This is a genomic window from Veillonella sp. VA139 (assembly GCF_003992005.1).
In the GTDB taxonomy this organism is placed as follows: domain Bacteria; phylum Bacillota; class Negativicutes; order Veillonellales; family Veillonellaceae; genus F0422.
Map to the genome: position 1 here is coordinate 1 of NZ_RQVL01000007.1, position 57671 is coordinate 57671.

The 57671-nt window shown below is 38.3% G+C and carries 38 protein-coding genes, 2 pseudogenes and 2 riboswitches (1 of these 42 running past the window's edge); of the genes and pseudogenes, 37 read left to right on the plus strand and 3 right to left on the minus strand.

The window, feature by feature from the left end; all coding sequences use genetic code 11:
- Positions 1-1075: 1075 nt before the first annotated feature.
- From EO125_RS09960 to EO125_RS03995, 11 genes are all read left to right on the plus strand, one after another.
- Positions 1076-1792, plus strand: a complete 717-nt coding sequence (locus EO125_RS09960; RefSeq protein ID WP_206168358.1) for a helix-turn-helix domain-containing protein — start codon at positions 1076-1078, stop codon at positions 1790-1792.
- A gap of 17 nt (positions 1793-1809) precedes the next feature.
- On the plus strand, positions 1810-2265 hold the full coding sequence (locus tag EO125_RS09965; RefSeq protein WP_206168359.1) for an HTH domain-containing protein: 456 nt from the start codon (positions 1810-1812) through the stop codon (positions 2263-2265).
- 933 nt (positions 2266-3198) lie between these two features.
- Positions 3199-18579, plus strand: a complete 15381-nt coding sequence (locus tag EO125_RS03955) for a YadA-like family protein (RefSeq protein WP_127147761.1) — start codon at positions 3199-3201, stop codon at positions 18577-18579.
- Positions 18580-18895: 316 nt separating this feature from the next.
- Positions 18896-20485: a class I SAM-dependent methyltransferase gene (locus tag EO125_RS03960; protein ID WP_127147762.1), complete on the plus strand. Its 1590-nt coding sequence runs from the start codon at positions 18896-18898 to the stop codon at positions 20483-20485.
- A gap of 107 nt (positions 20486-20592) precedes the next feature.
- Positions 20593-22551: a DUF4080 domain-containing protein gene (locus tag EO125_RS03965; RefSeq protein WP_370447287.1), complete on the plus strand. Its 1959-nt coding sequence runs from the start codon at positions 20593-20595 to the stop codon at positions 22549-22551.
- Position 22552: 1 nt separating this feature from the next.
- Positions 22553-23515 carry a TIGR01212 family radical SAM protein gene (locus tag EO125_RS03970; protein ID WP_127147763.1) on the plus strand — a complete coding sequence of 321 codons (963 nt, stop codon included), beginning with the start codon at positions 22553-22555 and terminating at the stop codon, positions 23513-23515.
- Positions 23516-23525: 10 nt separating this feature from the next.
- Positions 23526-24497 (plus strand): PhoH family protein, encoded by a 972-nt coding sequence (locus tag EO125_RS03975; protein WP_127147764.1) that lies wholly within the window; start codon positions 23526-23528, stop codon positions 24495-24497.
- Positions 24494-24970, plus strand: coding sequence for an rRNA maturation RNase YbeY (gene ybeY, locus EO125_RS03980; protein ID WP_127147765.1), 477 nt, complete (start codon positions 24494-24496; stop codon positions 24968-24970). Before EO125_RS03975 ends, ybeY begins: the two co-directional genes overlap by 4 nt.
- A complete protein-coding gene (gene era / locus EO125_RS03985) occupies positions 24963-25862 on the plus strand; it encodes a GTPase Era (protein WP_127147766.1) in 900 nt (299 codons plus the stop codon). The genes ybeY and era overlap by 8 nt, the downstream gene beginning before the upstream one ends.
- 327 nt (positions 25863-26189) lie before the next feature.
- Positions 26190-27491 (plus strand): hemolysin family protein, encoded by a 1302-nt coding sequence (locus tag EO125_RS03990; RefSeq protein WP_127147767.1) that lies wholly within the window; start codon positions 26190-26192, stop codon positions 27489-27491.
- 209 nt (positions 27492-27700) lie between these two features.
- Positions 27701-28393, plus strand: coding sequence for a DNA repair protein RecO (locus EO125_RS03995; RefSeq protein WP_127147768.1), 693 nt, complete (start codon positions 27701-27703; stop codon positions 28391-28393).
- Between the two features lie 165 nt (positions 28394-28558).
- On the opposite strand, the gene EO125_RS04005 is transcribed toward EO125_RS03995, so the two are convergent.
- Both EO125_RS04005 and cytX read right to left on the minus strand, forming a co-directional pair.
- The gene (locus EO125_RS04005; protein WP_127147769.1) at positions 28559-28831 is read right to left on the minus strand and encodes a type II toxin-antitoxin system RelB/DinJ family antitoxin; all 273 of its coding nucleotides are present in this window, start codon (positions 28829-28831) and stop codon (positions 28559-28561) included.
- 79 nt (positions 28832-28910) lie between these two features.
- A complete protein-coding gene (cytX, locus tag EO125_RS04010) occupies positions 28911-30092 on the minus strand; it encodes a putative hydroxymethylpyrimidine transporter CytX (RefSeq protein WP_127147770.1) in 1182 nt (393 codons plus the stop codon).
- Positions 30093-30234: 142 nt separating this feature from the next.
- Positions 30235-30342, minus strand: a riboswitch (TPP riboswitch).
- A gap of 80 nt (positions 30343-30422) precedes the next feature.
- A riboswitch (TPP riboswitch) is annotated at positions 30423-30519 on the plus strand.
- 66 nt (positions 30520-30585) lie between these two features.
- Here cytX and thiD point away from each other — a divergent pair.
- The 24 genes and pseudogenes from thiD to trmFO all read left to right on the plus strand — a co-directional run bounded on the left by thiD (position 30586) and on the right by trmFO (position 54097).
- Positions 30586-31392: a bifunctional hydroxymethylpyrimidine kinase/phosphomethylpyrimidine kinase gene (gene thiD / locus EO125_RS04015; RefSeq protein WP_127147771.1), complete on the plus strand. Its 807-nt coding sequence runs from the start codon at positions 30586-30588 to the stop codon at positions 31390-31392.
- A gap of 106 nt (positions 31393-31498) precedes the next feature.
- Positions 31499-32170, plus strand: a complete 672-nt coding sequence (gene thiE, locus EO125_RS04020; protein ID WP_127147772.1) for a thiamine phosphate synthase — start codon at positions 31499-31501, stop codon at positions 32168-32170.
- Between the two features lie 305 nt (positions 32171-32475).
- Positions 32476-33351: a glycine--tRNA ligase subunit alpha gene (gene glyQ, locus EO125_RS04025; protein ID WP_127147773.1), complete on the plus strand. Its 876-nt coding sequence runs from the start codon at positions 32476-32478 to the stop codon at positions 33349-33351.
- Between the two features lies 1 nt (position 33352).
- Positions 33353-35386 carry a glycine--tRNA ligase subunit beta gene (gene glyS, locus EO125_RS04030; RefSeq protein ID WP_127147774.1) on the plus strand — a complete coding sequence of 678 codons (2034 nt, stop codon included), beginning with the start codon at positions 33353-33355 and terminating at the stop codon, positions 35384-35386.
- Positions 35387-35392: 6 nt separating this feature from the next.
- The gene (locus EO125_RS04035) at positions 35393-36286 is read left to right on the plus strand and encodes a zinc metalloprotease HtpX (RefSeq protein WP_127147775.1); all 894 of its coding nucleotides are present in this window, start codon (positions 35393-35395) and stop codon (positions 36284-36286) included.
- Positions 36287-36449: 163 nt separating this feature from the next.
- Positions 36450-38237: a DUF4261 domain-containing protein gene (locus tag EO125_RS09970; RefSeq protein WP_206168360.1), complete on the plus strand. Its 1788-nt coding sequence runs from the start codon at positions 36450-36452 to the stop codon at positions 38235-38237.
- Between the two features lie 64 nt (positions 38238-38301).
- Positions 38302-39735, plus strand: a complete 1434-nt coding sequence (locus tag EO125_RS04050) for a DUF695 domain-containing protein (protein WP_127147776.1) — start codon at positions 38302-38304, stop codon at positions 39733-39735.
- Positions 39736-39746: 11 nt separating this feature from the next.
- Positions 39747-40445: a suppressor of fused domain protein gene (locus EO125_RS04055; RefSeq protein ID WP_206168361.1), complete on the plus strand. Its 699-nt coding sequence runs from the start codon at positions 39747-39749 to the stop codon at positions 40443-40445.
- Between the two features lie 27 nt (positions 40446-40472).
- The gene (locus tag EO125_RS04060) at positions 40473-40727 is read left to right on the plus strand and encodes an immunity 17 family protein (protein ID WP_127147777.1); all 255 of its coding nucleotides are present in this window, start codon (positions 40473-40475) and stop codon (positions 40725-40727) included.
- A 188-nt stretch (positions 40728-40915) separates the two neighbouring features.
- Entirely contained in the window at positions 40916-41335 is a 420-nt protein-coding gene (locus EO125_RS04065) for a hypothetical protein (RefSeq protein ID WP_127009405.1), read from the plus strand.
- A gap of 144 nt (positions 41336-41479) precedes the next feature.
- A pseudogene (locus EO125_RS04070) lies at positions 41480-41569 on the plus strand (transcriptional regulator); the annotation flags it as partial.
- A gap of 48 nt (positions 41570-41617) precedes the next feature.
- On the plus strand, positions 41618-42361 hold the full coding sequence (locus EO125_RS04075) for a DUF6882 domain-containing protein (RefSeq protein WP_127009404.1): 744 nt from the start codon (positions 41618-41620) through the stop codon (positions 42359-42361).
- Between the two features lie 88 nt (positions 42362-42449).
- Complete coding sequence (locus EO125_RS04080; protein WP_127147778.1) at positions 42450-42941, plus strand: YfbM family protein; 492 nt, start codon at positions 42450-42452, stop codon at positions 42939-42941.
- 197 nt (positions 42942-43138) lie between these two features.
- Positions 43139-43660, plus strand: a pseudogene (locus EO125_RS10040) (SMI1/KNR4 family protein).
- A gap of 26 nt (positions 43661-43686) precedes the next feature.
- Positions 43687-44298: a hypothetical protein gene (locus tag EO125_RS04090; RefSeq protein WP_127147779.1), complete on the plus strand. Its 612-nt coding sequence runs from the start codon at positions 43687-43689 to the stop codon at positions 44296-44298.
- Positions 44299-44350: 52 nt separating this feature from the next.
- Positions 44351-44602 carry a hypothetical protein gene (locus EO125_RS04095; RefSeq protein WP_127147780.1) on the plus strand — a complete coding sequence of 84 codons (252 nt, stop codon included), beginning with the start codon at positions 44351-44353 and terminating at the stop codon, positions 44600-44602.
- A 178-nt stretch (positions 44603-44780) separates the two neighbouring features.
- On the plus strand, positions 44781-45122 hold the full coding sequence (gene rplS / locus EO125_RS04100; RefSeq protein WP_062402893.1) for a 50S ribosomal protein L19: 342 nt from the start codon (positions 44781-44783) through the stop codon (positions 45120-45122).
- 229 nt (positions 45123-45351) lie between these two features.
- The gene (ylqF, locus tag EO125_RS04105) at positions 45352-46245 is read left to right on the plus strand and encodes a ribosome biogenesis GTPase YlqF (RefSeq protein WP_127147781.1); all 894 of its coding nucleotides are present in this window, start codon (positions 45352-45354) and stop codon (positions 46243-46245) included.
- Positions 46232-47035 (plus strand): ribonuclease HII, encoded by an 804-nt coding sequence (locus EO125_RS04110; RefSeq protein ID WP_127147796.1) that lies wholly within the window; start codon positions 46232-46234, stop codon positions 47033-47035. The genes ylqF and EO125_RS04110 overlap by 14 nt, the downstream gene beginning before the upstream one ends.
- Before the next feature lie 435 nt (positions 47036-47470).
- Positions 47471-47827 carry a YraN family protein gene (locus EO125_RS04115; RefSeq protein WP_127147782.1) on the plus strand — a complete coding sequence of 119 codons (357 nt, stop codon included), beginning with the start codon at positions 47471-47473 and terminating at the stop codon, positions 47825-47827.
- 15 nt (positions 47828-47842) lie between these two features.
- Positions 47843-49414 carry a YifB family Mg chelatase-like AAA ATPase gene (locus EO125_RS04120; protein WP_127147783.1) on the plus strand — a complete coding sequence of 524 codons (1572 nt, stop codon included), beginning with the start codon at positions 47843-47845 and terminating at the stop codon, positions 49412-49414.
- Positions 49415-50518 (plus strand): DNA-processing protein DprA, encoded by a 1104-nt coding sequence (gene dprA, locus EO125_RS04125; RefSeq protein WP_127147784.1) that lies wholly within the window; start codon positions 49415-49417, stop codon positions 50516-50518.
- A 13-nt stretch (positions 50519-50531) separates the two neighbouring features.
- On the plus strand, positions 50532-52781 hold the full coding sequence (gene topA, locus EO125_RS04130; protein ID WP_370447286.1) for a type I DNA topoisomerase: 2250 nt from the start codon (positions 50532-50534) through the stop codon (positions 52779-52781).
- On the plus strand, positions 52778-54097 hold the full coding sequence (gene trmFO, locus EO125_RS04135; protein ID WP_127147785.1) for a methylenetetrahydrofolate--tRNA-(uracil(54)-C(5))-methyltransferase (FADH(2)-oxidizing) TrmFO: 1320 nt from the start codon (positions 52778-52780) through the stop codon (positions 54095-54097). Before topA ends, trmFO begins: the two co-directional genes overlap by 4 nt.
- A 252-nt stretch (positions 54098-54349) precedes the next feature.
- Here the strand turns inward: trmFO and lgt are convergent, their stop codons facing one another.
- Positions 54350-55162 (minus strand): prolipoprotein diacylglyceryl transferase, encoded by an 813-nt coding sequence (gene lgt / locus EO125_RS04140; RefSeq protein WP_127147786.1) that lies wholly within the window; start codon positions 55160-55162, stop codon positions 54350-54352.
- 138 nt (positions 55163-55300) lie between these two features.
- Between lgt and EO125_RS04145 the strand changes: the two genes are divergently transcribed.
- Positions 55301-56740, plus strand: coding sequence for a glycosyl hydrolase family 18 protein (locus EO125_RS04145; protein ID WP_127147787.1), 1440 nt, complete (start codon positions 55301-55303; stop codon positions 56738-56740).
- A gap of 51 nt (positions 56741-56791) precedes the next feature.
- Positions 56792-57671, plus strand: the start of a protein-coding gene (leuS, locus tag EO125_RS04150) for a leucine--tRNA ligase (RefSeq protein ID WP_127147788.1). 1589 nt of this gene lie beyond the right edge of the window; only the first 880 of its 2469 coding nucleotides appear in the window; it begins with the start codon at positions 56792-56794; the stop codon falls past the right edge of the window.

The window sequence follows — 57671 nt, forward strand, 5'->3', positions numbered from 1 at the left end:
TACGTGAGAAATTATCGGTTGAAATGATTGCACGTGTCACGAATATGTCAGTAGAACAAGTTGTTAAAATCGGAAAAGAGCATGCGCTCCTCTAAGTCGTTACTTGTGAGCCTATGCAGCCTGTGGCGGCCTAAATTAGATAAAGGGAAGAGCACGACATATTCCTACGCAAACTGATACAGTGGTTAGGTTTGCTCCGGAACATGTCGTGCTCTTCTTGTGTTTATATAATTTTGTTAGTAAGTGACGCCACTAAGGGTGCTACGTCTAATGGCGTTCCTCAGGTGAAAGTGATTTTACTATGTATAGAGTGCTGTAATTTATGATAATTAAGTTCAAATTATATCAACGATTTGTATAATTTTGTGGTATAATAAGTATGTAGAAGAGTCATTAACGTGTTGTTAGGCTCATCTCTTCCTACTATGGGAGGAGGTGGTTTCTATGAAATTTTGGAAAAAATTACTTTTAGTAGTAAAATTTTTGAAATTAATTATAGATATTTATTGTTTCTTTAATTAGAAATGACAAAGCCTAACGTAAATAATAAGTGTTCGTACCACTTATACACGTTAGGCTTGTCATCTTTTCACATTATTTAAGATGAGCCTAACGCCAACCACACGTTGATGGCTCTTCTTATTTACACTTGTATTGTACCATAATCTGAGGAAAAATACTACTTTTTAGCCTATTTAGCCTTGTGGGTCGTCTCTTGTGAGTCTATGCAGTTTTGTGGAGAGCTTAACTAGATTAAGGGAAGAGCACGGCATCCCCCTCTCAAACAGTATTTCATAATGTTTGTTCGGAGCACGCCGTGCTCTGCTTGTGTTTGTGTAATTTTGTCAGCAAGGGTCGCCACAAAAGCTGCTACGTCTAACTGCGTTCATTGGGTGTTTTTCCTGGTATGGGAGATTTGTGAATAGATTTTTGTAGAGCTATTATTGTGTACTCATATGATATAATAAAAGCAATAAATTTGCTCAAAATGGGAAAATAATAATTATGGTGCTATTTATAGATAGCTAGTTTTCTATGACTGGAAATAACATATAGTATCTAGAAAGGTGAATATATGGAAGATAGTCGAATTGAATTTAAAATTGATATTCCGGACAAACAAAATAAATTAAAAGCAGAAATTGTATCTTTCCTTAACACTGAAGGTGGAGAAATTCATTTAGGTGTACATGATGATGGAACAATAGATAAACAGTTAATCGAAAATAAAAAACAAGAATGGGAAGATATATTATCTAATTGGGCTGTTAATGCGTTTAGCCCCGATGTTACGAATTTAATTCATATCTATCCTAATGAATTACCGTTTAAGATTAAAATATCATCAGGAAAAGATAAACCATATTTTTATAAGGATGGAGAAGGATTTAATTCTAAAGGTGTTTATGTTAGAGTGGGGAGCACCAAAAGAGTTGCTAGCTTTGATGAGATTCAAAGAATGATTAGAAGCCACTCATCAAATGATTTTGAAAGAATTAGTATTGACCGAGGGGATTTAACCTTTGAATATATTGAAAAAAGATTTAATGAAAAAGGTGTGAAGTTTGATGTTTTTGCATTGTCTTTAATAGGTAAAGATAATAAATACAATCAGGCAGCTTTACTTCTAAGCGATCAAAATACGACAATTAGTAAATTTGCAGTATTTCAAGGAACAGATGTAAGCATATTCCTTGACAAAAAAGAATTTTCAGGTTCAATTTTAAAACAGCTTGATGATGTATTATATTTTTCGAGTTTGTCAAACAGAAAGCGAATCCTGATGGTCTAACTCTTGAGAATATAAAAATGGGAATGGTAGCAAAAAGAAATAAGTTAATTGTTAATGCATTAGATAAAATTGATGTTATAGAAAATTATGCTTCAGGTGTTAGGAGGATATTTGATGACTATGCTGGTTTTAAAAAGCAACCTGATTATTATATTTCTAACAATGGTGTAATTCTTACTTTGTTTAATCGTAATTATGAGGGTCAAAATGAGGGTCAAAATGAGGGTCAAAATGAGGGTCAAAATGAGGGTCAAAATAATGTAGCAGATTTAAAATTAGGAGTCTTAAAACGAAGAACTAAAATATTGAAATTAATCATGGAAAATAATAATATAAAATCAAGTGAGCTTAAAGATATATTAGGGGTATCCAAAGCTACAATTGAAAGAGATATTTCTAAATTAAAAGAAGAGGGGAGAATAGAATATGTCGGAAGTTCAAAAAAAGGTTATTGGAAAATAAAAAATACTTAATCTTAAATTGTAAATATAAATTGGACACTTATATAAAATTGTTCATATTCGTAATTGTAATTTTGAAATATTAGAAAGTGCGATGTTAGAATGGTCTAGGAAAAACTACTAAATTATTTAAAGTCGTCACTTGTGAGTCTATGTAGCCTATGGCGGTCTTAACTGAATATAATAAAGGGAAGACCGTAACACACCCCTTCACAAACTATACAGTGGTTATGTTTGCTCAGGGGTATGTTACGGTCTTCTGCGTTTGTAGTATATTGTCAGTAAGACTCTCCACAAAGGCTACTACGTCTAACTGCGTTCCTCAGGGGGTAGTTAGAGCACGACATACAAAAATTATCAATTAATTTATTTGTTATTCATATTTTTGGAATATTATAGATTGTATTCATATAGCAGAGAGTTTTTTTCTATCTAATTACCACGTATATACATGGTGCACAATGAAGGAATATTTTTCTAAAAATAAGTCCTAAAAAATAACTATTATCCCTTGTGCTATAGGTGCTTATCAATGTTATGCAATTCGTTTAAAAATGGGGGGGGGGTACGAAGAAATTTCTTAAAAATATAGGGCAAAACTATTGTTTAAAGTACACCGAAATAGTATAATATAGCATATATATGTATACATAGAGACATGTACATATTGCATTCCTAGAGGCAAGATACACGTTATGCAGTATAAATTCATAATGTCTCATAGTTGTTGTGACATAAGATGTAATGAATATCCTAAATGATAAGTACCACTAACATCGTTTAGGATACTTGTTGTTTATAACAGTTTATCTAGGTGCGATGGCACTATATGCTTATGTCTGTATGTATACGTATTCTTGTGAAAGTGTTCTAAAAGGTCATATTACGATAATAGGACCTGTGAAAGAACGTCTTAATTTTCTCTATTAGAAAGGAAAGTATTACATGAGAAATAGTTTTGAGTTTAAAGAATGCGAACGATTTCTGAAACGAGTGTTAAAAGACCGTGGTATGTTCACCAAAGGGGCAGTCATTGCCTTCCTCATTACAGGGGGTATTGGTTTTCTAGGCGGACATACGGTAGAAGCCGCACAGGCTGGTGTAATCGGTAATCCCCATAGTGGTGGTACTACAATTGATTATCATTGGGCGGGGGCTGATTTACTCACTCATGAGTCCATTGTTTTTGCACCAGTTACAGATGACAATGTAGGGACTACAGCAGAACGTTTTCAAGGTATTTATAACCGTCAAGCATATAACTCAGTCATTATTGGTGGACATGCATGGGCGGCTGGATCCAGCTTATCAAGATCTTATATTAACAATCCTAGTAAATATAGACCATCTCAACAAACGGTGATAGGTAACAATGCAACAGGTATTGGTGGTCAAGCTACGGCAGTTGGCTCTGGTACCTTTGCCATGGACCAAGCGACAGCGGTCGGTAATGACGTTATGGCAATTGGGGCATCCTCTGTTGCCATTGGTAATGACGATATTTCTGAAAAATATAAGGATACCATGACCGATGATGTGGTTAAATCTATTTATGGAGATGGGACATCTACAGATAAAGATAAACAAGGAATTTTCAAAGATGTTGAATTTATTGATAGTACGGGGACTAAACGCAAACGAACTTCATTGGACCCGAGTGGATATGACACATTACGTAGCTGGGAATGGTTCAAAAGCTCTTATATGAAAGTAACAAAGGATAGTGGTGGTAATGTTACTGAAGATACTCATATATACAGTCCTACTATGGCGAGGGGTATTGGGTCTATTGCCGTCGGTTCACGTTCCATTGCTAAATCAGATGGTTCCACAGCTATCGGTACTCTTGCCTTTGCCTTAGGAGAAGGTTCCACAGCTATGGGTCTTCGTGCCTATACAGGGGAGGACGCAACTGGCGCCGTTGCTATTGGTGAAGAATCTCGTTCCTTTGCGGCGCAATCCTTAGCAGTAGGTAACCACAATGAATCATCGCAACAAGGTTCAATGTCCTATGGATATAGTGCTAAAGCGGCAGGTGTTGGTTCCTTGGCCATTGGTTACCATACGTATGCCAATACAGAATTTGGCACTAATGCAGGGGCAGCAGCTCTTATATCGGGAGTACAAGGGGTTAACGCACCTTTAACATCGGCACAACAAACCGCATGGGACAATTATGTTGCTAAAGCCAGTGCATACTATACAGAGGTGGAAAAATATCCTAAAGATCCTGATGTACAAGGAAGTGTTGTGGCTGCGAAAACCGCTATGGATACGGCATATACACAGTTAACAGCAACTGGATTTTCAGTTCCCAACGTGGCTAATTTGACGTATATTGCAGACGGCCAAGCAGGAAATAAGAATAAAAGTACAGAAGTGACCAATAAAATTAAAGCGTTGCAAACAGGGGCTGCTAATATTGATACAAAAAAAGGCACAGATATTTATTTGACGACTAAAAGCTCTGATGGTACCAAAAACGAAGTAAAAAAGACTGTAGCTAAGGGAGCTAACTCGATTGCTATCGGCTATTATTCGGTGGCCACTGCCAATAGTTCTATTGCCCAAGGTGCGGGTACAGTGGCAGAGGGTGGAAGCTCGATTGCCTTAGGCTCCTTAGCCAGCACTACAGATACGGCAACAAATTCTATTTCTATCGGTGTAGCCTCGTCCGTAAAAAAAGAAAACTCCATAGCTCTTGGTACACAGTCTAGTGTGTATGGTGCGGGATCTGTTGCATTAGGTGCAGGTAGCCGTGTATACAATACTAACTCTATGGCTATGGGATATGGTTCTACTGTAATGGCTGCTAATAGTACGGCTATTGGTGTAGGCTCAAAAATTGATTTTGGGTCGGGTAATGCACAAGCCATCGGTACCAATGCAGTGATTAATAAAAACTCAGGGAACTCTCTTGCTTTTGGTAATAAATCTACGATTGGAGAAAATTCTGTTAATACCGTAGCACAAGGGTTTAAATCCACAATTGGAACGGGGGCCTATAACAGTATGGCTATAGGTGCCTACGCTAGTATTGGGGATAATGCGAAATCATCCTTTGCTATGGGTACCACCGCTAGTGTTGCTGCTAATGCAAGAAGTTCCATGGCATTAGGGGAAGGTTCCTATGTTAATAAAGACCAATCTATCGCCATTGGTCGTAATGCGCGGGCAGAGTATGCCAACTCTGTGGCATTAGGTTTCCAATCTACCACCCACTACTATGGTAATCCTAATAGTCGTGAAGCTAGTTTGAGTAATACTGAAACTGCTACCAATGTGCATGGGTTAAAAATAGGGGCTTATTTGCCAGAGGGCTCTAAGTTAGCCGATAAATTGGCAAAATTAGATGCTACGGCAGCCGGTTATGTCTCTGTAGGTGGTTGGACAGAAGAAGTTACGACTAAGGCGAATGGTACAACTACTAAAGAGAATGTGCTAGGCCTTCGTCGTATTGTCAATGTAGCACCAGGCGCATTGGATACAGATGCTGTAACAGTGGCACAGTTGCGCGACTGGACAGATAAAACGGCTCACTTCTTATCCATCTCTGGGGCTAGCGGTAAATCGAAAACAGATTTTGCCACTGAAAACTGGTCTATTGCTGGTAATGATGCGGATGGTAATGCCATTGGCACATTAAATATCAAAGGAAACTTTGAGAATGAAGGTGCTGTGCATACAGTTGGAACTAAAGAAGTATCCAACGCCTTAGCAGTAGGCGCCTATGCTAATGCTATGGCAGATCGAAGTGTTGCTATCGCAGATCACGCGGTAGCAAGAGGAACGCAATCTGTATCCATTGGTCAAAATGCGCTTACATTGGGAGAAAATAGTACTGCAATGGGATCCTATGCAACGGCAGCGGCTAAGAACTCCATTGCGATGGGGGTAGATAGCATCATCGGTGAAGTAACACGGGATACTACTACAACTAGTGCAACATATAAACGTATTACCGCAGTAGGTCGATCCAATGAATCCAGTATCGCTATCGGGTCCGGCACGAATGTGAATGCGGATAGAGCCATTGCATTAGGTGTCAATGCTAGTGTAGTGCCTGTGAAAGCTACCGGTGCGAAAGGAGCTACTACGTATACAGAGGCCCATTCCTCTATTGCTATTGGCCAAAATGCTACTGTCACAGGAGCTCAACACTCTATTGCGTTAGGTGAAAACTCAGAAGTTATCGCCTCTGATGTGGCGACTGCTACGACAGCTGCTTTCACAGGGGAGACGAATACAGATCCAGGTAATGGTGTTCTATCCGTTGGTTCTACGAATAATAACATGAACATAACACGTCGTATCATTCATGTGTCTGGTGGCTCCGACGATTACGATGCAGTAAACGTAAAACAGTTGAAAGCAGCAACGGCGTATTATTCTGTTAATACTACAGATAGTAAGGATGATACGGTGAATGGTGAAAATGGTATTAAGTCGAATCGAAATAATGATGGTGCTACTGGTACGAAAGCGGTAGCTATTGGTTCGTATACAAGTGCAAGTGGTGAAAAATCGATTGCATTTGGTCGTGAAGTCCTTTCAAAAGCAGATTATAGTGTTGGTGTCGGTGCCAATGTTAGTTCTAATGCATTGCGTGCGGTAGCTATTGGTTCTAATTTGCTGGCAGATGGTAAAAACTCTATTGCCATTGGTGCTGGAGATGGTTTGGCATCACGTGTTGAAGCGGGTGGTCAAGATGCCATTGCTATTGGTACGAGATCCAGAAGTTATGGTGTCTCATCAGTTGCCATAGGTCGTTTGTCTCAAATAGGGACTGCTACCACTACAACCGATACAGCAGGTGTAACTACTACTAAATATAGTGGTGGTATTGGTGCTGTGGCCATTGGTAATGCTTCCGTAGTTAACTCTAAGGTAGGGGATGTTGCCATAGGTTATGATGCAAAAATTTTAACTGCTGATAATAAAGGCAACACAGAGGGTACAGGCAATGTAGCACTGGGATATATGGCTAAAGTATCTGCTACTAATGGTGTAGGTAATATTGCATTAGGGTATAAGTCAGAAGTTACCTCCGCAGATATCGCAAATTCTGCTAGTGCAGCCACAAAGGTATCTCCATATTTACTTACTACAGGTACTGCTGCTGAGATAGCCTACGATTACTCTAATGACAAAGGTAATGGTGTTGTATCCTTCGGTACAAGACGTAATAGTACTGATGCTACGACTACCTTCGCTCGTCGTTTAGTTGGTGTTGCAGGTGGTATCAATGACTATGATGCTGTGAACGTAAAACAGTTGAAAGCATTAGAAACTAATGAACGTCATATTAAAGCTCAAACAGGCAATGATGCATATACACCAGATGCTTCTGGTAATGTAACATTAAATTACGTTAACGGAAGGGGCGAAGATGTTACTGACACGACTACTGTTATCAAAGATGTAGCGAAAAAATCTGATGAATGGCAATTAGCCGTACAAAGTGGAACCGCTACAACAGGCGTGGCTGTGACACCTGTGGCAAAAACAGGTTCGAAAAATACTGTTACACTCAAAGCTGGTACAAATGTAACCTTAGGGACTGATGCAACAACGGGTACGGTAACTATCAATGCTGATGGTGGCATCAAATCAGTTACAAGTGGAAATACGAAGGCTTTAACGGTGAGCACTACTAGTGGTGCCGTTACGGTAACACCTGTATTAGCAGGGGCGGTTAGTACTGCAGGTGATGCTAATAAATTGGTCACAGCTGGTGTTGTGAAAACGGCTATTGACCAATTGGCTACTAAATCATTGAATAATATTACTGATGATGGTAAAAAAGTAATCACAGGATTAGGAACGATTGTAGCGGCTGGGGATCGAGTGAGCCTTGCAACGACTACTGATAATACTACAGGTCAAAAAACATATACACTAAGCGCAGATAAGCAAGTGGAATCTGTAGAAAAAGCAACTGCAGCTAGCGGTGATGAAAATATCGCTACTGTAGATGTGAAAACGGGCAGTACCGCAGGTGCAGCGAATGCTACGTATCAAGTAGGTGTGTCAAAATCAAAAGTAGCTGAAATTGCACAAGCGGCTGTTACTGTAGCCAGCGATTCAACTAATGTCACTGTTACACCAGATACTACGACTGCGGGTGTTAAGAAATATAAAATTGCTGTTACAAAAGATGCCTTTGAAAACGGTACGAACACAACCTTATCGGGTGATGGTTCTGCGACTAATAAATATAAATTCAGTGTGAATGCAGCGTTGACTGGCATGACCTCTGTAACAGCAGGTAATTCCACAACGGGATTAACATTATCTAGCGGTGGTGCTGGGACGGCGGCATCTCCTAAAACAGATGTGGTAATTAGTAAAACAGGTGTTACTTTCACAAATAATAATGGTACATCTACAGGCACTGTATCTATTGGTAATGCTGGTATTAATGCTGGTAATTTAGTGATTTCCAATGTAAAAGCACCAACAGCGGATGCAGATGCTGCAAATAAAAAATACGTTGATGATAATTTGATGAATGTAGATGTCATCACGAAGAATGGTACGTCTGATAAAACAGAAAATGTTACAAATGGTACCCGTCGTAAAATGACATTAAAGGCAGGAGATAATGTTGAATTAAGTCACAATAATGGAACCGTTACCATTACTGCTAAAGGTGGATTGAAAACAGTTACTAGTGCGAATGATGCTATTGATGCAACAACTGATGCCAATGGTAATGTGACATTAACTGCTAATGTAGGCAATACTATTGATAATACCAAAGCAAATGCAAGCAAATTAGCTACTGTTGGTGCCGTGAATACAGCTATTACTCCATTGGCAAATAAAACATTAGACAATATTACAGATGATGGTAAAAAAGTTATTACAGGATTAGGTCCAGTGGTAGCAGCTTCTGGCAGTAATGTAACAGTTGCCGAATCTACAATAGACAACGAAACTGGTACGAAGAAATATACTGTTTCTGTTACAAAAGATGTGTTTGCAAGCGGTACGAACACAACAAAAGTTGGTACAGGCACTGCTGCTGATCCGTACAAATACAACTTGAATGAAGCGTTGACTGATATGGCATCCATTGCGGGTAAAGGTGGTACAAATACCTTAACGATTAAAAATGGTGCATCAGTGATGACATTTAACGATGCTACTACTGGTAAGAATGCAAAAGCTGCAAATATTACGGTGAACAACATTAATATCACTGGTTTGAAGGATGCGGCGTTGACAGCTACATCTACTGATGCTGTGACTGGTAAACAGTTAAAATCAGTGATTGATGATGTGGCGAAAAAATCTTCTTCTGATTATCGACTGGTAGTAAATCCAGAGACTGGGACAGGTGGTACATATACAGCTGATAAGGATGGTAATATTAACTTAAAAGTTGTAGATAAATCGAATACGGATGCAAATACGAATACTACAACAGTTACGATTAAAAATGTAGCGAAAAAAGATGAGCTAGATAAATTAAAAGAAGCTAAAACTATCATCTTTGTGGATGCTGATGGTGATGAAGTTTTCAAACAAGCTGATGGAACTTTCAAAAAAGCAAATAAACAAGCGGCAAATGGTGATGTTGTTACGAAAGTCAATACAACTACTGCTACACCAATTACTAATGTAAAATCTATTGTGGCAGACACTACTGTTACTGGTGCAAATACAGATTACCTTGATAAATTAAACCAAGCTGTAGATAATTCGAATACAAGTGCAGGTAAAAATAAAACAACGGCAGTGAATGTGTCTGATTTACAGCAAACGGCAGCTGCTATTGTAAAACGTGGTCTTACATTCCAAGGTAATGATGGAAACAACATCAAAAAAGCGTTAGGAGATACACTGAGCGTAGTAGGTGAAGGTACATACGGAACAGCACCAACTACAGCGGCTAACAATATTTATACATCCCAAAATAGTGGTAAATTACAAATTGGTTTAGCTTCAGATTTGAAAAATATTTCCTCTATTTCTAGCAAAGAAAATGCTGGTAAATCTACTAAGGTTGCACTTGGTGATGATGGATTAACAGTTACAAATGTACAAGGTGCGGCTACGACTACGATTACCATTGGTAAAGACGGTATCAATGCTGGTGGTAAAAATGTGACAGCTGTTAACGAAGTAGATGCAAAAACTGTAAAAGCTAATACAGTGACAGTAGGCAAGGCAAATTCTTCCTCTGCTGCTAATGATGGTGTAGACGGCAAAGTAACGGTAACTGGTAAAAATGGATCTGCTGTTGAGCTAAATGGTGCAACAGGTGGGCTTACATTAACAACGGTTAATGGAACTACTACGAATACGGTGTCTATCAAAACAAAAGAGGGCTCTGGACCAATTGTTGGTGAAAGTGGCGCAGCGGCTCCTACTAACATGAGTCGTCTTGTATATACAAGCAAAGTGAATGGTACAGATACTGACTATGAAGTAGCTACTATGAAAGACGGCATGAAATATGCTGGTGATGATGTAACAGCTACAGACAAAACCAAAGTGATTGCTAAGAAGTTGAATGAAACTATTGATATCGTTGGTGGTGCCACAACAACTAAGTTAACAACTAATAATATCGGTGTGGTCAATGACAATGGTAAGTTGAATGTTAGATTGTCTAAAGTTATTACAGGCATGGAATCTATTACGGCTGGTAAAACTGTAGTGAATACAAGCTCAGTCACAGTATCCGGTACAGGTACTAATACGAATAAAACGATTTTAGATGCTAGTGGTACAACTGTCACTGATGGTGCTACGAATGGCAAAACTACAACTACAACAGTAGATGGTTTGAAAGTCATCAACAACACAAAAGGTGCACAAATTGGTGCTGAGTTGATTCGTATTAACGGTACTAAAGGTACAGGCGACACTGTAACAGATGGTATTGCTATTGGTAATCAAACAGTAACGGCTACCAAGAATAATGCTACTACAGAGGCTAACACAGGAAACTATATCACGGGCTTAGACAATAAAGACTGGGATTTAGATACAAAAGGATATGTTAGTGGACGTGCTGCTACAGAAGATCAGTTGAAAGTCTTGAACGATAAAATTAGTGCTAAATCTGCTTCTGATTATCGTTTGATTGCAAACCCAGATGATGCTAACGGTGAATACACCTTAACTGCGAATGGATCAATAGAATTAAAAGTTCAAGATGCTTCTAACACGACTAGTGTAAACACGATAAAAATTAAAAATGTAGCCAAGAAAGATGAGTTAGATAAATTAAAAGAAGCAAAAGCCCTTATCTACGTAGATGCTAATGGTAATGAAGTTTTCAAACAAACTGATGGTACTTTCCAAAAAGCGGATGGTATAGTAGTTGCAGCTAATACGGTTCGTACAAAAGTTAATACAACAGGTGCTGCACCAATTACCAATGTATCATCTATTGTAGAAAATACTGCTGTAACTGGTACAAATCCAGATTATGTAGATAAATTAAATGCTACTGTGGCGGATGCTACGAATGGTGCAAAAAATAAAGCTACAGCTGTGAATGTATCTGATTTACAAAAAACAGCAGCTGCCATTATTGATCGCGGTATTACTTTCCAAGGTAATGATGGAAAGGACATCAAAAAAGGTTTAGGTCAAACATTGAACATTGTTGGTGAAGGTAGTTATGGTACTCCTGCTACAGCACCTAATACTGCGGCGGGCAATATTTTCACGAAAGAAAATGGCGGTAAACTCGAAATCGGTTTAGCGAAAGATTTACAAAACATTTCTTCTGTTTCCAGCAAAGAAAATGCAGGTAAGTCTACTAAGTTAGAGCTAGGAGACGATGATCTAAAAGTTATTAATACACAAGGTGCTGGTGCTACCGCTACGACAACGACAGTTACTATTGGCAAAGACGGTATCAATGCAGGTGGTAAAAATGTGACCGCTGTCAACGAAGTAGATGCAACATCTGTGAAAGCGAATACAGTGACAGTAGGCAAGGAAAACCCAACGGGCACAACAACTGGTGGTGTAGATGGTACTGTAACGGTAACTGGTGCTAATGGATCTGGTGTTGAGATCAAAGGTGCTGATGGTTCTATTACTGTATATGGTGCTAATGGTTCTAACAAAGCTTCTTTTAAAACAAAAGAAGTGGAAGGAGTGTTAGGAGCTGATGTAAAAGTTGGCGATGCGAAACCAAATATGACTCGTTTTGTGTATGAAACAGCGAATCCAGATGGCTCAGCCACACCGATTACCCATGTGGTAGCCACGATGGATGACGGCATGAAATATTCTGGTGACGACCATGAAGCGAGCACTGCTACAGCAGCTGAGAAACATGTTGTAACCCGTAAGTTGAATGAACGGTTAGAAATCGTTGGTGGTGCTAAGACAGATTTAACAAACAATAATATTGGTGTTATCAATAACGGTGATACTGGAAAATTAACGGTTAAATTATCTAAAAACCTAAAAGAGATTGAAACGATTGCGAATGTGGCAGATCCAACAGATACAACGAAACCAAGTACTGTTATGACCTTAAACAATGATGGAGTGACTTTCAAAAATACACAAGCTCCAACAACAGCTGGTGGCAAAGCTACTACCTCTACGGTAGAAATCAAAAAAGATGGCGTTACAGAGTTCAAAACGAATGATGGTACCAAGGATGGCAACACAGTTACTATTAATGGCAAAACGGGAACTATTACAACTGGTAATACAGTAGTGAATACAACTTCTGTTACAGTATCTGGTACAGGTACTGCTAAAACAACATTAGCGGCTAGCGGTACTACTGTCACTGATGGAGCTACAAATGGCAAATCTGTAGTGACTACGGTAGATGGAACTACCGTGACAGATGGTACTCATACAACAACAACGAATGCTACGGGTATCACCATTAGCCCATCTGCGGTAGCAGGAAAAACGGTTTCCTTAACCAATGCTGGTTTAAATAATGGTGGCAATCGTATTACTGATGTAGCAGATCCAACAGCCAACACAGATGCAGCGAACAAACAATATGTTGATGCTCGGACGAAACTTCGCTATAAAGCTAATACTGTGGAACCAGATGTAACAGGTGTAGCTAAGGCAAATCATGAGATTAATTTATTAGATGGTGTATTGAACATCGAAGGTGTCACTGATGAAGTGGTAACAACAGCATCTAAAGATGGTAAAATCACAGTGGGCTTAGCACCTAAGGTGATTAAAAAGTTAGATCAATTAGCTGCCACAACTTCCGATGGTCGAGATAGCAAATTAGGCTCCGAAGCAAATGCGATTGCTTCTACTGGTATTGCTACAGCTGATGGCATTAATGGTCAAAATGTGACGTACAAAGTGAATGCATTGCGCCATGGTGAGGCAGGTTCTGTGGTGTTCACTGATGAAGATGGTAATCGTCTTGTGAAAGCTACTGACGGCAAATATTATAAAGCGACTGATGTAAACGCAGATGGAACAGTAAAAGCTACACCGGCAGGTGGCACAGCCCCTGTAGGTCTTGATTTGCTTAATGCAGACAAAGATAAAGCATATTCTAGTTTAGTATCCCCAGATGGTAAAACAACGGGCGCTACATCGGTGTTGAATAATGTAGGCTCTGCATTATCTCGTGTATTACCTACGTTAGATACTAATACAGATAAAACGAAGTTCTTGGATAAACTTGATAAAGCTACAGAAGCAGGCAGCAAGGTAGCACATGCAGCAGTGAATGTAACGGATTTGAAGAACACTTCCGATGCGATTATTGCTAAAGGTATAGATTTCAAAGGTAATACTGGAAATGCTATCCATAAAAATTTAGGTGAAACACTTAATATTGTGGGAGAAGGTACTGCACCGACTACAACAGCAGCTAATAATATTGCAACAAAACGTAATTCTAATGGAGACCTAGAAATTGGTTTAGCAAAAGACTTGCAAGGTATTACATTAGTTTCCAATACTAATGACACTACAAAACCAAGCAGTAAAATGGAATTAACTGATGATGGTGTGACATTAACAAATACGCAACCAGTTGCAGGTGGAACTGCTGAAACTTCAAAAGCAACCATTGGTAAAGATGGTAAAACAACATTTGAGAATAGTACTGCGCCTAATAACACAGTAGAAATTGATAGCAAGAAAGGTACTATCACTGTTGGTAAAGATACAGATAAACAAGTTGTTGTGAATGGTAAAGATGGTAAAATTACCACTGGTAAAACAGAAGTGAATGGCGCTGAAGTCATTGTGAAAGATGGTAAGAATTTCACTAAAATAAATACAGGTGGTACAACTATAACTGATGGTACAAATACAACCGTTGTAGGAGCGAATGGTATTACCATAACACCATCTAATGTAGCCGGTAAGGTTGTATCCTTGACTAATGGGGGTCTCAACAACGGTGGCAACCGTATTACTAATGTAGCGGATCCAACTGATGATACGGATGCAGCGAATAAGAAATACGTGGATGCGCGTACGAAACTTCGCTATAAAGCAGATACTACTGTGGATGATGCGGGTACTGCTGTCGCAGACCATACAATTAACTTGTTAGATGGTACGTTGGAAATTACGGGTACTGCTGATAAGGTGGTAACGAAAGCGACGAAAGATGGCAAAATCAACATCGACCTTGCAGATGCGGTGAAGAAAAAATTAGACCAATTGGATGCGAAAAATTCTGATGGTCGTGATGGTAAAACTGGCAATGAAACTGGTGCCATTGCGAAAGATGGATTGACAAAAGCAGATGGTCTCAATGAAAAAACGACCACATACAAGGTCAATGCATTGCGCCATGGCGAAGCTGGTTCCGTTGTGTATACGGATGATGAAGGTCATCGCTTAGTGAAAGCAGTAGATGGTAAATACCATCGTGCTGAAGCAGTAAATGCTGATGGTACTTTGAAAGCTGCCGCAGATTTACCACCAGATGTAACTCTCGATGCAGTAGATAATCCACAAGCTCGTGTAGTTAATTCAGATGGTGCTACAACATCACCAACAGTATTTGGTAATGTAGCATCTCCGGTTGATAAACTGACAGCAAAAGATGATACTGGTGCTGATCTAGATGATCAAAGTTATCTTAATAAATTAACAACAGCATCAAAAACAAATGCAAGTAAGTTTGCAGCTGTCAATGCCACTGACTTGTACACAACAGCGAAAGAAATTCTTGCGAAAGGTATTAACTTCGTTGGTAATGATACGACTGTAAACGTACATCGTGATTTAGGGGCGACCTTAAAAGTACAAGGTGCTGATAATTACACTCGTGGAGCGAATGATAGTAATACTAGCAATATCTTAGTAAAAGCAAATGCGGATGCTAATGGCGATGGACTAAATATCTCCTTAGCTAAAGATTTACGTGGTATTACCTCTATCACTAATACAGATGGAACCAAAGATGCTACTGGTACTAAGTTAGAAATCGGTAACGATGGATTTACAGTTACTAATACCCAAGCAGGTACACCAGCTACAACATCAACGATGACTGTAGGTAAAGATGGTAAAACGACTTTCACCAACAGTGAAAATCCTAACAATGCAATTGAAATCAATAGCAAGGAAGGAACGATTACTGCTGGTACAGCTGATGATAAGAAAGTGACAGTAAATGGTAACACTGGTGCGATTACAACGGGTAACACTACGGTCAATGGTTCATCAGTCACAGTAGTAGACAAAGATAATAAGAATAAGAACACAACTCTAGATGCATCAGGTACGACAGTAACGGATGGTGCTGGAAATACGACTACAACTAGTGCTACGGGTGTAACGGTAACAGATGGTACGAATACAGCTGAATATACGGCTACAACTTCTAAGCTATCCGATGGAGCTAACAAGTCTGTGGAAACAACAGCTAATGGCACAACGATTACTAATGGTAATGTGACAACAACGGCTACTGCTGGTAATACGGAGTACAAAGATGGCAATCATGTAACTACTGTTAATACAGATGGTATGAAAGTAACAGATGGCACAGCTACGGTAACGCATTCTGCTGGCTCCAGTGTATTTACAGATGGTAACAACTCATCTATTTATTCTGCTAATGGATCTACAATCGTAGATGATCATGGTAGTGCAACGCATACAGCTACGGGGTCTACTTTCACAGAAGGTAATAACACGGCTAGCCATACTGCAACAGGTTCTTCCTATGATGATGGTACAAATCACTTTGAGCTTGGTGCTACAGGTATTAGAATTAATTCTGATAACGGTGGTAGTGTATCCATAAATTCATCTGGCTTAAATAATGGTGGCAATACGATTACTCATGTAGGTGATGGTGTGGCTGATACGGATGCAGTGAATGTGAAACAGTTAAAAGCTAACAAAGTTTCGCTAACTGTTAATGATAATAATGCCGCTACCACTAACCATAATCTTGTATTGACGACTAGCACAGATGCTAAAGATAAACATACTAATTATGATGTGAAATTAGCAGATACAGTGACATTAGGTACAGCTGTGAATGCAGTTACTGTTGACGGTACAAATGGTACTATCAAAGCTGGTAAGGATGCGAATGCAGTTACCGTAGACGGTACAAAAGCAAGTATTACAGCTGGTAAAGATGGCAATGCTGTTACTGTAGATGGTACAAAAGCAAGTATTACAGCTGGTACTGGAGCAAATGCAATTACTGCGGATGGCACTAATGCAACTCTTGTTGTTGGTGGTACAGGAGCCGCTACAGATAGTACTAATAAAGTGACTATTAACGGAACTGATGGCATAATCAAGACTGGTAAGACAGAGGTGAGCGGTTCTGCGGTGACCATTACAGATACAACGAATGATGCAAAGAAAACCACTGTGGATGCAACGGGTACGACGGTTACTGATGGTGTAGCAAATGGTAAAAAAGTTGTTACTACTGCTGAAAGTGTAACAGTTGCAGATGGTACTACTAAGACAACTACCAAAGCGGGCGAAACGAAATACGAAGCGAATGGTAAAGACTTAACAGTGAAAACAGAGGGTATCACTGTCACTGATGGTGCTAACAGTGGCTCTATCAATGCAATGAATAGTACTTTCACAAATGCAACGAATGGTACATCAGTAGGTGCTACGTTGATTCGTGTGAATGGCGATAACAATGCTGGGGCAATTACAAATGGTATCAGCATTGGTAAGCAATCCGTTACGACTACTGAAATTGGTGAAGCTCCGAATACGACTACTAAAACAGAAACTGGCAACTTCATCACTGGTTTGGATAACAAAACTTGGGATCCTAAAACAAATGGTATTGTCAGCGGTCGTGCAGCGACGGAAGATCAGTTGAAAGTTGTTGACGATAAAGTCAACAAAGGTCGTGTGTTCACGGCAGACACTAAGGATGCAAAGGATAAAGCAGTAGAAGCCATGGTTGGCCTTGGTGAAACTTTATCTATCGTTGGTGGAGCTAAGATGGATGCTCTAACTGATAATAACATCGGCGTAGAATTAAAAGCTGCTGAAACGAAAGATGGTGTAACAACACCAACAACGATGACTGTGAAGTTGGCAAAACATGTGAACATGGGTGATGGTTCTACTACCTATACAAAAGATGTGACTGATAAAGCAGGTAAGAAAGTCGGTGTCCGTACTGGTGTTATGGATGGAGATTCCATGAAATATACCTTGTACAATGTGGATGCTGCTGGTAATATCATTACTGATGCAAACAAAAATAAAGATGTTAATGTAAGTACTACTGTTACGTCCGGCGGTATTGTGATTGCTCCAAAAGATCGTTTATCATCGAAAACTGTTACATTAAGTCATGAAGGTTTAAATAATGGTGGCAACCGTATTACGAATGTAGCAGACGGCGTAGCTATGGATGATGCCGCAACGGTAGGACAGTTGAAACGTAGTACAACTACGATTATTAATCAAGCTAATGCCATCGGTGCTCATGCGGCAGCGTTAGCGGCGATGAATCCATTAAGCTTTGATCCAATGCGCAAATCTCAAATTATGGCAGGTATTGGTTCCTACCGTGGTAAACAAGCCTTGGCATTGGGTGTAGCGCATTACACAAGTGAAAACTTTATGTTCAATGTGGGCATTAGTATGGGTGAAAATGAACATATGATGAACGCAGGTATGACATACCGATTCGGTGGTAATACAAGCATGATTCCAGAACGCTATAAAGGCGGACCATTATCTTCTGTGTATGTAATGCAAGATGAAATTGCAGCATTTAAAGAAGAAAATGCAAGACAAAAAGAACAATTGAAAGAATTACCAGAATTAAAACAAGAGGTAGCTGAATTGCGGGCTATGGTACAGCAATTATTGGCAACCCAAGGTAAATAGTCGTTCTTTCTGGATGCTATGTAACTGAATAGGTGTGTAAGAGAGAGGTCTGTTGCTTCGGCGACTGACCTCTCTTCTATGCTTGTGAGACTTTTTGTTGGCTCATCGTTATATGTGAGATTATCCGCATAAGAGTTGTGTTTCCACATGTGCTATAGAATCTGAATTATACTCTATAGATAGGATGGGTTTATTTTGGTATAATTAGATATATGCAATGAAGGGATATAGTCCCTTTTAAAAGTTAGTTGACATACTTTCATATGGATACACATAGTTAGTAAATATAGAATGTAAATATGAGTACGAGGCAAGGATGACACAGGAAAGATTAGGAAACGAGAACAACCGGAATAGAGTAATTGTAGGGACTAGACAGGAAGATAGAAGAGAGAGCACGTCCTATGATGAGGTGTTATATCGGTCGAAGCCATTTTCTCCTACCGCGGTTTCATCCTTAGAGGCAAGAGCCATGTTGTGGGGATTGAACCCAGTGCCAGCAAAGAAGGCTCGTGTCCTTGAGTTAGGTTGCTCTATGGGGGGCAATCTCATAGCACAAGCGATTGAGCACCCTATGGGGACCTATGTGGGCATTGATTTAGCAGAGCAACAGGTGGACATTGGCAATGAAATTATTCGCACCATTGGTTTGGATAACATCCGATTAGAAGCGAAGAATATTATGGACATTGATTCAGAGTTTGGCACTTTTGATTACGTCATCGTTCATGGTATTTGGTCGTGGGTACCAGATACGGTGAAAGATAAAATTTTTGAAATTTGTCGTGTCAATCTATCGAAACAGGGGATTGCTTATATTTCGTATAACACGTTGCCAGGGTGGAAGCGCATGTCTCAAACACGTGATTTTATGCTCTATGCAACACGGAATGATACAGATAAATCATTGATGGATCGAACTCATAAAGGATTAGGGGCAATTAAGTTATTACAAGAGTTAATTTCTAATTCTAACACATTATCGAAACGACAAAGTTGGAAGTTACGAGATATTAAAAATCTGTTTGACCATATGCCGTACTACATTGCTCATGAGTATTTTGAAGACATCAATGATCCCGTTTATGTGAGCGACTTTATTGCGATGGCTAAAGAACATGGATTGGCCCATGTGGGGGATACAGAGTTTACTTTGAATTGTATTTCCTATATGCAGGAAGATATGCAAAAACGGATGGAAATCTTGAGTGAAGGGTCTTTCACAGACAAATTGCAAATGTTAGACTTTTATCACGATACACAATTCCGTCGATCCATGCTATGCCACGGTGAATTGGAGAAGGACTTGCTCCTGCATGAAGAGTTTAAGATTAGTACTTTGAATCGTTTATATTATAGTTCTAATACGAATTTATCCGATTGGAAAGATAGTGCATACCTGTGGGAACAAGCATTGGTGAATCTATGTCGTAACCAAAGTACATTTACTATCAATGATGTGGTAGAAGAAGCCAAGGCACTAGCCACAGAACCGCTCGATTTAGGTGAGGTATATCCATTAGTACTGCGATTCTTATTCATGGATTTAATCACCGCTCATTCGGAACCATTGCACCACAATCCATTTGTGGAAGGGGTGTCAACGGTGCCGGCCATGTTGGCAAACTATGTGGAAACAGTAGTTATGAAAGGAGCTAGCCCTTACATTCAATTGGCTGATTCATTCAATCAGACCATCGAAGGTTGTAATGAAGGACATGTGTTTGTCATGAAAGAATTGGCAACGCCAAAAACTTGGGATGCATTATGCAAGAAAGCAGAACAAGTATTGCAAGTCCATCGGTATCATTTGGATACAGGAGAAAAGAGTCCTATGACTATACGAGAGGCCTTAGAAGAGTTTATGCTTGACCTCACACGTATGGGATTCTTAAGAAATGAATAAGTTACATAATGCCTCACTATTGGGTCTCCAGTAGTGAGGTATTTGCATTGTATGGTATAATAGAACAATAGCCGATGAACGAGGTTCATTCGATGAGTGAGGTACAAATGAAAGTTATCATTTCAACGTTGAATTCAAAATATATACATTCTTCTTTGGCGTTGCGCTATTTGCAGGCTTATGGAAGAACTAAGGACGAGGCATATGAGATAGTGGAGTACACTATTAATATGCCTATTTTAGATATTTTAAATAATGTGACTACCTTAGATGCAGATGTGTTGGGGTTTGCTTGTTATATTTGGAATATTGATATGACATTGCATCTGTGTTCCATGATCAAAGCGGTCCGCCCTAACACGAAAATTATATTAGGTGGTCCAGAGGTGAGTTATACGGCGCGAGAACTATTAGAAGACCACCCATATATTGACTATATTGTGCAAGGGGAAGCAGAGGAGGCTTTTACTACGTTTGTGAAAGCAATCCGTATAGGTCAGTCTCCTGTTAACCCTGTCATACTTGGCATCTTAGGTAGAGAACAAGGCACTATTCAAGGCTCGGAAGAGGCGGTAGAGGTGAAGGACTTAAGCACCATACCCTTCCCGTACACGGAAGAAGATATGCTTACCTTGGGAAATAAAATTGTCTATTACGAATCTTCTCGTGGTTGTCCCTTTAGTTGCCAATATTGCTTATCTGGAAATCGCAACACCGTACGATTCTTTCCCCAAGAACGGGTACTCGAAGAGTTGGCTTGGTTCGTAGATCACAATGTAAAACAAGTGAAGTTTGTGGATCGGACTTTCAACTGTGCGCCTCATCATCATATTCCATTGATGGAGTGGATGCGTGACCATGGGGGACAGACGAACTTTCACTTGGAAATGGAATCCATTTTAATGACTGAAAAAGAAGTAGATATTCTAAGTTCTACTCGTCATGGACAAATACAGATTGAGGTAGGAGTCCAAAGTACTCATGATAAGACATTGGAGGCCATCCATCGTCGTAATGATTGGGGCCGTATTCAATCTGTGATACCACCAATTATCAAATCAGGGCGCACCCATGTGCATATGGATTTAATTGTAGGGTTGCCTTATGAAAGTAAAGCTATTTTCGAGAAGTCCTTTAATGATTTGTTTAGTTTACAACCCCATGCATTGCAGATTGGCTTTTTAAAGTTATTAAAAGGCTCCGGCGTGCGTTCTATGGCAGAGTACGAGTACATTGCGAATCCAAAAGCACCTTACGAAGTATTACAAACCCATGTCTTACCATATGATGATGTACGCATGTTAAAACATTTTGAAGATGTGTTCGAACGGTTCTATAATAGTGAACGGTATCGCACAGTCTTTGGATATATAAGTGAAAGCTTAATCCAAGAAGGATCGGCCTTTGCTTATTTTGAAGAGATGACCGAGCTATGGTTAGAAAAAGGGAATCAAGACCGCAAATTAAATGATGCTGATCAAATAGCATTCCTTTATGAGTTCTTTAGCTTGAAAGAGGACCGAGTGGCTTGTGACTTACTGCGCTACGATGTGTTAACTTCTTTCAATGGAAAAATACGGGATGAACGATTTGGTCTATCTAAAGATAGGAAACAAGAAATGCAAGATGCTGAGGTATTCTGGCGTGAGGAAGAAGTGGTACAACAATACATTCCTAACTATTCCTTTGTGGAGTGGCGGAGAATCCGACAGGATTACCATACCATTGAGGTGTGTGGTGCTACATTGCCATACTTAGGAATTCCAAGGGAGCCCTACAGTGTTACAGAAGTTGCACTATTAAACGTTAAGACATCCGATTGTTCTAATACAAGATCTGTACATAGTTTTGACGAATGCAATACTCAAGAAATAAGTGAAGTAAAACCAAGCAATATACTTTATGATGAGGCTATGACTGATAATGTTATAGCAGATAATAGATATGCTATCATCATTGATGTCAAAGGTCAGACGAAACCTTTTATACGTCCCCAACAATATGTAAATACCCATCTAAATAATCTAGAAAGTAATACTAGTCCAACTATCAGGGCGGAGGTGTGATATGAGTGATACGACAAAGCCAAAGCGGTATCGTATGATATCTGCGTTTTATAAGGAACGATATGGAGAAAAGGCTTATAAAATTCCAGTGGCACTGCCGTTGACATGTCCTAATCGTGACGGATCCGCAGGTGTAGGTGGATGCACGTTCTGCGGTGAAATTGGAGCAGGTTATGAAAATAGACCCGCCTCAATGACGGTGAAACAGCAAATTGATGAGACTGTGGTGCATATTGCGAAAAAGTACAAAGCCTATAAATACATACCGTACTTTCAGAATTTTAGTAATACCTACTTACCACCAGAGAAGTTTCGCCAGTATGTGGAAGAAGCTTGCTTAGAACATGTGGTAGGTATTGCCATTGCAACTAGACCTGATTGTGTACATGATGCCTATTTAGATATTTTAAAAGATATACAATCTAAATATGGCATTGATATCTATGTAGAATTAGGCTTACAATCGGTGAACTATCATACATTACAAAAGGTAAACCGAGGACATACGATGGCGGAGTTTATCGATGCAGTATTGTGCATCAAGCGTTATGGATTTGAAGTGTGTACTCATATGATATTGAACCTACCTTGGGACACCATGGACGATGTCATTGAAGGAGCGAAAACTTTATCAGCTTTACAAGTAGACCAAGTAAAGCTCCATGCATTATACTTAGTAAAGAATACGAAAATGGCACGTGATTATGAAACTGGTGAATTTACCTTAATCAGTGCAGAAGAATACGCTCGACGAGTGGTAGAATTTTTACGTTACCTAGACCCTAAGATTGTATTACAACGATTGGTGGGGCGTGCGCCAGAGGAAAATACAATCTTCACGAATTGGTCTATGGGCTGGTGGCGCGTACAAGATTTGATTGATCAAATTATGGAAGACGAAGATATTTCTCAAGGCAGCGGTTATGATTATTTACATGGCGCTGCGGTTCAAAAATTTCTGTGAAAGGGAGCATATGGCTAATCAGAGATTTACCATACCTACTTATGACATGGTAGGACCTATCGTGGGACCTCAAGGATCTCACATGAAAGTATTAGAAGAACTAGTAACAGTAGATATATTACATCGAGATACCATTGTGGACATAACAGGTTCAGAGGAATCTGTACAAGTAGCAATGGAAGTGTTAGATGTACTGCTATACTTGTTTAAAAATCATATTAAAATCACCGATCATCATGTGCGAACAGCTACCACGATGATCTTGAAAGGCGAAAAAGAATCACTTTTTCAGTTATATGAAGATACTATCAATGTGACTGTGAAAGGGAATCCTATCATTCCTAAAACAGTGGGCCAAAAACAATATGTAGATAGTATCCGTCGCAATACGATCACCTTTGGCATTGGTCCTGCGGGAACAGGAAAAACTTATTTAGCAGTGGCACTGGCAGCATTTTACTTAAAAAATCGTGAAGTAGATCGTATTATCTTGACGAGACCTGCTGTAGAGGCTGGTGAAAAACTTGGCTATTTGCCAGGGGATTTGCAAGAAAAAGTAGACCCTTATTTACGTCCTCTCTATGATGCTTTACATGATATGTTCGGTGTAGAACGAGTGCAGAAGATGCTCTTACAAGGGACTATCGAGGTAGCACCATTGGCTTACATGCGTGGTCGCACCTTGGAACGTTCTTTTGTAATCCTTGATGAAGGACAAAATACGACGCCAGAACAGATGAAAATGTTTTTAACTCGCTTAGGGTATCAATCGAAAATGGTGGTTAATGGAGACCCAACACAAATTGATTTACCTCCGAAAATCACATCCGGTTTAATCGAAGCAGAACAAGTGTTACAACGTATCAAAGGGATTCGGTCTATTTATTTTTCCGATCAAGATGTGGTGCGTCATGATTTAGTAGGTCGTATTGTGAAAGCCTATGAAGAGTATCAACTTTCAGAGAAAGGGAAACAAGAATGATTGTAAGTATTTCCTATGATGAGGGAATGGAACAAAATAGCACTTACGAAGAGGTCATTCAACGGTGCTGTAATGAAGTGGCTCGTGTGTATGGATTGCATGAGGAAGATGAATATAGTGTTCTGCTCTGTAACAACGGAAAAATTCAGGAATTAAATCGTGAATACCGTGGAAAAGATATGCCTACAGATGTGTTATCCTTTGCTCTCAATGAGGGAGATATGTCCTATACGGAAGAAGAAGGGCAATTACTAGGTGACATTGTTATTTCCCTAGAGCGAGCGGCAGAGCAAGCGAAAGAGTATAATCATGATTTTATTCGTGAGCTTGCCTATTTAACTGTTCATAGCTGTTTACACATTTTAGGTTATGACCATATGACAGATGAAGATAAAAAAGAAATGCGCACAGAGGAAGAATTTGTGCTTGGTAATTTAGGTTATGTACGAGAGGATATGCCATATAATGAATAGTGGAAAAGGATTTAAATCAGGCTTTGTAGCCGTTGTAGGACGACCTAATGTAGGGAAGTCTACCTTAATTAATGCATTAATTGATGATAAAATTGTTATCGTATCTGATAAAGCGCAAACGACACGAAATCGTATTGTGTGTGTCTATACAGATGAAAAGAAACAAATCGTGTTCATGGATACACCAGGCATACATAAGCCAAAACATAAGTTAGGTGAATTCATGGTGGATCAAGCAGTGGATTCATTGCGAGAAGTAGAAGCTGTCTTATTTGTAGTGGCAGCTAATGAAAAACGTGGTCCTGGGGATAACTTCGTTATTGAACAATTGCGTAAGGTAAATGTACCAGTGTTCCTCATTGTGAACAAAATTGATACGATGGAAAAACAAGACTTGTTAGAGGCCATTGTATCCTACGAAAATAGCTATCCGTTTGAGGCGGTAGTACCGATTTCTGCAAAGGAAAGAGACAATATTGAAGAAGTGGTCAATTTGTTGGAAAAACATTTACCAGAAGGTCCAAAATACTTCCCTGATGACATGATTACGGATCAGCCGGAACGTTTGATTATCTCTGATATTGTGCGTGAAAAAATCCTATTGCAGACGCATGATGAAATTCCCCATGCTATCGCTGTAGATGTAGATGAAATGAAAACACGGGACGATGGAACTACCTATGTACGCGCTACTATTTATGTAGAGCGAGATTCTCAAAAAGGTATCATCATTGGTAAACAAGGAGCTATGTTGAAAACTATTGGCCGCCAAGCTCGTGGTGATGTGGAACGCTTGTTAGCTACAAAAGTATTCCTAGACTTATGGGTAAAAGTGAAAAAAGACTGGCGCAATAAATCTGGTATGTTATCTGAATTGGGATATCGGAATTAGTACTTAAAAAATTATTGTTTATACAAGATATTAACTTATTTTTGTATTGTGGTATTAACTGCTGCTAATTCTAGTTTATTCTCCTCTACACGTATGCTGTACGCATTATCTAAATCAGGAGATGCCCAAAACTATTAGACTCCATTAACCAACGTGGTGTGCTAATTCTAGTCTTGTTGGCAACAGTAGCCTTTGGTTTAGGTATTACCATGTTAGGTATTACGGTAGAAGAATTTATATATAAAGATAGTGACATATAGCATCATACAATTGAATTGTTAATTTTAGAAAGGACTGATTTATATCGATACCCCCGTCACGGGTGGCATGATTCTATTTGCCATCTTTTGTATTTTAATTATTAGTGTGTTTGTGATTAGTAAGTTTTCTTTTGCTCGACTTCGAGAAGAACATCTGGAAGATATGGATACATTGAGCGAAAGCAAAAAAGACGAATTACGTGAATTATACCAACGACCTGAACGGTTTATGAATACATCCACTTTCTTTATTCTCTTCTTTATAGTCGTTTTAGCAGTCTATGTGGGTCGCTATTTAGAAGATGGGACTGATGTGGTATTACATTATTTAGGAGTGTATGATGCCACATATGCCATTGTAGTGGAATGGATTGTGCTAGCTTTATTTGCTATGGTGGTACTTATTTTCGGGGAAATTATCCCTAAAGGACTGGCCCTATCTTTCCCTGAACGCTATGTGGGAACAACAGTGACCATTGTGCGCTTAGCTGGAAAAATTGTAATTCCTTTTGTATACTTGGCAGAACGCATTGGTAATACGGTACTGAAAGCTTTCAAAGCTCCCTATCGTACAGAAATTGACCTTGTTCATACAGAAGAAGAAATCCGTGCGTTGGTGAGTCGTAGTCATCAACAAGGTGAAATTGACCATGTAGAAGGTGAGCTCATCGACAATGTATTCGACTTTGTTGACCGCATTGCAAAAGAGGTTATGATTCCTCGTCAAGATGTGGTGTGCGTATATACCCAAGATAGTTTTGAAGAGACCATGCATATCGTATCGTCTACAAGCCACACAAGATATCCTTTGTGTTTAGAAGATAAAGATCATATTATTGGTCTTGTCCATATTAAGGACTTAATGGAACGTCGTGAAGAAGCAAGTAAAGATTTACGGTCTATACGCCGTAATATTCTTGTTATTCCAGAAGTGATGAAATTATCTGTTCTATTACAGCACATGCGAACACGTCGTATTTATCAGGCTGTTGTGGTGGATGAATACGGCGGTATGGTAGGCTTAGTAGGTCTTGAAGATATTCTAGAAGAACTGGTTGGAGATATTCAAGACGAACATGAACGTGATCTACCGGCGATTGTGGAAAATTCCAACGGTACTTACAATTTTGCCGGAAAAGTATTAGTTGATGAAGTGGAAGATCTATTAGATATTTCCTTCGGTGATGTGGACGAAGATACTATTGGTGGTGTTATCTTTGGTATTTTAGAACGAACTCCAGCCGTTGGTGATGTGATCGCCGTAGATGGATATACTTTCACAGTCACAGAAATGCAGGGATATCGTATTGAACGTGTATATGCCGTGCCAGTACCTAAGGATGTCGAGGAAATTCAGGAAATGAAATAATTGGGCAGAATGAATGATACGCATCTTAAACTTAGTTGATACTGAAAGAATTGAGGAAACAATAATTGGCACTTCTTGCAACAGTGCAATAGAAATTGATGTATATGTAGTCATATTTTGAAGTAATCTTAGAATGGTTTGTAAAATTCCTAGGTTGATAAGATATCTGTTAATAGTATTGGAGTATCCTGTATGGAGAGGACACATAGATGAAAGCAAATACATTTACCAGTGAAGCCATCGTACTGTGGCGTAAAAAACGAAAATATTACAGCATCTATGCGTTCCTCACTAAGTTAGAAGGCATTATACTTTGCTCTGTGCCTCATAAGCGTAAAGCTAACTATAAAGAAGGGGCCTATTTGCAACCTTTAAGCCGTTTATATTTGACTGTATCGCCTAATGGAGACATGTACGATATTATTCAGATGGATGGGATTTCTACACGTAATTATGAAAGTTTAGAAGATATTTCCTACGCTACCTTTAGCGGTGAACTAGTAAGTACTTTATTTGAAAAAGGTACATTAGATCGTGGTGTGTATACGAATATGAGCCGATTTTTACAAGCCATACAAGATAAACCAGTACGATTAGGATCTATTGTATTAGGTTGGCATATGTTAAGTATTGCTGGATTCGTGCCTCAAGGGTCACATTTTCAAGATCCAGAGACCATGGTAAGCTTATGTGATGAGCTCTATGAAAGTTGCCAATATGTAGTGAAGCAAGATGTACAACAGGGGATAGAATCGGTCTTGAAGTATGATTGGATTCCTACAAAACCGCTACGTCTTACTGCGAATCAATGGGATCAATTAGAAATTCTTTTACGAAAAATTTTGACATATCAGTTGGGATATACCTTGCATAGTATAGAGTTTTTAGAGACGATGATATAAATAATAAAAACGCGGTCATGTGACCGCGTTTTGTTGTTAATAAGATACTAATATAAATGATATTTGATACAGCATTAGATATTTAATAAATCTGTATGGAGACCTCTTTTTTTCATAAGTTTATAACTTTTCTTGTATGCAGTAGTAAACTCAATTGTAAACATATTATGCCTCTAATGCTTCTTTTAGATCTTCCATGGTAGTATAACCAACTATGTTAGGGTTTTTAGATATATGTCGAGCTTCATTCATAGCTGCTAATACTTTATCTGAATAGTTCGGTACTTCTATTGAAAATGGAATACCACCTCGTAGAATACATTGGTTTAAAAACATATTTACAGCACTAGACATATCTAAACCAAGTAAACCAAAAAGTTCAGTAGCTTCTTTTTTTACATGTTCGTCGATACGTATTTGTGTAGGAATTGTCGCCATAGTCTTACCTCCTTTTCTTATTCTACTACATTCAGTTTACAATGTAAATTAAATATAGTTATAAAGTAATAGGGGTATATTAACTTTTGCTCAATTTGCTGATAATATACGCTGTTGCAATGGTTGCCAATGCTGTACCTACGATGGTAGACAAGCTAGCTCCTAAGAATGGGTTACTATCTAGGAAACGATGGTACATAACGGTACCGGATGCCCAACAAATGATGTAGAGAGTTGGACCATGGTCAAGGCGCGGACATTTGCGCAATAAGAAATAATGGGTTAATAAAATAGCAATCATTGGAGCAAAGACAGATCCAATCATATATAAGAAAGGAATAATATTGTCCATCGGATAGATAGATGCGCCAATGGTACCGATGATGGTAACGATGATACCGATTGTTCGACCAGAATATTTAGTTTGCAAACTTTCAGAGGAAATACCAGCAGATAGGGCATCCATGAAAGTAGTTGTGACAGTAGAGAATACGATGATAATTAACCCACTAAATCCTAAACCAGCATGAAGAAGAACCTTTGCAATGTTGGTTTCATTTGTATAGAGAGCAGCCGCAAGGCCTAACACATACATGACAGAACTTGTGATACCATATACAATGGCGCTAGCCGCAGTACCTGCTACAGGGTTCTTGGACAAGCGAGTGTAATCGCTGATTAATGGCAACCAAGACAATGGCATAGCAATGGATAATTCTAAGGCTGCTGTGAAAGTCATTTCATCAGTGATGATTCCTTGACTGTGAATGGAACTTTCTTGTAACAAGCTAATCAACAAATAGATGCATAGGATACCTAAGCCGTAGCCCATGATACTGTTGATGTAGCCCATGTTACGGATGCCAATGAACAGCCATACAATGATTAAAGCTCCTATAATGAAAGTCCAAGCAGTGAACGGCAGATTCCATAATTCTACAGCACCAAGAGCACCGTCATAGATCATAATGCCAGTCCAACCGATGAGTTGAAGAACATTTAAAATGGAAAATAATTTCATGCCTCCATTGCCGAAGACGGTGGATACAGTTTGCATGGAACTCATGTGTTCACGAGCACCGATGAGTCCTGCCCCAAACAATAATAGACATCCGATGATGTGACCGATGATGATGGCTAATAGTCCGTCGGAAAATCCTAGAGGCGCAAAATAGGTGCCCGTCATAATCTCTGCAATAGAAAGAGCGGCGCCGAACCAAATGAGGGACAACCGCGATGATGAAAGTTTTGAATCAGTCATGAATACTCCTATCCATGCCAGTGGGAACAAAAAAGACTAATCTGAAACGATTAGCCTGTAGATGATAGATATTCTTAAGAGACCTAGCATTGCAAGTAGGAACCATATGGTAATATGTCCTTATGTGTTTGTATAGGTACTACAAAATATACTAATATATCCCTACGTTGGCATTATCCAAATCAGGTTATGGGTTAGTAACACGTAGCTACTTCTCAGCCCACTTCAGTGAGCACCCCTTATAGATGTATTATACGAATTGAATGATACTACGTCAATAGGAATTTATATTGCATTGGTTCCTATTTCATGTTATAACTAAATTAATATAAGAACCACTAGGGGTGCTTATGCTGAGATTGATGAGTATCAAAACCCTAGACCTGAACCAGATAATACTGGCGTAGGAAAGTGGATGGCATCGAATACTAGGAATTGTACAAGAACCGTCCAAAGGATTGGTTCTTTTTTGTTACTAGTAAAGGAGATATCTATGAAATTACATAGAGCGTTAACGATTGCAGGAACAGATCCAACAGGTGGTGCAGGGGTGATGGCGGACTTGAAAAGTTTTCAAAGTCGTCATGTATACGGTATGGCTGTGATCACATCTGTAGTGGCACAAAATACTCGTGGTGTAACCCACATTGCCCATATGGATGTATCTATGATTGAAGCACAGTTACAATCTGTGTATACAGATATTGTTCCAGAAGCAGTTAAAACGGGTATGTTAGCCACAGCAGAGATGATGGAACTCATAGGAACATATATAGATCCTAAGGTACCGTATGTGTTAGACCCTGTGATGATTGCCACCAGTGGGGATCGATTGATTTCCGATGAGGCGGTGAAAGCCTTACAAAGCAAATTGATTCCAAAAGCGACTTTGATTACTCCGAACCGCAGTGAAGCTGAAGTGTTGGCAGACATGAAAATCGATACGATAGAAGCTATGCATACAGCAGGGATTCGTATTTTACAAGAATTAGGCCCTCAAGCAGTCATCATTAAAGGTGGTCACATCGGAGATGAGGCCACAGATTACTTGTTTACAAAAGATACGATGTCCATGCGTCGCTCTTGGACGAGTCCTAAATACGATACAGTACATACACACGGCACAGGTTGTACTTTCTCAGCTGTCATTACAGCAGAACTTGCCAAAGGGAAATCCTTGGAAGATGCTATTACTATTGGTAAAGAATATATTCGCCTAGCAATCTTGCATAATCCAGGGTTGGGCACAGGCAATGGACCAGTGAATCATATGGCCTATGGAGATGAGTATTCTGAATAATCTACCCAAGTCTATAGATATGATGCAAGTTATATCGAATGGTTTGAGTATCGTGGTATACTATAGGTAATATTTTATCGTTGGCATTAAAGAAATGAGGATTATTTTGAAACATCATGATATAGATATAGTGCGATCTATGATGGGGTTGTACTTCATTTGTGGGACACCTAACACTAAGGATATTCACAAGACCCTTACAGAAGCTTGTAAAGGTGGGATTACGTGCTTTCAATTTCGTGAAAAAGGGGAAGCTGCTCTTGTAGGTGACGAAAAAGAACAGTTGGCACGAGAGTTGCAACACATTTGTAAGGAACATGGAGTGCCTTTCATCATCAATGATGATGTAGAATTAGCGGAACGAATTGGTGCCGATGGCGTTCATGTTGGTCAAGACGATATGGACCTTGAAGAAGTACGCAAACGATTGCCTAAAGCTCTTGTGGGTACGTCTATTAATTCTGTGGAAGAGTTACAGAATACAAAGTTGGACTATGTGGATTACATCGGCGTAGGTCCTATGTATGCGACAAGTACAAAACAAGATGCCAAAGCCGTGCGAGGTCCAGAATTAATTTTAGCCTTACGTGCTCATAATCCAACCATTCCTATGGTGGCCATTGGTGGCATCAATCGAGATAACTTTGATGATGTCTTAGCGGAACCAGTGGATGGTATTGCGGTGATCTCAGCCATCACAGAAATGGAAGATGTCGAATATGAAACTGCCATGTGGATAGAGAACATGGAGTGGTGTAAGATGTTCTTAGAGAAATGATATACGATACACCTTGACACTAATCCCTTTTATTCATACAATAGTATATATACATAAGCGATGAAGCAGAGGAGTATACTCTCTTTAGCGAGTGAGGACGGTGAAAGCTCACAAATGAGTAGAAGGCGCTGTGGAGCATGGGCAGGAACGTTGTACCATACTAGGTATGGACAATTAGTAAAGGCTATTTTTTAAAAGAGGGCATTAGCCAATTAGGGTGGAACCGCGGGTATATCTCGTCCCTGTAGCGATTTTCGTTGCAGGGACTTTTTTTTATTCCCTGTAAAACATAAGGAGGAATGGAAATGACATTTCAAGAGATGATTTTTACACTCCAAAACTTCTGGGGTGAACAAGGTTGTATTTTACAACAACCATATGACATTGAAAAAGGGGCAGGTACCATGAACCCTGCTACATTCTTACATGCCTTAGGACCTGAACCATGGTCTGTATGTTATGTAGAACCATCCCGCCGTCCAGCGGATGGACGTTATGGTGATAATCCGAACCGTTTATTCCAACATCATCAATTCCAAGTTATCATCAAACCGTCTCCAGACAATATTCAAGAATTATACTTGCAAAGTTTGGCTGCTCTTGGCATTCATGCAGAAGATCACGATATCCGTTTCGTAGAGGATAACTGGGAATCTCCAACATTAGGTGCTTGGGGTCTTGGTTGGGAAGTATGGTTAGACGGTATGGAAGTAACGCAGTTTACCTATTTCCAACAAGTGGGATCTATCGACGTAAAACCTGTATCCGTTGAGATTACATACGGCTTAGAACGTTTGGCTATGTACATTCAAGGCGTAGAAAATGTATACGATTTGCAATGGAATGAACAATATACATATGGTGATGTATGGCATGCGAACGAAGTAGAACAATCTACGTACAGTTTTGAATTAGCAGATACAGATATGTTGTTCAAATTGTTCGACATGTACGAATCTGAGGCTACACGAGTATGTCAATTAGGCTTTGTGTTGCCGGCCTACGATTATGTATTGAAATGTTCCCATACATTTAACTTGCTAGATGCACGTGGTGCCATTTCTATTTCTGAAAGAACAGCTTTCATCGGTCGTGTTCGTAACATGGCTCGTATTTGTGCACAAAACTATTTGGCGAAACGAGAAGAACTTGGTTTCCCATTGTTGAAAGGAGATAAATAAGATGGCTAAGGATTTACTCTTTGAAATTGGGGCAGAAGAAATTCCTGCAGGATTTTTGCCAAATATTATCAAACAATTAGGTGAATTAGCAACAGCAGCTTTGGCGGAACGTCACATTCCACATGGGGCTGTGAAAGTGTATGCCACACCTCGCCGCGTTGCATTACTTATCAATGACGTAGCAGAACGTGGCGAAGATGTTCACGAAACGCATAAAGGCCCATCTGTATCTATTGCCTATGATGCTGATGGAAATGCTACAAAAGCAGCTATCGGTTTTGCTCGTGGCAAAGGATTAGATGTATCTGAACTGAAAGTAGTAGATGGTTACATCTTTGCGGACACAACGACAGCTGGTTTAGATACAAAAGAAGTCTTATCTGACGTATTACCATCCTTGATTACAGGTTTAAGTTTCCCTAAATCCATGCATTGGGGCGATTTAGAAGAACGTTTCGTTCGTCCAGTACGCTGGTTGGTGGCATTATTTGGTCAAGACGTAGTACCAGTGACATTTGCTAATGTAACAAGTACAAATGTAAGCCGTGGACATCGTTTCTTAGGTGAATCTGAGTTGACTATCGGAGAACCAAAAGACTATGTAGATACATTGAATAAAAACTTCATTATGATTGACCAAGATGTACGCCGTGAAACAATCCGTAAACAATTAACAGAACTAGCAGCCACAAAAGGGGCTACTGTGGTATGGGATGAAGATTTATTAGACGAAGTTACGTTCTTAGTAGAATATCCAACGGCTCTTTGCGGTACCTTTGATGAAAGCTACTTAGCGTTGCCATCTGATTGCATCATTACGCCAATGAAAGACCATCAACGCTATTTCCCAATGGTGGACGGCAAAGGTAAATTACTTCCTATGTTCTTGACAGTTCGCAATGGGGATAGTAAATCCTTGGAAGTGGTGGCAGCGGGTAATGAACGTGTACTTCGTGCTCGTTTAGACGATGCAAAGTTCTTCTTTAACGAAGACCGTAAAACGCCATTAGCAGGCCGTTATGAAGCATTGACAAAAATTGTCTTCCAAGAAGGTTTGGGCAATTTAAAAGATAAAACAGAACGTCTATTAACATTGGGTGCTGCATTAGCAAAAGAAGTAGGTTTTGCAGATACAGCTACCTTAGAACGTGCTACACATCTTGCGAAAACAGATTTAACGACAGGTATGGTGAGCGAATTTACTGAATTGCAAGGTATTATGGGTAAAGAATATGCCTTACTAGACGGTGAAACACCAGCTGTAGGGGAAGCAATTTTTGAACAATATTTGCCTCGTTTTGCAGGGGATATCTTGCCAAGTACCGATGCAGGTCGTATTTTGAGTATCGTTGATAAAGTAGATACCATTGTAGCTACTTTCAGCCGTGGTTTAATTCCAACAGGCTCCCAAGATCCATATGCATTGCGCCGTCAAACGATCGGTATCATCAACATCTTGATGGATAGCAAATGGTCTTTATCCATGCGTCCAATCTGGGTAAAAGCAATGGAATTATTAGGTGTGGCCAGTGAAAAACAAGAAGAATTACTAAGTCAATTAGAAAACTTCTTCATCCTTCGTTTGAAAAATATCTTGTTAGAACAAGGTATGCCATACCAAGTGGTAGATATCGTATTGAGCCAAGAGACTGTCACAGTTACCTTAGCAGAAGGTTTAGGACAAGCCTTAACAGCTAATCGTCTTGATGAAAACGAGCCATTAATGCAGGCTTACACACGTATTTTTAACATGGTAAAAGACGTGACTTTCACAGGCGTTAACGAATCCTTGTTAAAAGAAGATTCTGAAAAAGCCTTGTACAAAGCGGCATTACCGGTATATACAACGAATCGCAATGCCTTAGAAGCTGGGGACTATGTGAAAGCTGTAAGTTTAGCAGAATCCTTGGTGCCATACATTGAAACATTCTTTGAAAATGTTATGGTTATGGATAAAGACGAAGCTGTGAAACAAAATCGTCTTCAATTATTGCGTATGACTTACGAAGTAAGTAACTTAGGCAAATTGAAGTAGGTTCTTATGATTGTTACAGTATTAACATTTTTTGCCAATCTGTTCATCATTGGTAGCATTGTGTATATGTATCAAGTCATCTTTGGACCTATTAATCATCCTTTTTTAATGAAAGCGATGGACCTCTTTCATGTGCGTATCAATTTGGAAAATATTAGCTATGCCGTAGCAGGTACCTCTGTGTTACTTGTGGCGGCACTAGCGCAAATTCCTTGGTTTCATCGTATTACCATGTGGCTCTATGGGGGACGTCGTCCCCTTGGGCAAGAGGTAGAGATTCTGCAGATGATTCAGAAGGATATACAAAACCATACTGGCATCGATATGTCGCAATTCGACTGGTTTATCAAAAAAGATGATTCCATCAATGCTTTTGCAATGGGGCATAATCGAATTTGTATTAATACGGGGGCTATCATACAGTTGCCATATGATGAATTATTGGGCATAGTGGCTCATGAAATGGGACATATTCATCATAAAGATGGGGCCTATGGATTTTCTTGTTTCTATATGAACTATTTGGGACAAATGTGCATTCGTGTGTACGAACTATTTGCACGTGTCATATTATGGATTCAATATTTGCGACTGCCAATAATTACATTCATTGTACAAATCTTCTACCTTTGCGTGGTATTGCAGATACTTTTCATGCAGTGGGTTATTAAAGCGCCTTTGATCATTATTGACTTATTCACAGGTAGAAGAGCAGAATACCGTGCTGATAAATATGCTTATGAAATCGGCTTAGGTGCTGAACTCCATGATTCATTGATTACATTACGTAATTATACAGTTGAAACTGGTGAAGGTGGACTCATGAGTAAACTCTATAGTACACACCCAGCCACAGAAAAACGTATTGAACGATTGCGACAATATGTGGAGGGGACGTAATCTCTCATGTATTGGTTAAAAGATTAAAAGAAAGGAAAATAACAGTGAAAATTGACCTAAAGGCAGATATTGATATTGATTGCTAAATATATGGATGATAAAATAATTGTAGATAACTCGGAGGAATGAAAGCTAGAATGGTATGTGTAAAGGAGTCCCACTTATGAACAAAGAAATGACAATTAAAGAATTTAATTTACTAACGGAAGATGAGAAAATCAATCTAATTAAAGAACTACATGAAGCAGGAGAGCCTGATAAAATTATCGAACTGTTGACAGCTTGTCCACTAAAAGAATTGAGTATTAATTTGCAAAATTGGCTTGCTGCAGCGTATATCATTATGGACTCATACGATAAAGCGATGGAAGTTATGAACTTAATCCCGGAACCAGAAAGAGATGCAAAGTGGTACTATCGATATGGTTATTCACTCCTTTATAAAGATTTTCCAATAGCTAGTGATCAACATGAAGAGGTACTTGCTTTAATTGATAAAGCCTGTGAAATGAGCCTAGATGATGAAGTAAAGGATTGGTGTACGGAACTAATCTCTTACGATCCGGAGCTTGAAGTTATAATAAAGTCAAAAGAAACATCATTTCCGCATATATATGATTACTATATACATTCTGACTATGCTAACGAAGAAGGTTCTGCAACAGAAGAGGAAGCTGCAGGTACATTTTGTGGAAGCGTTTTACTTTCAGAAGATGAATGGGATAAGGATAAATTAATAAGCGATTTGCAAGTAGATTGGGGGATTGAACTTTCAAAAGAAGATACGTTAGATGAAGATACAATCGTTACCGACATTGATACATGTAGAATTGTAATCAGTAAATTCCCTGCACCTGTACCAAACGAAGAAGCTGAAATAAACGCAGAAAATAATTGGATGTGGGAAGAGGCTGTAGAAGTTACAAAGACTCATAAGGCGCACATTGTCGTAGCGATTTTGGGAGATGAAGAAGATGTAATCTCAAGGGGCTTACTGTATTCAAAAATCATGGCTACTTGTTGTAAACAAGAAAATGCCATTGGCGTATTCACAAGTGGTGTAGTATTTGAGCCTAGTTATTATATGACAGCTGCTGAGATGATTAGAGATGGGGCTCTACCAATTTTTACTTGGGTGTGGTTCGGCTTATATCGGACTGAAAAGGGGCTATCTACCTACACTTACGGAATGAAAGATTTTGGAAAATTAGAGCTTGAAATCTTAGATGCAGATGAAGATGCAAATACATTGCTATCGTTTATATCCGCAATTGCATCATATGTATTGCAAGATGATGTGGAATTTAAGGATGAAGAAACAATTGGACTTTCTGAAGAGGATATCCATCAAATCACATTGAGTAAAGGCGTAGCTCTTCCAGATCAGGACACACTAAAGATTTCTTATTGTAAAGAAGAATTTGAAGCCATGGATGAAAAGATAACAGAAGAGATTAAAATTGAAATGAGGGAGAATATGGAAAAAATAAATCATGGATTTTTTGGAGAATTAGATTTAAAAAATGGATTAGACGATGGTTTTGGATTTAGTGACGGTGTTATTGTATTGTGGGAAGAAGAGGTAAATGGAATCAATACAACACTTTGGTATGCTAAATCAATTAACATTACGACAGAAATGTTAGATGTTTTTTCTAATTTTTTAACGAACTTTGATAACAATGATGAAATTGCTAGGAAAGCATTAGAAGCATATTTATTAGAAGATAGTGAATATATAGATTTTCATAGAGAAGATATAGAACTTGATTTACCAGAAGATGTAAAAGAATTTGTACAATGTATGAAAGTTACAAATATAGGATTTTGGGCAGATGGAGAAAATATAATTATTGTAGACTATATGATATCTCCTGAAGAAAGTGATGAAATACTCGCAGTTAAATTTAATGGTAATTTTGAAATTATGGATATTGCATGGGAAAGTTAAATTTTAAAATGGAAATGGATACTTAAGCCATCAGGAAAGTGGAAAAGTTAAGGAGAAATTTACTATGAAAACAGAGCTTATTTATAACAAAGAAAAAAGAGAAGAATTTTTTGCAAAAATTGAGGAACTTGTAGAGAAAGATAAACATACAGAATGTATCAATGCGTTAGAGCGTATTCCGGCTGAAGAAAGAGATTATGAAATCACGTATCAGCTTGCTCGTGCGTTACAGAATTTTGCTATTGTAGGGGATGATGACAAGGGAACAGAATACAATAGAGGATATGAAGTTTTATTAAAGTCATTGGATATCCTTGAGTCTGTTAGAGCAGAAGGTATAGATAGACCAGAGTGGAATATGCGTATGGCGTATGGCTATCAATATTTATTTCGCCAAGAAGAAAAAGCAATTCCCTATGCGCAGCGATGGGCAGAGTTAGATCCGGAAGATAAAGATGCACTGGAAGTCATAAAAGAATGCCAAGAGGAAATTGAAAAAAGAAAGAAAATCCGTGAAAAATATGCTGAAATAGAGGGTGTGGTAAAAGAAGAATTTGAAGCAATTCTGAAAGAGCATGGTATAGAAAATGCTGATGATTATAATAGTATAAGCGAGGAAGAATTTGAAGCCATCTATGAAAAGATAACAAAGGTTCAAGAAAAATATGATTTAAATGATGACTACACAGAAGGTCTTTTACGTGAAATTTTAGTAGGAGACGAGGATGATGGTGAAATCATAGAGGACTGGGGAGTATATCTTTGTAGATGGTTTGATGAACAACTGGCAAGTGTTAGACTGAATTTAGGCTTAGCTCTGCTTGAGTTTGACCCACAGGTGAAATATACGAAAAGAATACAACTCTCTGTCATGCTAAAAAATCCTGATGAAAATGGTCTTCCAACTAAGGAAGAAGAGGAAACTTTATACAAAATCGAAGATTTGCTTGAAAGCATCATCAAAGAAAAAGAAGGCATATTGGCAGGTTTCTTAAGATGGGACAAGAGACTTAGCGTTTTTGCTTATGTAGAAGATGAAAAAGGTTATGAAGAAACATTTGCAGTTGCCCTAAAAGAACAATTCCCAGATTATGAATATAAGTTCTGGGTGGATGAAGACGAAGAGTGGGAGACTTATTTTAATGCTCTTTATCCTGACAAATATAACTATCAAGGTATTTTGAATAATAAACTGATTTACCAAATACAAATGGATGGCGATACGATGGTGCCTAGAGTTTTAGAGCATTGCCTTTACTTTAAGACACAAAAAGCAAGAAAAGAATTTTTGGAGAAAGTGGAAACTGAAGGATTTAGACGAATTGATGAAAGGGCAGATGAGGTTGTAGACGAGACAAACGAGTATCCATACCAACTTGTTGTAGGTAGAGAAGATGACTTTAAAGATACTAATAGAGTAACTTGGTATTTGATGGATTTAGCTGAAGAACTAGAGGGATATTATGACGGCTGGGGTTGTGTTACAGTGAAGGAATAGGAGTATGACTTATGGGATTATTTGACAAGCTAAGAAATAACGGTGACAAAAAAATAACAAAAGAAGAATTTATTAAAAGAGTAAGAGAAGATGAAGACTATGCACCCGGTTGGGAAGCAATCGAAGGAGCGTTAAAAGTCATTTACAAAGATCAAGAACCTGCGCACTTTGGCACACTCATTACAAGTAGAGCGATTTTTGGTGGTGATGAATATTTAGATGGATATTCAATATATGATTCTTCTAACGGATATAAACACATTGTCACATTTGGTATGACAGAACTTTATGGGAATGAGGAAGCATTTGGTGGCGAATGGAACAAGTGGGGCTATGAGATGACGATCAAACTTAAAGCTGATAACGATGATTGTATGTGGGCTATGGATATGTTAGGTAACTTGGCTAGATACACTTATTCATCTGAAAGATTTTTTGAACCCTATCAATATATACAAGGTAACGGTAGTTCGATTTGTAAGGATAAAGAATCAAAAATTACTGCTCTGTTCATTGTGAATGATACTGAGTTAAACACAATAGATACGGTTTACGGAAAAACAGATTTTTTACAAATGGTTGGAATAACAGAAAATGATTTACAAAAGCTAAAAGAAGATAGTGATAATGCATTAAGACTATACGAATTGATTAAGCAAGATAATCCGTATTTTGTAACAGATTTGAATAGTAAAAAATCGTATCTTTAGAATTTAAGATGAGAAAGAACATATCGTATGGAAAATATATTTGAATTTTTAAGATTCCATTTTGAGTATGTGCTCATAGCCGGAGGGCTTTTGTTCTTCATAGGGGCTATTTTAGATTGGAAATGGATTTCTAGCGCAACCGTTGGTGATAAGGCTCGTCATGCTTTTATTTTTGAAGTGTGGGGAGAAAAAGGATATAGAGTTTTTATTGGAATTTGTGGACTAGTATTAGCTATTTGTGGTTTTGTGTTTTTGGTGCTGAGGTGGATAATAAGGCTTTAGATGTTATTGGTTTAAAAAATGTAGGGAGTAGTGTGAATGAGATAAAAAATATAAGATTTTAACAAAAGACGAAATCTTTGCTTATTGTATAAAGATTGCCTTTTATTATTAAAAAAGAAGAAGTTTATGCAATCTACATGCATACCGAGGCGGTAAAGTAGCAAACTAAGAAACAGGAGAAACTAAGTATGAGTTATGATTTAATGGTTTTTGAAAAAACAAAAGCACCTAATACAAAAAAAGAATTTATGGTTTGGTATGACAAGCAAACAGAATGGGAAGAAGAACACGATTATGAAACAATAGGAGTATCTTCTCCTAATTTGCAAAATTGGTTTATGGAAATGAAAGATACATTCATACCTATGAATGGAGAGTATGCACCAAATTTTGATAATCTTGCTGAAGATGAAGCTACAAAAATGGAAATGCCCATGGCTGATTATTGTATCGGATATGATGTGATTTATGTAGCTTTTCCTTGGTCGGTAGCAGATGAAGCCTATGAACTTATGCGAGATTTAGCTAAAAAACATAATGTGGGATTTTTTGATGTGAGTGGAGAAAAAGGCGATATTATATTACCAGATGGAACTAGAATAGAGTAGTTATGTGCATTAAGCATTTCTAATTTAATTTACACAATTATTATAGAAATATAATTTTGTAAATTTAAATTTAGAGGACTTGATGAAAAATAAAGAAATACGGGAACTTGTACAAAATGAGATGAAAAATAACATGATGGATTTTTGAATTTGAAGAAGCTGTCCGAGGAAGAAAAGAAGTGGCTGAAAAAGATTGGACAGAAGTCGGACTTGCTGAAAAATCCAAACCCATAAAGGGGGAGGAAGTAAAGAACAATACATTAAAATATGGAGGGAATACAGATGAGATTTTGGGGAAAAGACAGAAAACAGGATAAAAGAAAAAATATTTGGATTGAGTATCTCAATATTGATACAGGAAACTGGTTTCAAGTGTTTTCAGCTTGCTTAGGTAAAATGATAGCAATACAGACTGCTTGTAGTGAACAGGTGGTAAAGGGGCAGGACTGGAGTGTTGATTTTTCAGAGGGCGTAATAGTTTTTGGAAATCAAAAGTATCCGCTTCAATTTATCGGAAGCGAGGCAACATTAAGTAACACATGGATGTGGGGGTGGGAAAATATCAATGGATTTTCCGAGAAAATTATTCAGGTAGCCACACACGCAAAAGTAGTTGGGGAATGCTGGAATTTAGATCCGCTAACGACTGCAAAATTTACATTAGACGATACATTCAACGGACATAACCTGTCTATAGTAACTTGTGGCTTGGCTGATAAGTATTGTTATTATAGAGGCCCACATTCTGGTGGAGCAATTTTTGTTGCATTTTCAGATGTTCCTGATAGTGTGTTTGCTTCCGTCGATGTTCAAAAATTCGTATCTATAACGACGCAATGTATTCAACAATTTAATATTGATCACAAAATTTTTGTGGAGGGATTTCTCTCGTGGAACAATACGAAATATGAATGGGATAATCAAACAGTACTTGCTCATTTTCAGCAAGATTTGAAAATTGAGTTTGAACATGTAAATGATATTTGGCGTATTTGCGCTATGAATACCATTTTATCAGCCAGATAGCAAAGCCAGTCAACGGCAATCTATAAAATCCAACCTACAGCGGGTGCGGAAGTAAAGAACAATACGGTAAAATATGGAGGAAAAACAAATGGGAATGATTGCAAATTATCAGTCAACTACTGACATTGAATTAGAAAAATTTATGTGTCTTGATGATGTGGAAGAAGCACAAGATGAAGAGAACTTAGAAATTTGTGATATAGATAAAATGTGGGATGCACTTCATTTTTTGTTGACAGGAAAATCTGCCCTCGAACCGATTAAAGATAATTTAATCAGCGAAGCGATTGTAGGGCAGTTTAATATTTCTGGGGAAGAAATCGAAGAATTTATATCTGGAACGAAAAGTGATAGAGTGAAAGAAATAGCAAAAGCGTTACAAAAGCTTGATTTTAAAACATATATTGATAAATTTGATCTGAGTGCGTTTCGCCAAAATGATATTTACCCTGATATTTGGGAATACGAAGAAGAAGCTGATGAAATTAAAGATGATGTAAGAACCTCATTTGAAAGTTTGAAAAAATTTTATGAGAAAATGGCAGAGCAAGAAAGATCCGTATTAGTGTCAATCTATTAACTGTACATTTAGAAAAATTTGTGTAGGGAGGGAACAACCATGTCAGTAAGTGGTTATACGGTTGAAGCACATGGACATGACCGAAAAAATAATTACCATGGATTTTGACAATCTGATCGTCAAAGAAGCAACTATTGTTGGATAGGTATATATGTATTAAGCAACGGAGGGAGAGCATGGAAGAAGAGGGACTAACAATGTTTGAAAATAGTGATTTAAAGGATTTTTGGAATAGTCATGAATACTATACCGAAAACTATGTAGAAGAACCATTAACTGATGAAATAATAGCATTTTATGAAAATAAATTAGGGCTCAAATTGCCTCAGTCTTATATTCAACTTATGAAAATACAAAATGGTGGTGCTCCAAAAAAAGAATACTGGTTTAATGAATATGCTAAATGAAATGAGGTAAACACAATTGGGCTTGCTGGATTTTTTGGAATAGGGGGTAAGAAGCGCAACTCTTTATTTGGAAAATTTGGAAATGAATTTTGGTTTAAGGAATGGGAATATCCACGAGATATAGGTATTATTATTGTAGATACAGAATCTGGTGGACATGATATGATCTATTTAGATTATCGTGAATGTGGAAAAGATGGAGAACCCAAAGTATCCGTTTGTTTTCAGGAATATGATTATGAAGTTCAAGTCCTTGCAAATAATTTTGAAGAATTTATAGGAATGCTAATATCAGAGGAAGAGCTTGAATAAAATGTAAAATATTAAAAGAGGGAGTCATGAGTGAAAATATTCCATTCAAGATCAAGAAAAAAATAAATGATATTCGATTACTTCAAGTAGAGATTAAAAACTGGAAAATGAAAACGGAAATAGAAGTAGTTAATATTCTTAAGTTATTTGAAAAAACACCTAGAGATGAAATGTCATTATACTATTCTCCGTATTTTAAAGATGACAAATTTGCTGAGGAACTTTTACAGATAGCACTTAATTATTCAGATAATGAAAAAATACTATTGAATATCATATCTATTTTGGGAAATATGATACTAAGATACCAACTTGAAGAAAGCACTGAAATTTATAAATTTATTTTATCAAATGCTTATAAAAAAGGACTTGCAGGCTATGTTTCTAACTATTTACCGCGTTTAAAACATTTTAAATATTACCCTGATAAATGGAAATGCTTTATGAGTATGCAAAAAATGACACCAAAAAAAATTGCACATCAAAATTTGGTCCATATTATTAATCAAAATATCCAAAATGTCCCTGAAGAATACAAAAAAGAAGTAATTTCTTTTTTACAAACAAAACATGATTTAGCTAATAATGATGGTGGCAAGAAATTGTATTTAGATATGATAAAAAAGATCAAAAACTAAAATATAGAGCTAACATCTTGCCGAATTCCAGTTTTAAGAGGAGTAAATAAGATTGAAAAAATGCAAACAAATGACATGGCAATATGAAATTACAGGTATAGAAGGGAATGCAATTCTGTTTGATACAAATATTTTTGAGTATGACTGGCATGAAACAGGGGAATACGTATCAGTAACGGATCCGCTATATCATCAGAGTTGTAGGTTTCCTATTTATGTTGTGTATATTAACGATGAACTTCATAAATTTGCTGCCGGTGAATTTAGTAATAATGTATGGGGATTTTATATACTTAAGTACTAAAATGATAATTCCAGTTTATTGGGAGATGGAAACAAATTTGAAATAAGTGCTTCAAATTTTATAATTTCCCTCTTGCATAAAAACTTTCATTTATGATAGAATAATACTGTTAATTTGAGATGGTCCTCTGCTTATAAGGTGTAAGTAATGAACGTCTGCAAAATAGGAGGAAAAAATCGTGAATATTATTGATGTATTAGAAAAAGAACAGCTTCGCTCTGACATTCCTGAGTTCCGCGCTGGTGATACTGTAAAAGTACACGTAAAAGTTGTGGAAGGTAGCCGTGAGCGTATTCAGGTTTTCGAAGGTTTAGTAATCAACCGTCAAGGTGGTTCCGTTCGTGAAACTTTCACAGTTCGTCGTATCGCTTCTGGCGTTGGTGTTGAACGTGTATTCCCACTTCACAGCCCACGTCTAGCAAAAATCGAAGTAACTCGTCGCGGTATCGTTCGTCGTGCTAAATTGTACTACTTACGTAGCCTTACTGGTAAAGCTGCTCGTATTCGCGAAAAACGCTAATTTAAAAGGGTTAGCCATGAGACGTAAGTCTATGGCTAGCCTTTTTTTATTTCCTATTGCAATAACCATACAATTTGATGTCTATTACAAATCTTGTCATAGTGCTAGGTACATACTTTCACAGAAATGATGTAATTTGATAGTAGTACCATGATAGATATAAGAATTGCATGGGAATAGACTGATTAAAATAATTGTATAATACAAATAATAGACGAATAGGTGAAGTATGAGTCAAGAAATTTTTCCAGTCGTGCAGTGGTTCCCAGGCCATATGGCCAAAGCCACTCGCATGATTACGGAACATAAAAAGAAAGTAGATGTGGTTATCGAATTATTAGATGCGCGTATTCCACGGAGTAGTGCCAACCCAGTCATCCGAGAATTGATCGGAGATAAGCCACATGTAGTGATTTTAAATAAATGCGATTTGGCAAATCCAAAAGCTACAAAAGAATGGATTGAATTTTTCAAAAATGAAGGTATTCATGCTATTGCTATTGATTCTAAAAATGGCAAGGGTAATAAACAGTTAGTAAAAACTGTAGAATCTTTAGCGCAACCAATTATAGATAGATGGTTAAAAAAAGGTATCAAAGGTCGTACAGTACGTACTATGATTCTAGGGATACCCAATGTAGGTAAATCTACATTAATCAATAAATTGGCTGGTTCTGCTGCGACAAGAACTGCCAATAAACCAGGTCATACACGGGGTCAACAATGGGTAAAAGTAGGTAAAAATTTGGAGCTATTAGATACGCCAGGTGTGTTGTGGCCTAAGTTTGAAGACCAACGAGCAGCTGCACGGTTGGCAATGACAGGGGCTATTTCTGATGATGTGTATGACTTAGATTCTGTTATTAAGCAGTTGTTGGCATATCTAGAAGAGCATGAACCGACATTATTATATGAACGCTATAAATTGACGGAAGAAGAGCGGACATCCGTAGATACAATGCTAGAGGCAATTGGTCGTCGTCGTGGTTGCTTAGTGAGTGGTGGTGTCGTAGATTATGATAAGGTACGTCGTGTGATTTTAACCGATTACCGCAATAACAAGTTGGGATATATTACCTTTGATGGCGTCGATGAGGAGCCGTACTATGTTGACGAAGAATGACTTTCACCAGTTGAAAGTAAAAGAAATTAAAGAATTATTGCAAGGAGAATGCCCTTTTGACTATGTACAATGGGCATTAGAAGATTCTCGTGAATCTGTGAAGAACGCAGCTGGTGTGTATTTACGAAAACAGAAAAAGGTCTTAGAAGAGCAACAACGGTTAGAAGCTATGTATGCCTATGAAGATAGTTTCTATGAAGAAGGAAAATTCTTAGTAGCGGGTGTAGACGAAGTGGGTAGAGGTCCTATTGCAGGTCCTGTGACAGTAGCCGCTGTTATTTTGCCGCCTCATTGCAAGCTAGTAGGCCTGAATGATTCTAAAAAGTTGACTCCAGAAAAGCGTGATACCTTATTTGATCAAATTATGGAGGTAGCAGTAGCTGTACACTGCGTGTCTTATGAGGCAGAGAAGATCGATACACTGAACATATATGAAGCTACACGACAAGCCATGTACGAAGCCATACGCAATTTGCCTGTACAGGCAGAAGCTGTGCTATCTGATGCCATGAAATTACCAGATTTAAAGGTACCTGTAGAATCTTTGATTAAAGGGGATTCTAAAAGTGCATCCATTGCGGCTGCCTCCATTGTAGCGAAGGTAACACGGGACCGCTTCATGGAATCCATGGACGAAGAGTATCCAGGATTTGGTTTTGCCATTCACAAAGGATATTATACAGATGTGCATAAGCAAGCTATTAAAGACCTAGGAATTACACTATTGCATCGTCATAGTTTTGAACCAATTAAATCCATTGTGGCAGGTAAATCGGTTGAAGAGATATAGATCTTAGTTTTACAGTGATTAGTCTATGCAGATACGTATTGTGATTCACATATGTGGAAAATACTTTCATTTAAAACTGTATACTAATGCTATACGAGCATTAAACATATGAACGCAGATGTTGCGTATAAAAAATGAAATAGATATATGAAAAGCATTCTTATAGAACGGACTCTATAAGGGTGCTTTTTATATTACAAAAAAGCTAGTAACTAGTCTAATAACTCATTTTTTCTATAACCAAAAAAATAACTAGGTTAGAGATAAATAAAGCTTCCCTAGACCTTAGTATTATATTTTTTATTCAACTCATGGTCTTACATCTAATTATTTTAATGGATTATAACACTCTTGGTATAGCACACTCCTAACAGTGTGGGGTGCATAGTTTACATCCTTTCATAATGAAAGTAATGTAGAACTAAGGAGGTGCCTATGAATCATATTGAATTAGGAAGATACGGAGAAGATCTAGCTACCCATTATTTGAAGAGCCAAGGCTATGATGTATTGGAACGAAATATACGCTATCGGTTTGGGGAAGTAGATATTATCGCTAAAACAGAGAATATACTCATTGTGGTAGAAGTGAAAACGAGACGGACCAAAACCTATGGAATGCCCTGTGAGGCGGTGCATTGGAAAAAGAAGCAACACATACGCCATGTTATATCTATGTTTTTGGCAACACGAGATATCGAGTATGAGTCTATACGATTTGATGTGATAGAGGTATATATACCTCAAGTAGGAGATCATGAGTTACGGCACATGAAAGCGTGTCACTTATAAGATGGGAGGAGTATCATGTATGCAAAAACCTACGGAGTCTGTGTGAGTGGTATTGATGGCTATGTGGTGACTGTGGAAGTAGATATTAGCCCCGGGTTACCAAGCTTTGATATTGTGGGGTTACCAACGACCTCTGTGAAAGAAGCAAAAGAGAGAGTTCGATCAGCTATCAAGAATGGTGGCTTTGAGTTTCCCATGAAGCGCATCGTGGTCAATCTAGCACCCGCACATATTCGCAAAGACGGTTCATCCCTAGATTTAGCTATTGCTATGGGGATTTTAGCAGCTCAAGAGTCAGGAAAACAGAAGAAAAAACAAATTATCCATTGGAATCATCATGTATTTATAGGAGAGCTATCTTTGGATGGGTCTTTGCAACCAGTGATGGGGATGTTATCTATGGTGATGGGCGTAACAAATCAGGAGTTAGGGGATGACCATAGCTATATTTCTAATGTAGAAGATATTATTGTTCCTATGGGAAATTATGAAGAGGCTACTAGTGGATCCTCTATGACTGTGTATGGATTGTCCACACTCTCTGAAGTGGTAGAACTAGTAAAGCATCCTGAGAAGAAAGAAACCTTGCCTATTCAGCCTTCTAAGAGACCATCAAAAGGTAGGACAGAACGATTAGACTTACGAGATGTGAAGGGGCAAGTCATGGGGAAACGAGCTTTAGAGATAGCTGCTGCGGGTGGTCATCATTTACTCATGACAGGACCTCCAGGGTCGGGTAAGACTATGTTAGCTAAACGATTGCCGTTTTTATTGCCACCACTTTCACGGGAGGAACAATTAGAAGTAAGCCGTATTTATAGTGTGATGGGCTTATTAAAAAGTGGTCGATTAATGGAAGAAAGACCGTTTCGAAGTCCCCATCATACTAGCACTTTAGTAGCTATGTCAGGCGGGGGACAGCCACCTAAGCCTGGAGAGATTACATTGGCTCATAAAGGTGTTTTATTCTTGGATGAAGCACCAGAGTTTCGTAGGCCTGTTATTGAGGTGTTGCGACAACCCTTAGAAGAACAGCAAGTACATATTGCACGCATTGGAATGGCCACCACCTATCCTAGTGATTGTATTGTTGTCATGGCTATGAACCCATGTCCATGCGGATGGTTTGGAACGGAAGAAGATCATCGATGTACTTGTACAGCCACTCAAATTCAAAGATACCAACGAGTATTATCAGGTCCTATTTTAGACAGGATGGATTTAGTAGTACCAGTAGAACGACCGACCTTAACAGAGATATATGCACCTAAGGATGAAGTTAGTACAGAGGAAGTACGAAAACGTGTCATCCGCGCTAGAGCTATGCAAAGCGAAAGATACAAAGGAACGAATATTGGTGTGAACTCACATTTAAGCCATAGTGATATTGAAACCTATGGGAAACTTTCAGAGCAAGCTAAGGAATTATTAGATTCAGCGTTTACTACATTGCATTTGAGTTTACGTAGTTATGACCGCATCATCAAGGTAGCAAGAACGATTGCTGATTTAGCAGAATCTGAGGAGATTTTAACGGACCATGTAGCAGAAGCTTTGAGTTATCGGCAAGTACAGGAGGGATTGTAAATGAAAGATGAAATCTATGCGAGCGCTCTCCAACATGTGGTGGGATTGGGAAATGCTAGTTTAGGTAATTTATTTACCTATTATGAAAGTGCTAAGGAAGCTTGGCACCATGTGTTACATCATAGTGTAGAACCATCATTAGGTTGTAAATATGAATTGTTTGATGAAATTCGTCGCCCTATTAATGAAAGCTTTCTATTACAATTAGAAGAAGATTTAGAGCGGTGTCATATGGAAGTGATTACTTGGGAATCTCCTTACTATCCCAAATCTTTATTAGAAATTTATAATAGTCCCCGAGTGTTGTATGGACGTGGAAATATAGAAGTGTTGCAGCATATGGATCGGTCTTTGGCGATGGTGGGTGCTAGAAAGTGCTCTACCTATGGTGTACAAGTAGCTAGACATTTTGGTCGTGCTTTATCTAATCTAGGCATTATCATTGTCAGTGGTGGTGCCATGGGGATCGATCGTGCTAGCCATGAAGGGGCTTTACAAGGGCAAACTCCAACGATTGCTGTCATGGGATGTGGTTTAAATGTCATCTATCCAAGAACAAACCGAAATTTATTTTTAGAAATTTTAGAGAAAGATGGACTATTACTATCTGAGTATGGACCACATATACAGGCAAAGAGCCATCACTTTCCTTTACGGAATCGAATCATTAGCGGTATGACGAGAGGCACTATTGTGGTGGAGGCAAAAGCTAGTAGCGGATCTTTGATTACGGCTGATATGGCGATAAATGAAGGGAGAGATGTGTTTACCATACCTGGTAATGTGTTGACTCATACTTGTGATGGAAATCATTGGCTCATTCAACAAGGTGCAACAGTATTAACAGATCCAGAACAAGTATTGCATGAATATGGTTGGCAAAAAGTCGAAAAGTATAGTAACATGGATAGTGATACAGTAAACGCATTGAATGAAGAAGAGCAACGCCTGTTGGATGCTATGAATCCAGGTGGAACTACAACGATGGAAGAACTAGTACATACTACGCAATTGTCGTTATCCAATCTTCATACATTGCTATTACAGTTAGAACTAAAACAAATGATTACACATACCTCTCAGGGGTACGTGCTACATACTTAGAGGAGGAAGATTTTTGGCCATTACGAGATCCTTCGTTACAGGGGAGAAGAAAAAAGACAAAGACGCAAAAGAAACTATCAAATCAAGTACCAAAGCACTAGAGCTTAGACCTTTGGTGATGCGTCCAGAACCGATTACCATGGAACATAAACGGACTTTCAACAAGGATGGAAAAACCTTAATTATCGTAGAATCTCCAGCAAAGTCGAAAACTATAGAGAAGTTTCTAGGTGATGACTATGTGGTAAAAGCTAGCATGGGCCATTTACGGGATTTACCTAAAATGCAAATGGGTGTTTCTATTACTAATGGGTTTTTACCTAGATATTTGAATGTACCAGGTAGAAAGGCTGTTATTGAAGATTTGCGTAAAGAAGCAGATAAGGCGAAGGCTGTGTATTTGGCAACTGACCCTGACCGTGAAGGAGAGGCCATCTCTTGGCATTTAGCACATATTTTAAATATAGATGGTACTACGCCATGTCGGGTGACTTTCAATGAGATTACGAAACATGCTATTCAAGAGGCGATGACAACACCTAGACCGATTGATATGCATATGGTGGATGCACAGCAGGCTCGTCGTGTATTGGACCGTATTGTAGGTTATAAATTAAGCCCTTTGTTGTGGAAAAAGATTTGTAAGGGACTTAGTGCTGGACGTGTGCAATCTGTAGCTGTACGAATTATCTGCGATCGGGAACGAGAAATTCAAGCGTTTATACCAGAAGAATACTGGACCATCGAAGGTGTGTATCAAACAGCTAAGAATGAACAATTTGATGTGGTAGTGACTCACAAAGGCGATGAAAAGCTAACAATTTCTAATGAAATAGAAAGTAAAGCAGTATTAAGTGTTATTCGTGGTCGTGAAAGTGTAGTTAGTTCTGTACAATCAAAACAACGTAGTCGTAAAGCACCTGCTCCCTTTACGACGTCTACGATGCAACAAGAAGGTGTACGGAAACTGAATATGAATGCGAAACGCATTATGTCTGCAGCGCAACATTTATATGAAGGTAAAGAAATTGGTGGCTATGGTCATGTGGGTTTGATTACCTATATGCGTACGGATTCCACTCGGGTATCAAATGAAATGCAAGAGTCAGCTAAATCTTATATAGTTAAGACCTTTGGGAAGGAGTTTTATCCTAGTAAACCAAATGTATTTGGAGTGAAAGCAAATGCTCAAGATGCGCATGAAGCAATTCGTCCCACTATGTTGGAATTACCACCTAAAGCGGTAGCATCCTATCTATCTAGTGATGAGTTAAAATTATACACCTTGATTTGGAATCGATTCTTAGCGAGTCAAATGGCTCCACAGAAAAGTGAAACGATAACTATGCAATTTCATGTAGATGAGTATACATTGAAAGCTTCTGGGAATCGTGTAGTATTTAAAGGCTTTACAGAAGTCTATGAGGATGCTAAAAAAGAAGATGAACATATATTGCCAGCCCTAGAAGAAGGGCAAGCTATTATGCCTGTCTCTATGGATGGTATACAGCATTTTACGCAACCTCCAAGTCGTTATTCTGAGGCAGGTCTTATTAAAGTATTAGAAGAACAAGGAATTGGTCGCCCAAGCACGTATGCAGCTACCATTGATACAATCTTAAAACGGAATTATGTGGAGCGTAAGGATAAACAGTTTATTCCTACTGATTTAGGATTTGCGGTGGTGGAATTTTTAACAACTCACTTTGAAAAGTTCATTAATATGAAATTTACTGCCTCTATGGAGGAAGATTTAGATCATATTGCACAAGGGACTAACTTTTATGAAGCGGTTATCCATTCATTTTATGAAAGTTTCGAGAAAGAATTATACACAGCTGAATCGGCTGAGAAAATAGAATTGGAAGCAGAGAAGAGTGGCACCCTTTGTGAAAAATGTGGGCATGATATGGTCTATAAACTAGGGCCTTATGGTAAATATTTAGCATGTTCTAACTTTCCAGATTGTCGAAATATTAAGTCTATTACAGTTAGCACAGGAGTGACATGTCCTAAATGTAAATCTCATGAGATTTTAGAACGTAAATCTAAGAGGGGTCGTGTTTTTTATGGTTGTGAAGGGTATCCATCTTGCGATTTTACAATGTGGGATAAACCTATTGATAAAACTTGTCCCGTTTGCGGTAGCTTAATGGCTGAAAAAATATATAAAAATGGCAATAAAAAAGAGTTTTGTTCCAACCCTGACTGTGAAACAAGACCAAAACGTAAAACTAGAACAAAGAAAGAAGATAAAGAATGAAAGATTTTGTAACTATTATTGGAGCTGGTCTTGCCGGATCTGAGGCAGCTTATCAACTGGCTAAGCGTGGTATCCCTGTGCACTTATATGAAATGCGTCCCAAAGTGTCTTCACCGGCTCATCATACAGATCAATTTGCAGAGTTAGTATGTTCTAACTCTTTGCGTGCGAATACGATAGAAAATGCAGTGGGGCTTTTGAAAGAAGAAATGCGTCGCTTAGACTCTTTAATCATGGAATCTGCTGATGCCACTCAAGTTCCAGCAGGTGGGGCTTTGGCCGTAGATCGTCATGCTTTTAGCAAAAGGGTCACAGAACGTATTAAAGAACACCCTTTAATCACCGTGATTCATGAAGAGGTCACAGAGATTCCTAGTGAAGGTATTGTAATCTTTGCTAGTGGTCCTTTAACATCAGAAGCACTGGGTGCTAAGATTAAAGAATTAACAGGGTCAAAAGATTTTTATTTCTATGATGCAGCAGCGCCGATTGTAACAGCAGAGTCTTTGAATTACGATAAAGTATTTGCAGCCTCACGGTATGATAAAGGGGATGCAGATTACTTGAATTGCCCTATGACGAAAGAAGAATATGATGCTTTCTATGAAGCGCTAACTACAGCCGATGTAGTGCAGCCAAAAGATTTTGAAAAAGAAATCTATTTTGAAGGGTGTATGCCTGTAGAAATTATGGCATCTCGAGGAGTAGATACATTGCGCTATGGCCCTTTGAAACCAGTTGGTCTTGTAGATCCACGGAACAATATTGAGTGGCATGCAGTAGTGCAGTTGCGCAAGGAAAATAAAGAAGCCACTATGTACAACTTAGTAGGCTTTCAAACGCATTTAAAATGGGGCGAGCAAAAGCGAGTATTCCAAATGATTCCAGGGTTAGAGAATGCTGAATTTATTCGCTATGGCGTCATGCATCGTAACACATATATTAACTCTCCAGAACTGCTGAACCAAGCATTCCAATTACGTTCTGATCCGCGATTGTTCTTTGCTGGTCAAATGACAGGTGTGGAGGGTTACTTAGAATCAGCAGCTGCAGGTATGATGGTAGCTATCCAAGTGGCGCGTATGTTGCATGGCAAAGAATTTGTTACATTCCCTAAAACAACCGCACTTGGTGGGTTAAGCCATTATATTAGTGCTTATGAAGGTTCAAATTTCCAACCAATGAATGTCAATTTCGGTATCATGGAACCTTGGGGAGCTAAAGTACGTAAGAAAAAAGAAAAAAATGCATTAATTGCTCAACGTGCATTAGAAGAACTAGAGGCATTAATTGTAGCAGAAGAGTTACTGTCTTAATGAATAGTATTGTACCTGCTAGGTAATGTGCGTTAGTTATACACAGATACTAGAAGTTTAATTGTATAATGAAATTAGACACCCATTAAAACAGAAAATCAGAAAAAAAGAAATTTGTAGTGTTTGAAACATTAATACATACGAAGAAGAGGAAAGAAGGCGGTATGAGCTTTCTTTCCTCTTTGTATTTGTTATAGAGTTGTTATTAGTTAGTTTATATAGGCATCACTTTGTGTTGAAACTAATACATCATTATTTTCCTTTTTTACCTTTTCCTGTAGGGAATATATGTGTATCTGTTGTTCCCTTGTAGTGAAGGTATAGCCAAATCCCGAAGGAGACAGCCATGACAATTAAGCTTGTAACCTGTGCCGATTTAAAGCCTAATGTAAGGTTGACATAATCGCCACGTAAGTATTCTAAGAAAAATCGTAAGCCGGAATACAAGAATGCATATAAGCAGAAGATTTGCCCTTTTTTATGTGGGAATACATTAGCTAAGAGTAAGATAACAAATAAAATAATATCTACTTGACCTTCCCATATTTCAGCAGGCCATAATGGTTGATTACCATAGGTGCGGTATGCCAAGGTAGTTTCTGGATAGAGAATACCAAAGTTTCCCCCAGTAGGGTGACCAAAGGCATCACCATTCATGACATTTGCCATGCGACCTACAGATTGACCCACCATTAGAGCTGGTGCAAATAAATCAGCAAAGGCCCATGGATCTACATGTTGCTTTTTTAAATAATAAATGCCAGCAATAGCACCTAACAGTACACCACCTTGGATAGCCATACCACCTTGCCATACATAAGGAATTTCTAATAAATGGTTGTGATAGTATCCCCAGTCAAAGAAGAATACATCCCATAGTCGAGCACCGATGATACCAGCTATAGCAACAGTAATGGTGAAATCTACCATATGTTTTTCCCATCCACGACCATCTTTTTTCATAATGAAGTAGCCTACAATGGCAGCGCTAATAATACCTAAGGCGAGAAGTAATCCGTAGGCTCTTACTGGAAAGCCTCCTATAAAAAATAAATATTGATACATAGTACCTCCTAATATTTCTATTACATAGATTTTTAATATTCCTACTTTTGTAGTGTACCATAAATTTTAGAGAATTAGTATAGTGTTCCCAATATATAGGCTGAATGTGATATAATAAAAAAGTTAAAAGGAGCGCTTATGAAACACTTACATTTTATGAAACATATGGTGCTAGGAATATCTGCATGTAGTTTGTTTGCTTCTTATCAAATAGTAGAGGCTACAATCCATATTCCTTTTCCAGCACTTTCTAATACAACCACAGCAGTGGAATCTACACAATATATGGGTCCTATGTTGTTTGTCCCTAAAAAGCAAGAAGTTACATTACCCATCACTATGGTATTTGATCCCATTGTGTCAGATACTGCGTATGAGAAGAAATATGTACAACAGGGTACATCTATTATGTCTCCTAGTCTGTTTGAGTTAGATACGACGGGTTTGAAACCAAGTAGCAAGCTATCCTATGAGTACGTGAATGGATACAAGGAAAAGGGATATCGTGTGTGGCCGCTCATTACGAACCAGTTCGACCCCGATATGACTAGCCAAATTTTGAACAACGAATCACAGTGGGAACGGTATAAACAAGGACTTATCAATTATGCTGTAGAATACGGTTATGATGGGTATAATTTTGACTTTGAAAATGTGCATTACAAGGATAAAGAGCAACTAACCAAATTCGTTGACTTCTTAGCAAAAGGCTTGCGGGACTATAATCTACATAGTTCCATAGATGTAACGGGTTACTCTAATAGTGAAAATTGGTCTTTAGTCTATGATCGTAAATCTTATGCTGATTCTGTGGATTATGTGGTACTCATGGCATACGATGAAACTTGGGCATCTAGTGATACACCGGGACCTGTGGCATCTTACCCATGGGTGCGTAGTCATGCGGAACAGATGCTTTCAGAAGTACCAGCATCAAAACTCGTACTGGGTATTCCATTCTATATGCGTGAGTGGTCTGTACCAGTGAAAAGTTCTTGGGAAGGAAAAGCAAAAAGTAAAACACTAGCGATGACAAGAGCCCTTGATTTAGAACGTGAGTACAGAGATGTGATGCGTTGGGATAATCATTTAAAAGGTAATTATTTAACGTTGACGAATAAAAATGGTGTCTATGGTATTTATGATGAAAAGAAACCATATGAGGGGACACTAACTAAGATCTGGTTTGAAGATCCACAGTCGTTAAGCTATAAGTTAGGACTTGTGAAAGAATTACAACTTGCAGGCGTAGCGGCTTGGCGTAAAGGTTTTGAAGCTAGTGATGTATGGCCGGTGCTGAGTTTTGCTCTAGATGATGCTAATACAAATAGTACTAAAAAGGGAAAAGCAATTTCAGACAAAAAAGATCATAAAAAAGAAGTAAAAAAACAAGAGAAAAAGAAAGATAAGAAAAAAGATAAGAAGAAAAAATCTAAACATACAGATACTTCAGAAGTGACAAAGATTTCTAAAGACGGTAAAGAAATTGTGTTACAGTTTAAGAAAATGCATAAAGACACTGATGAAACAGGTGTTGTAACGGTTACAAAAGAAAAAAAGTCTTTGCCTAAAGACTAAGACTTGGAGTATATTTAAATGTATTAATACATACAATTAAGGAGGCATAGCATGTACGAAAAATACGTGGCGCAAGACATCGAAAAGAAATGGCAAACATATTGGGAAGAGTCTGGAGTGTTTAAAACAGAGTATGACCCAAGTAAAGAAAAATATTATGTGTTAGAAATGTTCCCATACCCATCTGGGAACTTACATATGGGACATGTGCGTAACTATTCGATTGGTGATGTAGTGGCACGTTTCAAAAAAATGCGAGGATTCAATGTATTACATCCAATGGGATGGGACGCCTTCGGTATGCCTGCAGAAAATGCAGCGATTAAAAATGGTGTGTCTCCTAAAGATTGGACATTAGATAATATTGCCAACATGACACGTCAGCAAAAAGAGTTGGGTTTATCCTATGATTGGGGCCGTGAAGTTGCGACTTGTAAAGAAGATTACTATCGTTGGACACAGTGGATATTTCAACAATTTTATAAAAAAGGCTTGGCCTATAAAAAAGAAGCCAAAGTAAATTGGTGTGAACATGACCATACAGTATTAGCTAATGAACAAGTTATTGATGGTAAATGTTGGCGTTGTGATAATGATGTAGTGAAAAAGGACTTAAAACAATGGTTCTTTAAAATTACAGATTATGCAGATCGTTTGCTAGATGATTTGGATACCTTAGATCAATGGCCAGACCGTGTAAAAGCAATGCAACGTAATTGGATTGGTCGTAGTGAAGGTACACAATTTGCGTTCCATGTGCCTAAAATTGATAAATCCTTTGAAGTGTACACAACACGGGTAGATACATTATTTGGTGTGTCCTATGTGGTGTTAGCTCCTGAGCATCCATATGTAAAAGAATTGATTCAAGATGCATCCAACAAAGCTGAGCTTGAAACTTTCATTGAAGCCTTACGAAACCAAAGTGATA

What these genes read in the sequence shown, in the direction of transcription:
- ybeY (WP_127147765.1), top strand. Translation starts at nt 24,494, where the DNA reads ATGATTGTAAGTATTTCCTATGATGAGGGAATGGAACAAAATAGCACT.
- EO125_RS03965 (WP_370447287.1), top strand. Translation starts at nt 20,593, where the DNA reads ATGAAAGTTATCATTTCAACGTTGAATTCAAAATATATACATTCTTCT.
- EO125_RS03975 (WP_127147764.1), top strand. Translation starts at nt 23,526, where the DNA reads ATGGCTAATCAGAGATTTACCATACCTACTTATGACATGGTAGGACCT.
- EO125_RS04115 (WP_127147782.1), top strand. Translation starts at nt 47,471, where the DNA reads ATGAATCATATTGAATTAGGAAGATACGGAGAAGATCTAGCTACCCAT.
- ylqF (WP_127147781.1), top strand. Translation starts at nt 45,352, where the DNA reads ATGAGTCAAGAAATTTTTCCAGTCGTGCAGTGGTTCCCAGGCCATATG.
- trmFO (WP_127147785.1), top strand. Translation starts at nt 52,778, where the DNA reads ATGAAAGATTTTGTAACTATTATTGGAGCTGGTCTTGCCGGATCTGAG.
- thiD (WP_127147771.1), top strand. Translation starts at nt 30,586, where the DNA reads ATGAAATTACATAGAGCGTTAACGATTGCAGGAACAGATCCAACAGGT.
- glyS (WP_127147774.1), top strand. Translation starts at nt 33,353, where the DNA reads ATGGCTAAGGATTTACTCTTTGAAATTGGGGCAGAAGAAATTCCTGCA.
- EO125_RS03990 (WP_127147767.1), top strand. Translation starts at nt 26,190, where the DNA reads ATGATTCTATTTGCCATCTTTTGTATTTTAATTATTAGTGTGTTTGTG.
- dprA (WP_127147784.1), top strand. Translation starts at nt 49,415, where the DNA reads ATGAAAGATGAAATCTATGCGAGCGCTCTCCAACATGTGGTGGGATTG.
- EO125_RS03995 (WP_127147768.1), top strand. Translation starts at nt 27,701, where the DNA reads ATGAAAGCAAATACATTTACCAGTGAAGCCATCGTACTGTGGCGTAAA.
- cytX (WP_127147770.1), bottom strand. Translation starts at nt 30,092, where the DNA reads ATGACTGATTCAAAACTTTCATCATCGCGGTTGTCCCTCATTTGGTTC.
- EO125_RS04060 (WP_127147777.1), top strand. Translation starts at nt 40,473, where the DNA reads ATGGAAAATATATTTGAATTTTTAAGATTCCATTTTGAGTATGTGCTC.
- EO125_RS03955 (WP_127147761.1), top strand. Translation starts at nt 3,199, where the DNA reads ATGAGAAATAGTTTTGAGTTTAAAGAATGCGAACGATTTCTGAAACGA.
- EO125_RS04145 (WP_127147787.1), top strand. Translation starts at nt 55,301, where the DNA reads ATGAAACACTTACATTTTATGAAACATATGGTGCTAGGAATATCTGCA.
- EO125_RS09960 (WP_206168358.1), top strand. Translation starts at nt 1,076, where the DNA reads ATGGAAGATAGTCGAATTGAATTTAAAATTGATATTCCGGACAAACAA.
- EO125_RS04050 (WP_127147776.1), top strand. Translation starts at nt 38,302, where the DNA reads ATGAAAACAGAGCTTATTTATAACAAAGAAAAAAGAGAAGAATTTTTT.
- EO125_RS04055 (WP_206168361.1), top strand. Translation starts at nt 39,747, where the DNA reads ATGGGATTATTTGACAAGCTAAGAAATAACGGTGACAAAAAAATAACA.
- EO125_RS09965 (WP_206168359.1), top strand. Translation starts at nt 1,810, where the DNA reads ATGGGAATGGTAGCAAAAAGAAATAAGTTAATTGTTAATGCATTAGAT.
- EO125_RS03960 (WP_127147762.1), top strand. Translation starts at nt 18,896, where the DNA reads ATGACACAGGAAAGATTAGGAAACGAGAACAACCGGAATAGAGTAATT.
- lgt (WP_127147786.1), bottom strand. Translation starts at nt 55,162, where the DNA reads ATGTATCAATATTTATTTTTTATAGGAGGCTTTCCAGTAAGAGCCTAC.
- EO125_RS04075 (WP_127009404.1), top strand. Translation starts at nt 41,618, where the DNA reads ATGAGATTTTGGGGAAAAGACAGAAAACAGGATAAAAGAAAAAATATT.
- EO125_RS09970 (WP_206168360.1), top strand. Translation starts at nt 36,450, where the DNA reads ATGAACAAAGAAATGACAATTAAAGAATTTAATTTACTAACGGAAGAT.
- glyQ (WP_127147773.1), top strand. Translation starts at nt 32,476, where the DNA reads ATGACATTTCAAGAGATGATTTTTACACTCCAAAACTTCTGGGGTGAA.
- era (WP_127147766.1), top strand. Translation starts at nt 24,963, where the DNA reads ATGAATAGTGGAAAAGGATTTAAATCAGGCTTTGTAGCCGTTGTAGGA.
- EO125_RS04120 (WP_127147783.1), top strand. Translation starts at nt 47,843, where the DNA reads ATGTATGCAAAAACCTACGGAGTCTGTGTGAGTGGTATTGATGGCTAT.
- EO125_RS04090 (WP_127147779.1), top strand. Translation starts at nt 43,687, where the DNA reads ATGAGTGAAAATATTCCATTCAAGATCAAGAAAAAAATAAATGATATT.
- EO125_RS04035 (WP_127147775.1), top strand. Translation starts at nt 35,393, where the DNA reads ATGATTGTTACAGTATTAACATTTTTTGCCAATCTGTTCATCATTGGT.
- EO125_RS04080 (WP_127147778.1), top strand. Translation starts at nt 42,450, where the DNA reads ATGGGAATGATTGCAAATTATCAGTCAACTACTGACATTGAATTAGAA.
- EO125_RS03970 (WP_127147763.1), top strand. Translation starts at nt 22,553, where the DNA reads ATGAGTGATACGACAAAGCCAAAGCGGTATCGTATGATATCTGCGTTT.
- EO125_RS04065 (WP_127009405.1), top strand. Translation starts at nt 40,916, where the DNA reads ATGAGTTATGATTTAATGGTTTTTGAAAAAACAAAAGCACCTAATACA.
- EO125_RS04005 (WP_127147769.1), bottom strand. Translation starts at nt 28,831, where the DNA reads ATGGCGACAATTCCTACACAAATACGTATCGACGAACATGTAAAAAAA.